General features: G+C 67.1%; 52 protein-coding genes and 1 tRNA gene (2 of these 53 cut by a window edge). 27 read left to right on the forward strand and 26 right to left on the reverse strand.

From position 1 onward, the window contains the following. On the reverse strand, positions 1–1,062 hold the 5' end (the start) of the coding sequence (locus LRA87_RS09945; protein ID WP_230631301.1) for a glycoside hydrolase family 95 protein. It extends 1,380 nt beyond the left edge of the window; 1,062 of the gene's 2,442 nt are visible here — the first part of the coding sequence; the start codon lies at positions 1,060–1,062; its stop codon lies beyond the left edge, outside the window. Between the two features lie 74 nt (positions 1,063–1,136). After that, a complete protein-coding gene (locus LRA87_RS09950; protein WP_230631303.1) occupies positions 1,137–2,069 on the reverse strand; it encodes an alpha/beta hydrolase family esterase in 933 nt (310 codons plus the stop codon). A 122-nt stretch (positions 2,070–2,191) separates the two neighbouring features. Here LRA87_RS09950 and LRA87_RS09955 point away from each other — a divergent pair. Next, positions 2,192–2,268, forward strand: a tRNA-Arg gene (locus LRA87_RS09955). Between the two features lie 68 nt (positions 2,269–2,336). Further along, positions 2,337–2,783 carry a hypothetical protein gene (locus LRA87_RS09960; RefSeq protein WP_230631305.1) on the forward strand — a complete coding sequence of 149 codons (447 nt, stop codon included), beginning with the start codon at positions 2,337–2,339 and terminating at the stop codon, positions 2,781–2,783. Positions 2,784–2,798: 15 nt separating this feature from the next. Here the strand turns inward: LRA87_RS09960 and LRA87_RS09965 are convergent, their stop codons facing one another. The 7 genes from LRA87_RS09965 to LRA87_RS09995 form a co-directional block, all read right to left on the reverse strand. Then, the gene (locus tag LRA87_RS09965; protein WP_230631307.1) at positions 2,799–3,083 is read right to left on the reverse strand and encodes a hypothetical protein; all 285 of its coding nucleotides are present in this window, start codon (positions 3,081–3,083) and stop codon (positions 2,799–2,801) included. 52 nt (positions 3,084–3,135) lie between these two features. After that, a complete protein-coding gene (locus LRA87_RS09970) occupies positions 3,136–3,480 on the reverse strand; it encodes a hypothetical protein (protein WP_230631308.1) in 345 nt (114 codons plus the stop codon). Between the two features lie 11 nt (positions 3,481–3,491). Further along, positions 3,492–4,820, reverse strand: coding sequence for an HlyD family type I secretion periplasmic adaptor subunit (locus LRA87_RS09975; protein WP_230631309.1), 1,329 nt, complete (start codon positions 4,818–4,820; stop codon positions 3,492–3,494). Then, positions 4,817–6,646: a type I secretion system permease/ATPase gene (locus LRA87_RS09980; protein WP_230631310.1), complete on the reverse strand. Its 1,830-nt coding sequence runs from the start codon at positions 6,644–6,646 to the stop codon at positions 4,817–4,819. The genes LRA87_RS09975 and LRA87_RS09980 overlap by 4 nt, the downstream gene beginning before the upstream one ends. 4 nt (positions 6,647–6,650) lie before the next feature. After that, the gene (locus LRA87_RS09985) at positions 6,651–8,030 is read right to left on the reverse strand and encodes a hypothetical protein (protein ID WP_230631311.1); all 1,380 of its coding nucleotides are present in this window, start codon (positions 8,028–8,030) and stop codon (positions 6,651–6,653) included. Between the two features lie 57 nt (positions 8,031–8,087). Then, entirely contained in the window at positions 8,088–8,348 is a 261-nt protein-coding gene (locus LRA87_RS09990; protein WP_230631312.1) for a hypothetical protein, read from the reverse strand. 234 nt (positions 8,349–8,582) lie between these two features. Continuing rightward, positions 8,583–9,575, reverse strand: a complete 993-nt coding sequence (locus tag LRA87_RS09995) for a helix-turn-helix domain-containing protein (protein WP_230631313.1) — start codon at positions 9,573–9,575, stop codon at positions 8,583–8,585. Between the two features lie 314 nt (positions 9,576–9,889). Here LRA87_RS09995 and LRA87_RS10000 point away from each other — a divergent pair, with 314 nt between their 5' ends. The 6 genes from LRA87_RS10000 to LRA87_RS10025 all read left to right on the forward strand — a co-directional run bounded on the left by LRA87_RS10000 (position 9,890) and on the right by LRA87_RS10025 (position 16,820). Then, positions 9,890–12,946, forward strand: coding sequence for a glycoside hydrolase family 2 protein (locus tag LRA87_RS10000; protein WP_230631314.1), 3,057 nt, complete (start codon positions 9,890–9,892; stop codon positions 12,944–12,946). Then, positions 12,943–13,752 carry a sialate O-acetylesterase gene (locus LRA87_RS10005; RefSeq protein WP_230631315.1) on the forward strand — a complete coding sequence of 270 codons (810 nt, stop codon included), beginning with the start codon at positions 12,943–12,945 and terminating at the stop codon, positions 13,750–13,752. Before LRA87_RS10000 ends, LRA87_RS10005 begins: the two co-directional genes overlap by 4 nt. Positions 13,753–13,852: 100 nt before the next feature. Continuing rightward, a complete protein-coding gene (locus LRA87_RS10010) occupies positions 13,853–14,059 on the forward strand; it encodes a hypothetical protein (RefSeq protein WP_230631316.1) in 207 nt (68 codons plus the stop codon). 140 nt (positions 14,060–14,199) lie between these two features. Then, on the forward strand, positions 14,200–14,631 hold the full coding sequence (locus tag LRA87_RS10015; protein ID WP_230631317.1) for a DUF2231 domain-containing protein: 432 nt from the start codon (positions 14,200–14,202) through the stop codon (positions 14,629–14,631). Beyond that, on the forward strand, positions 14,628–15,944 hold the full coding sequence (locus LRA87_RS10020) for a PQQ-dependent sugar dehydrogenase (RefSeq protein WP_230631318.1): 1,317 nt from the start codon (positions 14,628–14,630) through the stop codon (positions 15,942–15,944). The genes LRA87_RS10015 and LRA87_RS10020 overlap by 4 nt, the downstream gene beginning before the upstream one ends. Before the next feature lie 15 nt (positions 15,945–15,959). Next, positions 15,960–16,820 (forward strand): hypothetical protein, encoded by an 861-nt coding sequence (locus LRA87_RS10025; protein WP_230631319.1) that lies wholly within the window; start codon positions 15,960–15,962, stop codon positions 16,818–16,820. 3 nt (positions 16,821–16,823) lie between these two features. On the opposite strand, the gene LRA87_RS10030 is transcribed toward LRA87_RS10025, so the two are convergent. Further along, positions 16,824–17,087 (reverse strand): hypothetical protein, encoded by a 264-nt coding sequence (locus tag LRA87_RS10030; protein ID WP_230631320.1) that lies wholly within the window; start codon positions 17,085–17,087, stop codon positions 16,824–16,826. 126 nt (positions 17,088–17,213) lie between these two features. Here LRA87_RS10030 and LRA87_RS10035 point away from each other — a divergent pair, with 126 nt between their 5' ends. Continuing rightward, complete coding sequence (locus tag LRA87_RS10035; protein ID WP_230631321.1) at positions 17,214–18,980, forward strand: copper resistance system multicopper oxidase; 1,767 nt, start codon at positions 17,214–17,216, stop codon at positions 18,978–18,980. Next, entirely contained in the window at positions 18,977–19,957 is a 981-nt protein-coding gene (locus tag LRA87_RS10040; protein WP_230631322.1) for a copper resistance protein B, read from the forward strand. Before LRA87_RS10035 ends, LRA87_RS10040 begins: the two co-directional genes overlap by 4 nt. A gap of 19 nt (positions 19,958–19,976) precedes the next feature. Here the strand turns inward: LRA87_RS10040 and LRA87_RS10045 are convergent, their stop codons facing one another. Next, entirely contained in the window at positions 19,977–20,735 is a 759-nt protein-coding gene (locus LRA87_RS10045) for an SDR family oxidoreductase (protein WP_230631323.1), read from the reverse strand. A 147-nt stretch (positions 20,736–20,882) separates the two neighbouring features. On the opposite strand from LRA87_RS10045, the gene LRA87_RS10050 reads away from it, so the two are divergent. The 7 genes from LRA87_RS10050 to LRA87_RS10080 all read left to right on the forward strand — a co-directional run bounded on the left by LRA87_RS10050 (position 20,883) and on the right by LRA87_RS10080 (position 24,733). Then, positions 20,883–21,086, forward strand: coding sequence for a hypothetical protein (locus LRA87_RS10050; protein WP_230631324.1), 204 nt, complete (start codon positions 20,883–20,885; stop codon positions 21,084–21,086). Between the two features lie 90 nt (positions 21,087–21,176). Beyond that, positions 21,177–21,497, forward strand: a complete 321-nt coding sequence (locus LRA87_RS10055; protein WP_230631325.1) for a hypothetical protein — start codon at positions 21,177–21,179, stop codon at positions 21,495–21,497. Positions 21,498–21,533: 36 nt separating this feature from the next. Beyond that, positions 21,534–21,899 (forward strand): CsbD family protein, encoded by a 366-nt coding sequence (locus LRA87_RS10060; protein ID WP_230631326.1) that lies wholly within the window; start codon positions 21,534–21,536, stop codon positions 21,897–21,899. An 8-nt stretch (positions 21,900–21,907) separates the two neighbouring features. Further along, positions 21,908–23,428 (forward strand): helix-turn-helix transcriptional regulator, encoded by a 1,521-nt coding sequence (locus LRA87_RS10065; protein WP_230631327.1) that lies wholly within the window; start codon positions 21,908–21,910, stop codon positions 23,426–23,428. Beyond that, positions 23,425–23,631, forward strand: coding sequence for a CsbD family protein (locus LRA87_RS10070; RefSeq protein WP_230631328.1), 207 nt, complete (start codon positions 23,425–23,427; stop codon positions 23,629–23,631). The genes LRA87_RS10065 and LRA87_RS10070 overlap by 4 nt, the downstream gene beginning before the upstream one ends. 16 nt (positions 23,632–23,647) lie before the next feature. After that, the gene (locus LRA87_RS10075) at positions 23,648–24,529 is read left to right on the forward strand and encodes a hypothetical protein (protein ID WP_230631329.1); all 882 of its coding nucleotides are present in this window, start codon (positions 23,648–23,650) and stop codon (positions 24,527–24,529) included. Positions 24,530–24,592: 63 nt separating this feature from the next. After that, positions 24,593–24,733: an entericidin A/B family lipoprotein gene (locus LRA87_RS10080; RefSeq protein ID WP_230631330.1), complete on the forward strand. Its 141-nt coding sequence runs from the start codon at positions 24,593–24,595 to the stop codon at positions 24,731–24,733. Between the two features lie 70 nt (positions 24,734–24,803). On the opposite strand, the gene LRA87_RS10085 is transcribed toward LRA87_RS10080, so the two are convergent. From LRA87_RS10085 to LRA87_RS10100, 4 genes are all read right to left on the reverse strand, one after another. Continuing rightward, positions 24,804–25,517 (reverse strand): FadR/GntR family transcriptional regulator, encoded by a 714-nt coding sequence (locus LRA87_RS10085; RefSeq protein WP_230631331.1) that lies wholly within the window; start codon positions 25,515–25,517, stop codon positions 24,804–24,806. Between the two features lie 29 nt (positions 25,518–25,546). Further along, entirely contained in the window at positions 25,547–26,866 is a 1,320-nt protein-coding gene (gene pelA, locus LRA87_RS10090; RefSeq protein WP_230631332.1) for a pectate lyase, read from the reverse strand. An 18-nt stretch (positions 26,867–26,884) separates the two neighbouring features. After that, positions 26,885–29,113: a glycoside hydrolase family 88 protein gene (locus LRA87_RS10095; RefSeq protein WP_230631333.1), complete on the reverse strand. Its 2,229-nt coding sequence runs from the start codon at positions 29,111–29,113 to the stop codon at positions 26,885–26,887. Positions 29,114–29,288: 175 nt separating this feature from the next. Then, complete coding sequence (locus LRA87_RS10100; protein ID WP_230631334.1) at positions 29,289–32,099, reverse strand: TonB-dependent receptor; 2,811 nt, start codon at positions 32,097–32,099, stop codon at positions 29,289–29,291. A 267-nt stretch (positions 32,100–32,366) separates the two neighbouring features. Here LRA87_RS10100 and LRA87_RS10105 point away from each other — a divergent pair, with 267 nt between their 5' ends. The 4 genes from LRA87_RS10105 to LRA87_RS10120 all read left to right on the forward strand — a co-directional run bounded on the left by LRA87_RS10105 (position 32,367) and on the right by LRA87_RS10120 (position 38,818). Beyond that, on the forward strand, positions 32,367–34,562 hold the full coding sequence (locus LRA87_RS10105) for a hypothetical protein (RefSeq protein WP_230631335.1): 2,196 nt from the start codon (positions 32,367–32,369) through the stop codon (positions 34,560–34,562). Positions 34,563–34,572: 10 nt separating this feature from the next. Beyond that, on the forward strand, positions 34,573–35,889 hold the full coding sequence (locus tag LRA87_RS10110) for an oligogalacturonate lyase family protein (protein WP_230631336.1): 1,317 nt from the start codon (positions 34,573–34,575) through the stop codon (positions 35,887–35,889). Positions 35,890–35,984: 95 nt separating this feature from the next. After that, positions 35,985–37,544 carry a glycosyltransferase gene (locus tag LRA87_RS10115; protein WP_230631337.1) on the forward strand — a complete coding sequence of 520 codons (1,560 nt, stop codon included), beginning with the start codon at positions 35,985–35,987 and terminating at the stop codon, positions 37,542–37,544. Continuing rightward, entirely contained in the window at positions 37,541–38,818 is a 1,278-nt protein-coding gene (locus LRA87_RS10120; protein WP_230631338.1) for a glycosyltransferase, read from the forward strand. The genes LRA87_RS10115 and LRA87_RS10120 overlap by 4 nt, the downstream gene beginning before the upstream one ends. 12 nt (positions 38,819–38,830) lie before the next feature. Here LRA87_RS10120 and LRA87_RS10125 read toward each other — a convergent pair whose 3' ends face one another. Beyond that, on the reverse strand, positions 38,831–40,963 hold the full coding sequence (locus LRA87_RS10125; RefSeq protein ID WP_230631339.1) for an O-linked N-acetylglucosamine transferase, SPINDLY family protein: 2,133 nt from the start codon (positions 40,961–40,963) through the stop codon (positions 38,831–38,833). Between the two features lie 176 nt (positions 40,964–41,139). Between LRA87_RS10125 and LRA87_RS10130 the strand changes: the two genes are divergently transcribed. The 6 genes from LRA87_RS10130 (at position 41,140) to LRA87_RS10155 (ending at position 49,221) form a co-directional block, all read left to right on the forward strand. Next, positions 41,140–43,323: a penicillin acylase family protein gene (locus LRA87_RS10130; protein WP_230631340.1), complete on the forward strand. Its 2,184-nt coding sequence runs from the start codon at positions 41,140–41,142 to the stop codon at positions 43,321–43,323. A gap of 354 nt (positions 43,324–43,677) precedes the next feature. After that, on the forward strand, positions 43,678–44,157 hold the full coding sequence (locus LRA87_RS10135; RefSeq protein ID WP_230631341.1) for a DUF4142 domain-containing protein: 480 nt from the start codon (positions 43,678–43,680) through the stop codon (positions 44,155–44,157). Positions 44,158–44,361: 204 nt separating this feature from the next. Beyond that, positions 44,362–46,491 carry a TonB-dependent siderophore receptor gene (locus tag LRA87_RS10140; RefSeq protein ID WP_230631342.1) on the forward strand — a complete coding sequence of 710 codons (2,130 nt, stop codon included), beginning with the start codon at positions 44,362–44,364 and terminating at the stop codon, positions 46,489–46,491. Positions 46,492–46,501: 10 nt separating this feature from the next. Then, entirely contained in the window at positions 46,502–47,044 is a 543-nt protein-coding gene (locus LRA87_RS10145) for a hypothetical protein (protein ID WP_230631343.1), read from the forward strand. Further along, positions 47,041–48,528, forward strand: coding sequence for a PepSY-associated TM helix domain-containing protein (locus tag LRA87_RS10150; protein ID WP_230631344.1), 1,488 nt, complete (start codon positions 47,041–47,043; stop codon positions 48,526–48,528). Before LRA87_RS10145 ends, LRA87_RS10150 begins: the two co-directional genes overlap by 4 nt. A 189-nt stretch (positions 48,529–48,717) precedes the next feature. Next, positions 48,718–49,221 (forward strand): MucR family transcriptional regulator, encoded by a 504-nt coding sequence (locus LRA87_RS10155; RefSeq protein ID WP_230631345.1) that lies wholly within the window; start codon positions 48,718–48,720, stop codon positions 49,219–49,221. Between the two features lie 108 nt (positions 49,222–49,329). Here the strand turns inward: LRA87_RS10155 and LRA87_RS10160 are convergent, their stop codons facing one another. The 10 genes from LRA87_RS10160 to LRA87_RS10205 all read right to left on the reverse strand — a co-directional run. Further along, the gene (locus tag LRA87_RS10160; protein WP_230631346.1) at positions 49,330–50,235 is read right to left on the reverse strand and encodes a flagellar motor protein MotB; all 906 of its coding nucleotides are present in this window, start codon (positions 50,233–50,235) and stop codon (positions 49,330–49,332) included. Position 50,236: 1 nt separating this feature from the next. Further along, positions 50,237–51,100, reverse strand: coding sequence for a flagellar motor stator protein MotA (motA, locus tag LRA87_RS10165; protein WP_230631347.1), 864 nt, complete (start codon positions 51,098–51,100; stop codon positions 50,237–50,239). 203 nt (positions 51,101–51,303) lie between these two features. Continuing rightward, on the reverse strand, positions 51,304–52,206 hold the full coding sequence (gene flgL, locus LRA87_RS10170) for a flagellar hook-associated protein FlgL (protein WP_230631348.1): 903 nt from the start codon (positions 52,204–52,206) through the stop codon (positions 51,304–51,306). Positions 52,207–52,213: 7 nt separating this feature from the next. After that, a complete protein-coding gene (flgK, locus tag LRA87_RS10175) occupies positions 52,214–53,557 on the reverse strand; it encodes a flagellar hook-associated protein FlgK (RefSeq protein WP_230631349.1) in 1,344 nt (447 codons plus the stop codon). Beyond that, entirely contained in the window at positions 53,554–53,874 is a 321-nt protein-coding gene (locus LRA87_RS10180) for a rod-binding protein (RefSeq protein ID WP_443024866.1), read from the reverse strand. Before LRA87_RS10180 ends, flgK begins: the two co-directional genes overlap by 4 nt. Next, a complete protein-coding gene (locus tag LRA87_RS10185; RefSeq protein ID WP_230631350.1) occupies positions 53,871–54,968 on the reverse strand; it encodes a flagellar basal body P-ring protein FlgI in 1,098 nt (365 codons plus the stop codon). The genes LRA87_RS10180 and LRA87_RS10185 overlap by 4 nt, the downstream gene beginning before the upstream one ends. A gap of 36 nt (positions 54,969–55,004) precedes the next feature. After that, positions 55,005–55,742 (reverse strand): flagellar basal body L-ring protein FlgH, encoded by a 738-nt coding sequence (locus LRA87_RS10190; RefSeq protein ID WP_230631351.1) that lies wholly within the window; start codon positions 55,740–55,742, stop codon positions 55,005–55,007. Further along, positions 55,742–56,530, reverse strand: a complete 789-nt coding sequence (flgG, locus tag LRA87_RS10195) for a flagellar basal-body rod protein FlgG (RefSeq protein ID WP_163957882.1) — start codon at positions 56,528–56,530, stop codon at positions 55,742–55,744. The genes LRA87_RS10190 and flgG overlap by 1 nt, the downstream gene beginning before the upstream one ends. A gap of 12 nt (positions 56,531–56,542) precedes the next feature. Then, positions 56,543–57,295 carry a flagellar basal-body rod protein FlgF gene (gene flgF, locus LRA87_RS10200; RefSeq protein ID WP_230631352.1) on the reverse strand — a complete coding sequence of 251 codons (753 nt, stop codon included), beginning with the start codon at positions 57,293–57,295 and terminating at the stop codon, positions 56,543–56,545. 25 nt (positions 57,296–57,320) lie between these two features. Further along, on the reverse strand, positions 57,321–57,671 hold the 3' end of the coding sequence (locus LRA87_RS10205; RefSeq protein ID WP_230631353.1) for a flagellar hook protein FlgE. Its footprint extends 933 nt past the window's final position; 351 of the gene's 1,284 nt are visible here — the last part of the coding sequence; its start codon lies beyond the right edge, outside the window; its stop codon occupies positions 57,321–57,323.

The raw sequence follows: 57,671 nt of genomic DNA on the forward strand, positions 1-57,671 counted from the left end.
CCCAAGATCGAGCGAGACGCGGCGGAACAGCGCGCGATGCGCCGCCACCGCCTCGCGCGCGATCCGCGCATGGCCGTGCGCCGTCGCGCGATCGATCTGTCCGCGGGTGATCGCCGCCGGATCGCCGCCGACGTCGTCGAACCGTCGGTAGCTGGTCGCCATCGCGATCAGCACGACCAGCTCGCGCGCGCCGCGCACCGCCAGCGTATCGCCGTTGCGCGTCAGCGTTCCGCCGGTCGGGATCGCCCGCACGCGCGCATCGAACGTCAGCGCACCGGCGACGCCGTTCGCCATGTCGTTGCGTCCTGCCAGCACCATCTCCGCGTCGCGTCCCGGTTCGATCCGGCCCTGCTTCAGCGGCGTCGTGAACGACAGGTCGACGTCGATGCCGGCGGGCGCATCGGCGGTCAGGCGGATGGCGATCACCTGATCGACCGGAGAAGCGATCACCTCGCGCCGGTACGTGACGCCGCCGGCGGACCAGCGCGTGGTCGCGGTCGCCGTGTCGAGGTCGAGTTCGCGCCGATAGCCGGCGACCGGTGCGGGTGCATCGGCGGGGGTGACGATGCTGGTCAGCCCGCGCGACGCCGGCGTCGGCGGGGGCGTTGCGGGTGCATCCGGTCTGGCGATCACCAGCGTGCCGATCGTGCCATAGGGCATCTGCCGCACCGGCCGCGCCATCACCTTGTCGCCGATCAGCGCCTGCGCATCGGCGTGGCGGCCGGCGAAGATCAGCGCGCGCACCGTCGGCAGCGCGGCGAGGGCATCGGGGCTGGCGGGATCGTAGGGGCCGCCAGCCCACATCGTATCCTCGTTCAGCTGGATGTATTCGCGATCCGTCCCGCCATGCACCATCGCGCCGATCCGCCCGTTGCCGACCGGCAGCGCCTCGACCCAGCTCGCGGCAGGCTGTGCATACCAGAGCATCGTCGTATCCGGTGACGCGACCGACGGGGTTCGCCCGGCCCCTGCCGCAGCGGCGGCCGGGACGGCCAGATTGGCGCCGGCGGCAAGCAACGCCACGGCATCACGCCGGTTGATCGGGCCCATATGATCGGACATGCCATCTCTCCTGCTTTTGATTGCAGTATGATAGCGGTATCATTGTGTGACAAGCGAGGAATGACGCGATCGGATTATCCTGCCGCCTTTCGGTCGGCGCGGACGTGGCGCGAGAGCAGATTCCACAGCGCATCGTTGTCGACGACCCAGGCGTGACCGCCACCGACGGTGATACGGGCAACGACTTCCGTCCCGCTGCGGCAATTCCCGTAGCGCTCCTCGTAGACCGTCGGCGATATCCGCCGCGTGACCGGCGCGGCGGTGCATCCGTTGATCTGCGCCCAGCGCTGTTCGGCCGCGTGCATGGTGTAACGCCAGTAGCCGGCGCCGCCGCCGGCGATCGGATTGGTGGTATCCTTGTCGCCGGCAAAGGCGATCACGGACACCGGCGTCCGCGGGCGGCAGGATTGCGGATCGGGCCGGTCGGGATCGGCAGGCAGCGGATTGCCCGCGCGCAGTCCCACGACCGGGGCGATCGCCGCGAACCGCTCCGGCGCGACGCAGCCCAGCCACGAGGTCATCCGTCCGCCGCCGGACAGGCCGGTGACGTAGACCCGCTGCGGATCGGCGCATCCCTCTGCGACGAGCCGGTCGACCAGCGCCGTCAGATAGGCGACGTCGTCGCGCGCGCCAGGGCCGGGAATCGTGCCCTCGACGGTGGGGACACCCGGAATGTTCCAGACGAAGCCGGTCCTCACCGGGATACCGCCATCGGGATAGGCGATGAGGAAGCCGTTCGTGTCGGCGGTGTCCGCAAGCCGCGAATCGCGGAGCATCTGCGCACCGGTCGCGGTACTGCCGTGCAGCAGGATCACCAGCGGCAGCGGCCCGCCGGTCCAGCCGGCCGGCACGTGCAGCGCGGCGGGCTTGCCGCCATCCGGTGCGACGCTGCCGGCACCGGCCCGCAACGGGCAGCGCGCCTCCGCCGCCGCGGTCCCGCTTCCCCAGAGCGCGCCGACGACGAGGATGCACAGGACGACGAGGGACGACAGCAGGGACCGGATCATGATCCGATCGTGCGATCATGCTCCATCACCGTCAACCTTCCCGTCCGTCGACAATTATCCACAACCTTTCGCGACGAACGCTTGCCCCGGCGCGCGCTTCGCTCTAGGCGCGCTCTTCCCAAGCGCCCGTAGCTCAGCTGGATAGAGCATCAGACTACGAATCTGAGGGTCGGACGTTCGAATCGTTCCGGGCGCACCACATACCGAACCATGTGCCGCATCGCGCCCCTTGCGCGATCGCATCGCCGTGATCGCACGAGGTGGACGTTGGTAGACAAAAGCTGGGGAACCGGATCCACCGGGTTCCGGATCAGGACGAACGACACGGCGGCGGAGCGTGCGACCCAGCGCGCACAGGCGCGCGATGCGCGCGCGCAGGATCGCGCCGCCGCCATCACCCGACGACTGGAGGCGCGTGCGACGGACCGCGACGCGGAGGCGCAGGCGCGGGAGCGGGCGCGCGAGGAACGGCGCGCGGCCGAGATGCCAGCGGCCAGCGGCGATCCCCATGCCGCCGCCGCCCAGCGGCGGCGCGGGTCGGGCCGCAAGGACGTGGTGCGGGAACAGCGCGATACCCGCGGCTATGCGACGGTGGTGGACGTCGCCCGCATACGCGAACTGGCGAAGCGCGGCGCGTCGACCGCCGGGCTTGCCGGTGCCTTCGGCATCAGCATCGCGGAGGTCGAGGCCGCGCTCGCCGACGCGGACGACTGAACGGCGGGTCCCGCGCTACATCGCCATATCGTCGCCGAATTGCGCTTCGTTGAGCCCGGGCGTCGGTTCGCCGATGAAGACCGGCATGGCCGCATCCGGCATGCCGAGTTCGTCACTACCCTCGCCACCGGCGACACGGGCCGCCGGATCGAACGACGCCGTGTCGAAGCCGGCGGGTTCGCCGTCGATTCCCGATCCGTCGCCGTCGGTCTGCGGTGCCTGATCCAGCGAGGATACGGGCACGATCTCGTTCGCCGATTCCGCACCGCCCCCGAACATATCAGTCAACAGGCCTGCCATGATCATTCTCCCTCATTGATGGACGTGGATGTCGCGCACCGGACCGGTCGGGTCATCCGTCCGCGGTGAATTCCTGGGTGATGGTGCCGACGAGGTTCGCGGTGGCCTCCAGATCGACGCTGAGCGTCACGTCGTCGGTGCGCGACCAGGTCGTCTCCGACCCGTCCAGACCGTAATAGGTGCCGCCCATCTCGCTGTGCAGCGTGATCGTCGGATCGACGTCCAGCGTCAGGCCGCCATCGACGCTGCCGCTCTGGCTGTCGGCGCTCTGGTCGGTGCCGCCCGCGCCCTGATCCGCATCCTGATTGTGCGCCTGATCCTGCGCCAGGGTGCCCAGCGTACCGTCCGACGCCTGCGCCTCGTCCGAATCGAATATGCGGGTGAGAAAACCTGCCATGTCTCGTCTCCTTATTCCTCGCGGAAGCTGCGGCTCATCGCGTCGGTGAACGGCGCGAAGAGGTAGTCGAACAGCGTCCGCTCTTTTGTCTTGATGTTGATCGTCGCCGGGATGCCGGGTTGCAGCGTCAGCCCTTCGCGACGCGCCGCCTGTGGATCGTCGAGCACGATCTGCGCCTTGTAGAAGGCGGTGCCGTTCTGCTCGATACGCGCCGGCGACAGGGTGACGACGCGTCCCTTGAACGCGGTCTGGCCATGCGGGTTGACACTGGAGAAGCGGATCGTCGCTTCCTGTCCCAGCCGCACGTCGTCGATGTCCTGCGGCTTGACCCGCGCCTCGACGATCAGCGCGCGGCCGGTGGGTACGATCTCCATGATCGTCCGGCCGCTGCCCATCACCATGCCCGGCCCCATCGGCACGACGCCGGAGACACGACCGGCGGCGGGCGCGCGGACCATGTCCTGATCGGCGAGATATTTCGACACGTCGAGCTGCGACCCGACCTGCACCAGCTGCTGCTGGACCTGGTTGAGCTGGCTGACGGTGTCCAGCGTCTGCGTGTCGCGCAGCCGCTGTCGCGCGATCTCCGCCTGACGCACCGCGGCCATGCCGGTGCCGACCTCCGCCTCCAGCTGCGCCCGGTTGCGTTCGAGCGAACGGATCGTCGTCAGCCGCGCGAAACCGCGCTTGTAGAGCATCTGGTAGTCGGCGAGTTCGTCGTTGATCAGCGCCAGCTGCCGCCGCGCCGCGTCCTGCTTGACGCGCGAGGCGGACAGGTCCTGCTCGCTGCTGCCGCGGTCCGCCTGCTGCACCGAGCGATGCCGGGCGAAGATCATGCGTTGCGATGCCATCGCCGCTGCGACCTCGGGCTCGCCGGCGCGGCGGGTCAGGTCGGCGGGGAACACCAGTGCGGCCTTGCCGTCGCGCTCGGCGATCAGCCGCGCCTCGAGTGCCTGCAGCCCGTCGCGCTGCGCCTGCGCCTGCCGCAGCTGCGCGCCGGAGCGCACGCCGTTCAGGCGCACCAGCGGCTGGCCCGCACGCACCGCCTGCCCTTCGCGGACCAGCACCTGCGTGACGATGCCCGGCGCGGCGGGCTGGATCGCGATCTGGTCGCCGCTGACGGTGACCTCGCCCGATGCTATCGCCGCGCCCGAGATCGGCGCGAGCAGCGCGAAGGCCGCGATCAGCGCGATGAACAGGCCGAGCGCGATGAGCCCCGCGCGGATCGTGCCGCCGGCATGGTCGAGCGGGCGGATGTCGAGCTGGCGCATCCGGCGGGCCACCAGCCGGCGCGGCAACGGGGCACCGGCGCCGCCGGCCGCGAGGAAGTCCAGCTTCATACCGCCTCCACCGGTTCGCGGGCGATCGATCGCACCATCTCGGTCCTGACCTTGCGGAACACCCTGGCGCGCGGGCCGTCGAGTTGCAGGCCGCCCTTGTTGAGCACCAGCACGCGATCGACGTGCGCGATCGGGTTGAGGCGATGCGCGATCAGCACGATCGTCGACCCCTCGCCGCGCAGGGTCGCGAGGGCTGCGGCCAGCGCCTCCTCGCCATCGGTGTCGAGGTGGGCGTTGGGTTCGTCGAGCACCAGCAGCCGCGGCGATCCGAACATCGCCCGGGCAAGGCCGATGCGCTGACGCTGGCCGCCGGAGAGACCTGCGCCGCCTTCGTCCAGCTGCGTCTCGTAGCCGTCGGGCAGCGCCATGATCATGTCATGGACGTTGGCGCGCGTCGCGGCGGTGATGACCTCTTCATCGCTCGCCTTGGTGAAGCGCGCGATATTCTCGCGGATCGTGCCGGGGAACAGCCCGACCGTCTGCGGCAGGTAGCCGACGTAGCGGGAGAGGTATTCCGGGGTCCAGTTGCGCCCCTCGATCCCGCCGATCGTGACCTTGCCGCTGTTGGGGCTGGTGATCGCGACCAGCATCCGGGCAAGGCAGCTCTTGCCGGCGCCACTGGGCCCGACGACGCCCACCACCTCGCCCGCCCCGATCGTCAGGCTGATGCTGCGCAACGCGGGCTGGCGTGCGCCGGGCGGGATATAGCTCGCATTGTCGACGACGATGTCGACGTCGCGGTCGGGCAGGTCGATGCGACCCGGCGGCGGCGGCGCCTGCAACAGCGACGTCTGCACCCGCCGGCCGGCGGATATCGCCTGACCGATCGATCGCCATCCGGTCACCGCGATCTCCAGCGGCGCGAGCGCGCGGCCAAGCAGCACATTGGCGGCGAAGATGCTGGCCGGCAGCATCCGGCCCTCGACCACCAGCCAGCCGCCGATGCCGATCATCGCGCTCTGCATGACCAGCCGGACGAACTTGAACAGCGACGACATGCCGGCGCCGCGATCGCTGCCCTCCGCCTGCCGCCGCATCATCGTCTCTCGATCGATATGCCAGTGCACCGACAGCGCGTCTTCCATCCCCATCGCCCGCACCGGTCCCGCGAACCGCGCCACCGCATCGGTAAAGCGATAGCTGCGCGTCGCCGCGGCCTGCGCCAGTTCCGATCCTTCACGCGTCACCCGATTGTTGACGATGGCGAGGGTCAGCAGCAGCAGCGCACCGCCGGTGGCGACCCCGCCGAGGATCGGGCTGATCAGGAACAGGACGATCAGGAACAGCGGCATCCACGGCACGTCGAAGAAGAATTGTGCGCCCGGACCGGCCAGCGCGCTGCGAAACTGGTCGAGGTCGCGCAGCATCTGCGCATTGCGCGACACGGCGCCGTTGCGCGGGGCGAGCTGGACGATCGCCTGGAACACGCGATGCGCCAGAATACGGTCGAGCCGCGCCGCCGCACGGATCAGGATGCGCGCGCGAATGGCGTCGCAGAATCCCATCGTGGCGAGCGCGATCAGCAATCCGATGCTGAGCGACACCAACGTCGGGATGCTGCCGCTGGGGATCACCCGGTTGTAGACTTCGGTCAGGTAGATCGGCGAGGCGAGGAACAGCAGGTTGACCGCACCGCTGAATCCGGCGGCGGTCCAGATCAGCCGCTTGCACTGGCGCAGCGCGGAGGCGAATTCATCACCCGAATCCAGTTCGCTGGCGCGGACCGCGCTGTCGAGCGCGATCACCTGCGCACTGGCGAGCGCAGCCTGATCCTGCGCGTCGCGCAGCTCGTTCGAATTCAGATCGGCAGACGTGGTCGCGGTCATGCGTCTATCCCAATCCTCCCAGAGGGCCGTGGTGCAGGTCGAGCAGATCGGCCGCATGCCCCGCGGCATCGTCACCGCCGAGCAGCGCGCCATCCTCCGCGGTATCGGACGCGAGCGCGTCGACGATCGAACCGACCGCACCGACGGTGGCGGCCGGTGCATCGACATGGCCGAGATCGAACGTGTCCGCGGCCTGGACCATCCCCACCAATGTCTGGATGCCCCCCGCGGGATCGCTGCCGGTGAACAGGTCGGTGACGGTCGGCGCGGGTGCAGCAGGCCCAGCCACGGGAGCAGCATCGGTTGCCGCACCGATCGTCATGTCCACGGCGGTGGCTGCGATATCGCCGACCACCCCCGTCGCGGCGACGGCAGTCGTCGCAACGGTGTCGGTGACCGGAGCAGCCACCTGTGCGGTTTCCGTCGCCAGCGTATCGACCAGATCGGCCGCCGCCGCGACGACCGGGGGCACTGCTCCGGTCACGGTTTCCACCGCCTGCGCGCCTGTCGTCGCGACATCCGCTATGGGGTCGGTCGCCAGCGCGGTCACCGGCTGAACGATATCGGTGACGATGGGGGCCACCACAGGGGAGACGATATCGGACACGACCGGAATGTCGGCGACCGCCGCGTCGGCCGCGCCGACGACCTGCGTGACGACATCCTGCACCGCCGTCGTCCGATCGGCCGTGGCGGTCAGCGCGTCGGCAGCGACATTGCCGACGGCGACCACGGCATCGGTCGCAAGGTCGCCGACATCGTCCGTTGCGGCGTCTATCGTGGCCGCCGCCGCATCGACGGCAGGTGCAACCACCGCGTCGATGCTGCCGATCGTCGCACCGGCGATGGTCCCGACCGTATCCAGCAACGGCGCGGATATTGACGACCCTACGCCGCCGGCGGACAGGTCGGCGACGACGGAAGGCGGCGAGACGCCGTCGATCGGCATGACGGACGCCGGTGTATCGCCGGTCGCGGGCGGCAAGGCATCGTCCGACAGGATCGTCGGCGGTGTGAAAACGGATGACGAGCCGATCGCCGCGGGCAGCGGCAATGGTTCGGGTGCGGACGCGGGCTCACCCTGGGCGGTCGCAGCCTGAAGAATAAGAGGAACGGCAGGCGGGGCCTGCGAGATATCGCCAGCGACCGGCTCGACCGGTGCCGCGGCAGCGGGAGCGTCGCCGGCGGGCGCAACACGATCAGGCGCCGGGCCACCAGCGCTTGCGGTCGTCGCCGCCTCGTCGATCGGGTCGACGTCGGCAGGTCGCTGGCCGGCCCTGCCGATATTCACGTTCAGAGCCGGTTGTCCGCCGAACAGGCTGAAGTCGGTGATCGACCCGCCCAGATTGCGATTGCCCGGTTGGAACAGGGGAGGCGTCAGCATAGGCCGCTCACGACAACAGGAGGGCCGCGACGCGACCCTCCCTTGCCGTCCAGTCGATTACGACGTCGATTCGTCGTTCGAGTTGAAGGTGTCGCTGACCGACGACAGCAACCCGTCCGTGCTCGTGTCGAGACCGAAGCTGTTGTCGCTCTGCTGGGCCGAGATGTTGCCATCCTCGTCCTGATCATAGCTCGACTGCGACGAATCGGCATCGAGTCCCAACGTGCTGTTGATGTCCAGAACGTTGTCGAGGCTGTTGGATTCGGTGCTGCTGCTGTCGCTGTTGTCGCTACCGAAGATGTTCGAAAGACCGGGCATTTCTACCTCCTAAGTCATTGATCGATTTACATTCACGATCCTCGTGGGTCGCATGGTTAAAACCTTCGGAGAACAATTCCCGTTCCGGCCGACGCCGGCTGCATACGCACCGGCAACTGCGCTGCGGCAGTGATGACGACGACGTAACGAGGCAGGACCAAGCTGCCCTTCGTCCGGGTCGAGCGATGCTGGCGACGATGATCGCGGCATCACGGTTCGACACGATCAGGCACGTCAATGCGTCGGTGGGGCACCCTTATCGACGAAATCGGCGTCGTTTTTCCAGTTTGGGTTTTCCCGGTCGGGGCTTTCCCGGTCGGGAACGTGCCGCCGGGCGCTCGTGACGCGATAGGCGCTCGGATCGATGCCGTAATTCGCGCGAAACATGCGCGAGAAATGGCTGCGGCTGCGGAACCCCATCGCCGCCGCAACGGCTTTCACCGGTGCCTCGGTCGAGCGGAGCATGATCGACGCCTGTTCCAGCCGAACCCGCTGGATATATTCCATCGGGCTGGTGTGCGCGAAGCGTGCGAGTTGCCGGATGAACGTCGACCGGCTCATCCCCGCCGCCCGGGCCAGCGTGTCGGTCGTGTGCGCCTGCCCCGGATCGACATGGAGCAGGCGGAGTGCGCGCTCCAGCGAGGGACTGCGCGCCGGCTGATCCGCCGCCGGCGCCGGATCGTCGCCCGACGAGGTTTTCAGCGCCTGCACGATGCACGCGCCGACCAGCGACAGCGCCAGCGCAGGTGCTCCCGCATCGGTGCAGTCGAACTGCTGGTGCAGCAGCGCGAACAGGCGGGCGCCATCCTCGTCAGCGGTCAGCGATACCCGCTGCGCGCCGGACAACCATTGCGCGCGGGTGCCATCGATCTTCACCATGGCCACACGCAACGTGCACCGCGCCCCGCGCGTGGCATCGGACACGAGCCAGCTGCCCCGCTTCACCAGATGGTCGCGGCAGTCGAGCGCCCGTCCCTTCGCCCGGGTCGATGCCGATATGACGATCCGTTCGCGTGCCGGGATCATCGCCATCTCGCCGGCGCGAAAGACCTGCCGCTCGCCGCCGCGATCGAGATACATCGTCCCGTCGATCACCAGCAGGGCAGCCACGCTGTCGGGCAGCAGGGCGGACACCCGCACGTCCGCCGCCACGTCGCAGACCGTCAGTGCCAGCGATGCGGCATCCAGGGTGTTCAGCACCGTCTTGAACAGCGATGGAGCACCCATGCCTGCCGATGCCATCCTCTTGCGCCTGTGCGCCCCGATCGCCCCCCTGCCGGCGACGATGGACGCGTGTTCGATGGACGATGTTGTGCAGGACCTTGAAAAGGTTCGCCTTTAACTCGGTCAAGGTCTGGTGAATCGCTTCTTAACTACATTTAGTTACGCGATATCCGCCGGCCGATCCTGCTATGGCGTCCTGGTAATCCGGGCCATTCGCTGTCGGTCGGGGTACGCGGACTGGCCCTATTGCGCGGACTGGCATACGGTATCGCATGTCCGCAGGACCGAACCCACGACATCGACATCGGGAATTTGTGATGCGCGTTCACGCCCTTACGACCGCAGCGGCGATCGCCATCGCGGCGCCCGCCGCGCCCGCCGCGGCGCACGATGCATCGTCGGTGGTCGCCTCGCCGCGCCGCACGTTCAACCTCAATCCCGCATGGCGGACGATCGTCGGCGACGTGCGCGGCGCCGAGCGGCCGGACTTCGACGATCGCGGGTGGCAGACCGTCACCCTGCCCAACGCCTTCAACGAGAAGGAGGCGTTCGCGCGCGATATCAAGGACCTGTCGACCGGCATCATCTGGTATCGCAAGACGATCACGCTGCCGAAGGATGCAGGCACGGCCAAGGCGTTCCTCGAGTTCGAGGGCGTGCGGCAGGCGGCCGAAGTGTGGGTCAACGGCCAGTCGGTGGTGCTGTCGGAACGCGGCGCGATGGCGTTCGGTGCGGACATCACGGCGGCGCTGAAGCCCGGCGGCAACGTGATCGCGGTGCGCGTCGACAACGACTGGGGCTACAAGGAGCGCGCGACCGGCAGCACCTTTCAGTGGAACGACCGCAACTTCAACGTCAATTACGGCGGCATCACCAGGAACGTCCGGCTGCACCTGACCGCGCCTACCTATCAGACGCTACCTCTGGTCTCCGATCTCGGCACCACGGGTCCGTACGTCTGGGCGGATGCGTTCGATCACGTCGGGAACGCCGCGACGATCCATGCCGAAACGCAGGTCCGCAACGAGGATGCGCGGGCGAAGACGGTGGCGTACCGTGCCGAAATCCGCGATCGCGACGGCCGCGTCGTCGGGCGGCTGGACGGCGGCAGCGCAACGCTGGCGCCGGGCGAGACGCGCACGCTGACCGCGCAGGGCCGGCTGTCGGGCCTGCATTTCTGGAGCTGGGGCTATGGCTATCTCTATCGGGTGACGACCAGCCTGATCGCCGACGGCCGACCGATCGACGCGGTCGATACGCTGACCGGATTCCGCTCGACGCGCTTCGCCGACGGCATGATCCGGCTGAACGGCCGCGTGATGCAGGTGCACGGCTATGCCCAGCGCACGTCGAACGAATGGCCCGCGGTCGGCGTGTCGATCCCGCCGTGGATCAGCGACTTCTCCAACGCGCTGATGGTCGGGAGCGGCGGCAACATGGTGCGCTGGATGCACATCACGCCGTCGAAGCAGGACGTGGAATCCGCCGATCGCGTCGGCTTGCCGCAGGCGATGCCGGCGGGCGATGCCGAACGCGACGTCGAGGGTCGCCGCTGGGACCAGCGCAAGGAGCAGATGCGCGACGCGATCGTCTACAACCGGAACAACCCCTCGATCCTGTTCTACGAAAGCGGGAACGAGAGCATCAGCGAAGCGCATATGGCCGAGATGAAGGCGATCCGCGATCGCTACGATCCGCACGGCGGGCGGGCGATCGGATCGCGCGAGATGCTCGACAGCAAGGTCGCGGAATATGGCGGCGAGATGCTGTATATCAACAAGAGCGCGCACATCCCGATGTGGGCGATGGAATACAGCCGCGACGAGGGCGCCCGGCTGTATCAGGACGAACAGACGCCGCCGTTCCACAAGGATGCACCGGACTATAACCGCAACCAGGACAGCCACGGAATCGAGGACGTGCGGCGCTGGTACGATTATTACCGCATCCGGCCCGGCACCGGGCGGCGCGTCAGTTCGGGCGGCGTCAACATCATCTGGTCGGACAGCAACACGCATTATCGCGGCGACAACAACTATCGCCGGTCGGGCGAGGTCGACGCGGTGCGGCTGCCCAAGGAAGGCTTTTACGCGCATCGGGTGATGTGGAACGGCTGGGTCGATCCGGAGACGCCGGCGACGCACATCATCGGCCACTGGACCTACCCGCCCGGCACCGCGAAGCCCGTCAGCGTCGTATCGAACGGCGACGCGGTCGAACTGTTCCTCAACGGCCGGTCGCTGGGTCGCGGGCAGCGATCGAGCGGCTTCCTGTTCACCTGGCCGGACGTGTCATGGCAGGCAGGCACGTTGCGCGCGGTCGCGACGCATGCGGACGGGCGCACGTCGGCGGACAGCGTCGAGACGACCGGCGCGCCGGTGGCGCTGCGGCTGGTGCCGCACGTCTCGCCGCGCGGCTTCGTGATGGACGGCGCCGATATCGCGCTGGTCGACGTCGAGGTGGTCGATGCCCGCGGCCGACGGGTGCCGACCGCGAACGACCGGATCGCCTTCACGCTCGACGGACCCGCCGAATGGCGCGGCGGCATCGCGCAAGGCGACAGCAGCGGCACGCCGCGCAGCGCCGTCGCGGTTCAGGCGGAAGCGGTGCCCGGCACCACGCCGACCGCGGGTACGGCGCGGACCGAGGACAATTACATCCTGTCGCGCACGCTGCCGGTCGAGGCGGGAATCAACCGCGTCCTGCTACGCGCGGGGATGACGCGCGGCACAGTGCGGGTGACCGCGACGGCGCAGGGCCTGAAGCCGGCGACGCTGACGATCCCCACCGTCGCCGCCGGGCCGACATCGGGCGGTCTGTCGCGCGACTTCGCGGAGGCGGCGCAGCCGGGCCTGCTCACCCGCGGTCCGACGCCGCCCGGCCCATCCTATCGCGTCACGCGCAGCACCCTGCGGCCGACCCGGATCGTCGCCGGATCGGCGCAGGCCGATGCCGACAGGACGGTCGACGACAACGAGCTGTCGCGCTGGGCGAGCGACGGCAAGCCGGACACCGCATGGATCGAATATCGGTTCGACACGCCGGTGACGCTGAACGCGATCGAGCTGAAGCTGGTCGGCTGGCGTCAGCGTGGCTATCCGCTGCGAATCACGCTGGATGGCCGCCCGGTATGGCAGGGGACGACGGAGCGGCAGCTGGGCTACGCTGCGATCGATTTCGCCGCTGCCACCGGCCGCGTGCTGCGGATCACCCAGACCGCGCCGACACAGGACCGCGACGCCTTCGGCAAGATCGTCGAGGTGAGCAATGCGCGACAGGCCGGCGACACCGGCGCCGATGCGGTCGCCGCGGGGTGGCGGCTGGGCATCGTCGAAGCGGATTTCCACGGCCCCGTCGAGACGACGAGGCCGTGATCGTCCGCCACATCGTGATCGCCGGCTTCGTCGCCATCGGGGTTCCCGCCACGGGTCCGGCAGCGTCGCCGGTCGAGGCGGAGGTCTATATCCTCGCCGGCCAGTCCAATATGTCGGGACGCGGCGCGCTGTCCGAGCTGTCGACCACGGATCGCGTCGCCGACGAGCGGATCACGGTATACGGCAACGACGGCATGCTGCGTGTCGCGCTCGATCCGCTCGACGACGCCTCGGGTCAGGTCGACGCGGTATCGGCGGACCGGCAGGCTGCGGTCGGCCCCGGCCTACCTTTCGCCCGCGCCATGCTGCGACGCCATGGTCGGGCCATCCTGCTGGTGCCCTGCGCGAAGGGAGGCTCGTCGATGGCGCAATGGGCGCCGGGCGGCGATCGGTCGACGCTGTACGGATCGTGCATCGCGCGGGCGCGCGAGGCCGGAGGCCGCATCGCCGGCATGCTCTGGTATCAGGGAGAATCCGATGCGCGCGACGTGGCGACGGCGGCACGCTGGAGCGCCGCCTTCGCCGATCTGGTGACGGCATTCCGACGCGATCTGCGAATGCCGCAGCTGGCCGTATCCGCCGTCAGCCTGTCCGACCGCCCGGTACGCGACGCAGACCGCTATCCCGGCTGGACCGACATCCAGCGCCAGCAAACGCACCTGAAAATTGCCTGCACCGACGGCGTCTCTGCCGCCGGCCTGCCGCACAATGCCGACGACCTGCACCTCGCCACCCGCGCACAACAGCGGCTGGGCACGATGCTGGCAGGGTCGATGACACGGCTGCGACGCGAGGGATGCCGCTGACCTCGCCCCCGTCATCGACCAGTCGCGGCAAATGCCGGACGAACGTGCGGCACCGGTCGACCGCACGGGCGTTGAAGGACCATAACGAGGAGACAGACGCATGGCCGACGACCAGAACGAACAGCCCGTCCTTTACATGCCCGATACGCCCAACGTCGGCGCAGCCGATCCCGACGGGAATCCCGACGATCCGAAGCGCGCCGCGAAGGATCAGGCGCGCGCCGACGATCTCGCGGCGAAGGTCGCGGTCGGCGATGAGCTGTCCGGCTACGAAACCGTCGCAGGCCGGGGCATCGCACGCGACTGAGGCCGACCGGATCGCGCGCGTCGGGCCGTCGTCGGACGGCACCGGCGCGTAGCCTTCGATCGGGTCGTTGAAACCATAAGGGTCGTTCGGGACTTACGCTTTCGCATTCCGGCCGACGATGGGCGCGGATGGAGAAGCCGATGCCCCCTAGTCCGACGTCCCGAACCCTGTTGCATCCACTGCACGCCCTGTTGCTGGCGTTTCCGATCGCCCTGTTCAGCACGGCGGTGGCGACCGACATCACCTATCTCAACAGCGCCGAGATGCAGTGGTCGAACTTTTCGGCGTGGGCGATCACCGGCGCGCTGATCATGGGAGCGCCGGTGGTGCTGTGGGCGATCATGATCGCGGCACTGCGGTTCCGTTCGGCATCGCGACCGGCGCTGACCTATCTCGCGCTGGTCGCGGCGATGTGGCTGATCGGGCTGGTCAACGCCTTCCAGCATAGCCGCGACGCGTGGAGCTCGGTCGGCGCCTTCGGACTGATCCTGTCGATCATGTCGGCGCTCTGCGCGCTGGCGGCCGGCTGGATCGGCTTTTCGTCACGCGACATCGGGAGGGCGACACGATGACGCGCCGGTTCAAAACGATCGCGCTCGCTGCGGCGACGGCCACGCTTGCGCTTTCCGCCTGCGGCAGCAAGCCCGCCGATCTGGATCAGACCGGCGCCTCCCCGACGCTGCCGGCGCAGAACGAGACGCTGGTGCCGCCGATGAAGATCGCCCGACCGGCCGGATGGGACGGCGCGTTGCCGACGGTGCCGGCGGGATACCGCATCACCGCGCTGGCGACGGACCTGAAGATTCCGCGGCAAATGCTGGTCCTGCCCAACGGCGATATTCTGGTGGCCGAGGGCAAGGGCGGACATGCCCCCAAGCTGCGGCCAAAAGACGTCATCGCCGGCTATATCAAGGGGTTGGGCAACACCGGCGTGAAGGGCGGCGACCGCATCACGCTGTTGCGCGACGCGGACGGCGATGGTCGCGCAGAGGTGCGGACGGTGCTGATCGACGGGCTGGATGCACCCTACGGTCTCGCGCTGGTCGGCAGCGACCTGTACGTCGCGAATCAGGGCGCGCTGTTGCGTTTCCCGTATCGCGACGGCGTCACCGGGATCGCGACGCCGGGACAGGAGGTCACCAGGCTTCCCTCGCGCATCAATCATCACTGGACCAAATCGCTGGCGGCCAGCGCGGACGGCAGCAAATTGTACGTCGGCATCGGTTCGAACAGCAACGTCGGCGAACGCGGCATGGAGGTCGAGGAAGACCGCGCCGTGATCTGGGAAATCGACCGGATCAGCGGCGCACATCGCGTGCTTGCCTCCGGCATCCGCAATCCGACCGCGCTGGCGATCGAACCGCGTACCAATGCGCTCTGGAGCGTCGTCAACGAACGCGACGAACTGGGACCGCGCCTCGTCCCCGATTACCTGACGTCGGTACGGCCGGGCGGCTTCTATGGCTGGCCGTACAGCTATTGGGGCCGCAACGCCGATCCGCGTGTCCATCCGCAGCGGCCGGACATGATCGCGAAGGCGATGGTGCCCGATTACGGTCTGGGATCGCACGTGGCGGCCCTGGGCCTCAGTTTCACCACCGGTGCCGGCATGGGCGGTGCGTTTACCGAAGGTGCCTTCATCGGCGAACACGGCAGCTGGAACCGGCAGGATCTGGCGGGTTACAAAGTCGTCTGGGTGCCCTTTTCGGCCGGTCGTCCCAACGGCAAGCCGCGCGACTTCGTGACCGGATTCATCGGTCCGGACGGGCATGCCCGCGGCCGCCCGGTCGGCGTCGCCTTCGATGCCCGGACGGGGACATTGCTGATCGCCGACGACCTGTCCAACACGGTTTGGCGGGTCGCGCCCGCGGCCGCGACGCGCTAATCCATGCCAAGGGCCATGCGTTGGCTGCCGTTGTTGCTGGCGACGCCGGTGGGTGGCGTCGCCGCGCAAACGATACCGACGATCGATACGGAGGATGCCGGACTGGGAACCCTCGACGCAGGAGGCGGGCGCCTGCATCCGACGTTCGGTATCGATCTGCGCAACGGCGATTTTGCCCGCGGCGGGTATGACGACGATGCCGCCGATCTCGATCGGCTGCCAGTGCACGTCCAGCTGGGCTTCGCATTCGACCTGCACCGCAGTGCGGGCGGCGATGCCGATCTATGGCTGGTCGGCACCTCCTCCAACGGGGTCCATGCGCCCGTTGCCGGCGAACGGCGCTCGCCCCGCGCTTGGTACGAAAGCAACAACCTGATCGGCATCGTCGCAAGCCCCATGGCGGGGCTGACCGTCGGCACCGCCTATACGATCAAGACCAGTCCGAACGGCATTTCGGGCACGACGCACGAGGCCAGTCTTACCGCCGCGATCGACGGGTCGTCCGGCTGGAAGGCGTTACACCCCGGTGCCGCCGCGACGATCCGGCCGAAAGGCGGTGGCGGCGTCTACACGCAGATTGGCATCGCGCCGGAGCTACCGCTGGGCACCGGCGACGACGGCCCGACGCTCGCCGTTCCGGTCGTGCTGGGCGCAGGCTGGGGCGGGTTCTACGAGGCGGGGTCCGGGACCGGGGGCTTCGGCAGCATCGGGCTGGCCTATAGCCATCCTTTCACAGTCGGCGCGATGCGGTGGCGGTTGCGCGCCGATGCCGTGGGCATCGTCCGCGACGATACGCTGCGCCGGATCGGCGGCGACGATGCGGAGAGTGCGACGCTGGTGCCGCTTGTCACACTGGCGCTGACGACGACGTTCTGACCGTCAGTCTTCCGGCGTCATCCGCTCGGACAGGTCCATCAGATTTCGCGCCGCGTCCCGATCGGCGGCATCCTCGAACGCCACGTCCAGCGCCGGGGCGGCATCGAGCATGTACAGGAGGGTCCACAACGCGAAACGCCGCGACCGGTCGCGTTCGAGGCCGAGATCGACCCGCATATGCTCGATACCGGCGGCCAGCGCCTCCGCGGGAACGGCGGACATATCGGTGGTGCCGAAATAGCGGCGCATCTGGTCGTCGAGGTTCATCGGGCGTCTGTATCCGATCGATACCGCACCACAAGCCGACCGGCGCAGGCGAAGCGCACTCTTCGGCCCTATATTGCCGACGACGCACGAACGCCCTAACGCCGCCACCGTCGCCCAAGGACCTGCATGACCCGCTTCACCCGCCGCCGCTTCCTGCGCAACGCCACGCTCGGCGGTGGCGCGCTGGCGATTCCATGGCTCCCGGCCTGGGCGCAGCCGGTGTCGACCGGACTGCCTAGGGCATCGTCGACGCTGTCCGGTACCGACATCGCGTTGACGGTCGCGCATCAGATGATGACGATCGATGGGCGGCAATCTCATGCGATCGGCATCAACGGCACCGTCCCCGCCCCGCTGATCCGGTTGCGGCAGGGTACGAACGTGCGCCTCGCCGTCACCAACACGCTGGACGAGGACACGTCGATCCACTGGCATGGCCTGCTGGTGCCGTTCCAGATGGATGGCGTGCCCGGCATCAGCTTTCCCGGCATTCCCGCCCGCACCACCTTCACCTATGAATTTCCGGTGATCCAGTCGGGCACCTACTGGTATCACAGCCATTCGGGGTTGCAGGAACAGATGGGGCATTACGGCCCGATCGTGATCGATCCCGAAGGCGCCGATCCGGTTGCGTCGGACCGCGAACACGTCATCGTCCTGTCCGACCACAGCCCGCTGCATCCGCATGCGATCTTTCGCCGGCTGAAGCTGCAGGGCGGGTATTTCAACTACCAGAAGCAGACGCTCGCCGGTCTGATCGCAGGGCGGGATCAGTCCGCGGGCGAACGGCGCATGTGGGGCGGGATGCGAATGGATCCCACCGACGTGTCGGACGTCACCGGCGCGACCTACACCTATCTGGTCAACGGACACGGCCCGGCGGACAACTGGACCGGGCTGTTCGCTCCCGGCGAACGCGTCCGGCTGCGCATCATCAACGCCTCGGCCATGACGATCTTCAATATCCGCATACCGGGATTGCGGCTGACCGTGGTTCAGGCCGATGGGCAGAACGTCCGGCCCGTACCGGTCGACGAGTTCCAGATCGCCGTCGCCGAAACCTATGACGTCATCGTCGAACCGGTCGATCGTCGCGCCTATACCCTGGTCGCCGAAGCGTGGGACCGTTCGGGCATGGCCCGCGCGACGCTGGCCCCGGCGGTCGGCATGACCGCCCCGGTCCCCGCCCTGCGCCCGCGTCCGCTGGCGACGATGAAGGATATGGGGATGGGCGGCATGGCCGGCATGCACCACGATGCCGCGGCGGCCTGCCCGCCGGACCATGCGGCGATGGGGCATTGCAAGCCCGGCGCCACGCCGGCGATGCGCCACGGCATGCGCGATTTCGCCAACGCGCCCCAACTTCCGCGAACCCCGGTGGTGCAGACCGTCGCGCCGATGCCGGTGGACCGCACCGGCGAACCGCCGCAGGGGCTTGCCGACGTCGGCCACACGGTACTGGTCTATCGCGACCTGATCGCGCTCGATCGCAATCCGGACGTTCGTGCGCCGTCGCGGCAATTGCGCATCCACCTCACCGGCAACATGGAACGCTATATGTGGGCGTTCGACGGGGTGAAGCTGAACGCCGTTACCGCACCGATCCCGTTCCGCCGGAACGAGCGTGTGCGCGTGACGCTGGTCAACGACACGATGATGGCGCACCCCATCCACCTGCACGGGCATTTCTTCGAATTGGTGACGGGGCATGGCGATCACGCGCCGCGCAAGCACACCATCAACGTCGCTCCGGGCGGCACCGCCACCTTCGACGTGACGACCGATGCGGTCGGCGACTGGGCATTCCACTGCCACCTGCTCTACCACATGCATGCGGGCATGATGCAGGTCGTCACCGTCCGGCCGGATGACGACGCCGGGAGCCCGGGATGAAGCTGCTCGTCCCGACACTGGCGCCGGGCCTGTTGCTGGCGCTGTCCTGTCCGGCCGTCGCGCAGACGCACGACATGGGCGGCATGACGATGCCCGCACCGCAGCGTCCTGCGCCTGCGACCGCGGCGCCCGCCGATCCCTGTCCGCCAGACCATGCGGCGATGGGCCATTGCACGCCAACCTTGCCACCGGCCGCGCAGCCCTCACCGGGCGACGGACCGGTCGGCACCGATCGGCCTGCGGGCGACGCCGCCCCCCCTGCCCCGCCGACGACGCTCGCCGCGAGCCGCTACTACGATCCCGACGCGATGCAGCGGGCGGACCGGATGATGCGCGACGAACACGGCGGCATGCGGTTCGGCCAGATCGTCCTCAACCTCGCCGAGGCGCAGATGCGCAGCGGGCGCGACGGCTATCGCTGGGACGGCGAGGGCTGGTTCGGTGGCGACATTCACCGGCTCGTCGTCAAGAGCGAGGGCGAGGCGACGTTCGGCGATCGGATCGACGAGGCGGACGTGCAGGTCCTGTATGCCAAGGCGATCGACCCGTACTGGAACCTGCAAGCCGGTCTGCGGCAGGATCTGGGCCGCGGCACGCGAACGTACGCCACGGTCGGGATCGAAGGCCTGGCGCCCTATTGGTTCGATGTCGAGGGCGCGGTGTTCCTGTCGGACAAGGGCGATATCCTCGCGCGGGCGGAGGCGTGGTACGACCAGCGGATCACCCAGCGCCTCGTCCTCCAGCCGCGCGTCGAGGTGAATCTCGCCGCGCAGGACGTGCCTGCCAGCCGGATCGGTGCCGGCCTGTCGACGGCCGAGGCCGGCGCACGGCTGCGCTACGAGGTCACGCGCGAATTCGCACCCTATGTCGGGCTATCGTGGGAACGCCGCTACGGAGCGACCGTGCGCTATGCGCGTGCCGATGGCGACGGCACCGGTGGCGTCTCACTCGCGCTGGGTATCCGCGCCTGGTTCTGACCGGGCGCGGGGTCAGGGTTCACTCCTGATCCTGCATCCGGGGCGCGATCGTCAGTTGCTGGACCACGGCGCGGCGCGGCTGGGTCAGCAGATAGTGCACGCCCACCGCTATATCCTCGGCCCGCAGCATCGTCTCTTCCGCGATCATCGCCCGCTGTTTGTCCGCGGGGATATCGGGATATTGGAAGTCGGCACCGGTTTTGCCCGGTTCGACCAGCGCGACCTTGATACCCTTGGGTCCGAGTTCCTTGCGCAGCGCTTCGGCAAAGCCGGCGATGCCGGCCTTCATCCCGGCGTAAACGGTCGATCCGGGCCCGAGCACATGCGCGCTCATCGAGCCGATCAGCACGATGTCGCCACCCTCTCCCAATGCGTCCGACGCGGCCTTCGCACTGAGCACGTACGCGGTGAAATCCGTTGCGATGGCATAGCGGATCGCGTCCGCGTCCATGTCGGTCAGGCCCTGCGCCGGTACGGCAGCGTTGATGACGACGACGTCGATCCCGCCCAGCGACCGGGTGGCTGCCGCGAAGACCCTGTCGACGCCATCCGGTTCGGCGAGGTCGATCGCCAGCCCGTCGCCTTCACCGACGTCACGGATGCGACGGAGCGCATCGTCGAGGTGTTCGGGCGTCCGGCCGCACACGAAGACCTTCGCACCCGACGCCGCGAGCAGCACCGCCGTCGCCCGACCGATCCCGGTCGTGCCGCCGGTGACGAGAACCCGGCGCTCGGCCAGCGAGGGATGGGCGGTATGGGCATCGCGGTCGTCGGTCATCGCAAACTCTCCAGTGGCTGCGGCCATGACGCGCGTACCGACAAGCGGGTTCCCGACCGGTCATGCCATTGCGAAGGGGCAATTTGTACCAGCTGACGGGTAGTTCGGGAGGATATGTCCCGACCGATACCGGCGTTACGACGAGGTATGAACGATGATAGCGATTCCTCGCCAAGTCCTGCCGACCGCTCCGGCCCGTCGGAACGAACCTATTGGTCGATGCGCGCCGATGTTCATCGGCAACGTGCTGAAGACGCACAGGAAAAAGACACGCGGTCGATCCACCTCAAGCTTGCCGAACTCTACGACGAACATGCGGCAACGGTCGGTATAGTGCATCCGGATCAGTAGGATACGCAAAGATACCAGGAACGGGCCGCCGCACGGACGGTTGATGCGCTGAACCGATCGCCTGCCGCGATCGGGCGATGGGGCGGTTCCATGAAAGTCTTTCTGGCCACGATGCTTGGTGCGGCGACACTTGCCGGTTGTGCGGCACCTGCGACCCGGGTGTCGACGGGACTGCAGCGCTATGGGCTGGACGCCGGTCGCGCCGATTGTGTCGGCACACGATTGCAGGGCGATCTTTCGATCGGTCAGCTTCAGCAGCTGGGCCGCGCCGCAGCGGCCTATCGATCGGGCGACACCACCCCCGGCACGCTGACCGCGTCCGACCTGCTGCGGGTGGCCGGCGAGTTGAAGGACCCGGCCATTCCCGTCGCCGTCGGCAAGGCCGCTGCGGGTTGCGGCGTCCTTTTCTAGGATCGCCGCGTATCTCATTTCGCCAAAGGAACGATCATGAACGAAGACGAATTCAAGGGCGGCGCCCGCTACATCGGCGGCAAGGTCGAAAAGGCTGTCGGCGATGCAGTCGAAAGCCGGTCGTGGCAGGTCGACGGCGTGGTGGATCAGGTCGCGGGCGGCATCCAGCACGGTTATGGTCGCGCTCGATCGATCCTCGACGATGCCATCGAGAGCGCGCCCGAACTGGCGGAGGAAGCCCGCGATCGGCTGAAGGTCGCCGGCGAGCGCGCGGCGGATACGGCACAGAAGAGCGGCAGGATCGCGGCCGAGACGGTTCGCGACACGCCCGTGCTGTGGGCGGTCGCCGCCGCCATGGGCGCCTATGCATTGGCGTGGTTCGTCCACGGCCGTCGCGCCTGAGGCCGACGGTGACGACGGCATCGTTCAAGTCGCTGCGCGAAACCGCGGATCTGCGCCACTTGCGCCAGATCATCGTCGGCCTCGACGAAGGCGTGATCCTGATCGATCCCGACCAGAGCCTGCTCTGGGCGAACGATGCCGCATTGGCCATGCACGGCGTCGACAGCCTCGCCGCGCTGGGCACCGACGTCGACGAATATCGCGCCCGCTTCCAGTTGCGCTACCGCAACAATCACCGGGTCGAGGCGGACGATTACCCGATCGAGCGCGTCGTCGCGGGCGATTCATTTTCCGAAGTGGTGGTCGAGGTCACGGTGGCGGGTGAGGATGAGCCGCGCTGGGTGCATCAGGTGCGCAGTCTGGTGCTGAACGACGCCGACGATGCCGAACCTGCCTGTCTGGTTCTGATCATTCAGGACGTATCCGCGCGCTATCAGGCGGAGGACCGGTTCGAACAGTCGTTCAACGCCAATCCTGCCCCTGCGGTGATCTGTCGCCTGAACGACCTGCGCTTCGTCAAGGTCAACCAAGGGTTCCTCGACATGACCGGCCACCAGCGCGATCAGGTTTTGTGTCGGACGGTCTACGACATCGACGTGCTGCGCGCGGCCGACCGCCGCGATCTCGCCAAGGAACGGCTCGCAGAGGGGCGGACCATCCCGCAGATGGAGGCGGAGCTGGAACTGCCCGACGGCGGCACCAAGCTCGTCATCGTCGCGGGCCAGCCGATCGACATCGGCGACCAGCCCTGCATGCTGTTCACGTTCGCGGATCTGGAACCACGGCGTAAAGCCGAGGGCGCCTTGAGGCATAGCGAGGAGCGCTTCACGCGCACGTTCCAGATGGCGCCCGTACCGATGGCGATCGGCGCGCGTGACGGGCATTTGCTGTGCGAGGTGAACGCCAGTTTCACGCAGATGACCGGGTATGACGGGATCGAGATCATTGGCCGGCCGCTCGGCGATGTGCAATTGTGGGACAGCGACGGTGCACGCCGCGAGATCGAGGCATCGATCGACGGCGGCCGCGACCTGCGTGGGCACGAGGCACGGATCCACGCGAAGGATGGCGCGACGATCGACTGCCTAGTCTCGACCGAGGCGATCCGGCTGGGCGACGACGCCTGCGTCCTCTGGGCGTTCCAGGACATCACCCAGCGCAAGGCCACCGAGATCGAGCTGGTCGAGGCGATCGAGGCGGTGATGAAGGATACCAGCTGGTTCAGCCGGTCGATCATGGACAAGCTGGCGCGGTTGCGCGCGCCGCAGGCCGATATCGACGGGCCGGGCCTCGACGATCTGACCGCGCGCGAACGCGACGTGCTGGCGCTGATCTGCCGCGGGTATGACGACAAGACGATCGCACGGACGCTGGACGTCGCTGGCAACACCGTCCGCAATCACGTCGCACGCATCTATGCGAAGATCGGCGTCAATCGCCGCATCGCCGCAGTGGCGTGGGCCCGCGCCCGCGGATTCGACGGCGAGGGCGTACGGATCGAGAAGCTGGATCAGGAGACCATGGCATGACCGTCCGGCCTGGCGACGGCGATCCGGCCCCCGATGACCACGAACCCGAAACGGCGGCGACACGCGAGGCCCGGGGTTCGGTGCACGAGGCGATCGGCAAGCTGATCGGCGACGATACCGCGCGCGAACACGGGACCGCCGAACGGCGCGCCGGCGCGGCCCAATCCACGGCGGCGCGCAAGCCGCCGCGATCACGACCCTAATCCAACAGGAGTAAACATGGCTACCAATGTGACCAACGGCGCTTTGCCGATCGATGACGTGCGTCCGGGCAAGAGCGCGACCCGCCTGTCATGGGGCGCCGTCTTCGCCGGCGTCGTGCTCGCCATCGCGGTGCAGCTGGTGCTCGGCATCCTCGGTGCCGGCATCGGGCTGACGCTGGTCGATCCCGTCGAAGGCACGACGCCGGGCGCATCCGGCTTCGGCATCGGCGCGGGCATCTACTGGCTGATCACCACCGTCGTCGCGCTTGGTGCCGGCGGCTATGCCGCCGCGCGCGTCGCCGGCGTGCACGAGCGGTTCGATGCGCTCGTCCACGGCCTCGTCGTATGGGGCGTGACCCTGATCCTGACGCTCTATCTGCTGACGTCGGCGGTCGGCGGCATCATCGGTGGCGCGTTCCGGACCGTCGGCACCGTTGCCGGTGCGGCCGGTTCAAGCGTCGGCGCTGCCGCACCCAAGGTAGCATCGATCGCGGGCATCGACGAGAACGACGTACGGGCCGAAGCGGCGGAATATCTGTCCGACGCCCCCGCCGATCCGGCGCAGATGACGCCGGAACAGGCGCAGAAGGCGATCGCCGGCGAACTGCCCGCACTCGCCCGAGGCGGCGTCGACGGTCGTGAGGCCGAAACGCGCATCGTCGATATCGTCGCTGCGCAGCGCAAGATCAGCCGTCCCGAGGCGCAGGCTCAGGTGACGCGCGCCAAGCGCCAGTTCGTGCGGACCAAGAACGAGACGATCGCGACCGCCAAGTCGGCGACCGACACGGCCGCGGGGGCCGCCGCCGGCACCTCGTTCGTGCTCGTCCTCGCACTGCTGGTCGGCGCACTCGCTTCCGGTTTCGGCGCAACCGCGGCCACCCGCCGCCGGCTGCGCTGAGTGTATGCGGCGGACCGGCGTATCGGGTCCGCCGCACCCGTTTCATCGAAGAAGGACGACGTCATGAACAAGACCATCGGTTTCGCCGTCGTATTGACCGGCATGATCTCGCTGACCGCGTGCCATACGGTGAATGGCGCCGGCAAGGACCTGAAGTCGGCCGGCTCAGCCGTGTCGGACGCATCGGGCGAGACCAAGAAGTAAGCATCGCGAAGGGCGCTGGCGGCGGTTCCGCCGGCGCCTCTTCAGCAAAGGCCAGGCGACGGAAACCGCGTCAGCCGGCGGCCTCGCGCTTCAGCGCGCTGTAGCGTTCGTAGCTCTTCTGCATGTGACGGCGGGCCGCGAGGCTGGCCTTGGTCATGTTCTGCGCTGCGATGGCGTCGTAGATCGCCTTGTGATCCTTGTTGATCGTCCGCGCATAAGCGGCATGCGAGCGCGGACTGTCGCTGCGCAGGTACAGCCGCCGCGACGGCACCAGCCGGATGCCGAGGAAATCGGTGAAGCGCAGGAAATACGGATTGCCGGTCGCCCGCGCGATCGCGGCATGGAAGGCACTGTCGGCCTCTACCGAGGCGTCCATATCGGTGCTGCGCGCCATGCGCTCCATACACGCCTTCATCGTATCGAGATCGTCCTGCGTCCGCCGTTGCGCGGCGATCGAGGCCATCTCCGCCTCGAACCCCGTCCGCATCTCGAGCAGGCGGAGCACGTCGTCGATCTCGCCCAGTTCGGCCGCGGTCACCTGGAACGCCTGATAGCGTGCGCCCTCAGCGACATAGGCACCCGAACCCCGCCGCGATTCCAGCAGTCCGCGCGCGGCCAGTCGTGCGAACGCCTCTCGCACCACCGTCCGGCTGACCCCGAAATCGGTCGTGATCGTCATTTCGGTAGGAAAGCGCTCGCCGGGCTTCAGCATGCCGGACAGTATCTTCTCCTCGAACCGGAGCACCAGATCGTCGGCGAGGGATGCGGCCTTGGTGATCTTCATCGTCCGCTCACATCCCTCTTGCACGACGCTCAAGTGTCGGCCGTGCGCGCCACGCCGTTCCTGCTCGCCCATGCACCATAAGCATCGATCGCGCGCTGGGGAACGGTGACCCACCAATTATACCCGTTGCGGCGGCCGACCGAAATGAAGTTGACGTCGTCGTGGATCGACTTGTCCTTGTCGCCGAAGATCGGTCGCTGCGTCGCGACGTCGTAATTGCGCGACCACAATGCGCCGCCGCCCTTGCGGGGGAAGAACTTGCGGCCTTCATCGCCGACCTTTTCCCAGGCGTGATCGTAGACCGCCCGCGCCTTCAGCCAGGCGATGCCACTGCTCACCGCGGTCTTGATCGCGGGGCCGGGGTTTGGCTGTTGCATCAGGAACATCAGCACGTCGGTCGTTTCGCCGCTGGCGATCGAGCGCGGTTCGTAGTTGCGCGCCGATATCGGGGCGAGCGTCAGCGGATCGACCTGCTGCGACCAGCCGGTCGGCGTGCCGTTCACCCGCACCTGCGCACGCAGGATCAGGTCGACGCCGCGCTTCACCGCCGCCGCGGACTTGCTGCGCAGATCCGCAGGCACGAAGCGGTAGCGTGGTTCGGTGGCGACCGCCTGCAACAGCATCGCCGCTTCGGCCATCGCATTGTCGTTGAAGGTGATCCCGTCGTGGAAGCCGCCCTCCAGCGGATAGATCTGCGGCCAGCCGCCATTGGGGTATTGCGCGGCGAGCAGATAGCGGACGCCCTTCACGAAGCTGGCGCGATAGCGGTCGCCCCCGCGGCCCGGAAGCGTCGCGGCGACCTTCTCGAGAAAGCGCATCTCCATCCACGTCGCATCATTGTCGAGCGTGCCGACGAAGGTCCAGTAGCGGTCCTCCGGCGCGTCGAAGTTCGAGCGGTCCGGGTCCATCGTCTCGGCGTCGTTGGCGTAGCGTTGCCCGGGCAGACGCGGCGGGCCGGCGCGGTTCTGGTTCTTGCTCCAGCCGCCCGCCGGAGTCTGATAGCTGACGATCGTGTCGGCGACGCTGCGGGCCGCGGGGGTGGCATACCAGGCGGCATCGCGGTCGAGCGGCATGTTGTACTGGCCACCGCCGACCGCCTTCGGTGGCGGCGGCGGGGTCTGGCCCGGCTTCAGTTCCGCAGGCAGGCTGGCGCGATCGGCGGCACGCTGGCGTTGCGAGCGGGCGAGATAGTCCGCCCACGCCGCGCGCTGCGCCTTGGGCAGCGCGGCAATGCGATCCGCGGTCAGCGATTGTGCGGGATAGTTCTGGCCGATCACGCGGGCGGGCGCCGGCGCGGCGAGCAGCACGACGGGGGCTGCGGCCAGCGCGAGCCACGACAGACGGGACATCTTCTCTCCTGTTCTTCTCTAGCGTTTGGCGTCGAAGTCGAATTGCGTCTTCGCGACCAGCGCATCCCAGTCGGCGGCGCTGCGGACGTCGAGGCCGCGATCCCAGCCGTAACCGGTATAATAGGCGAAGGGCGTGCCGGGCTGGACCCGCACCAGCATCAGGTAATTGTCGGCATCCTGCGCAAAGCCGACGACCATCGCGGGATCGGCGGCGACGGTGATCGACACCGCGCCATGACCGGGGTCGGACGGTTCGTGGAAGGTCAGTCGACCGTTCGCCTGGTCGCGGACGATGCGGCCGGTGCCGGCCCCGTTCTTGCGCTTGCCGATACCGATGCCGACGATCAGCGGGTCCCTGGTATCGGACTGGAGCGTCGAGACCATGCGCGTGAAGTGCGATCCCATCGGCAAGGCGAAGCTGCGCGTTTCCCAGACTCGGCGGACGACGTCGACTGGCCAGGGTTTGTACGTCACCTCGAACCGGGCGACCTGACCGCCGGTGTCGAGCACGCGATGGGTGGCCCAGTTGCGCGAATTCCACAGCTTGTTGCCCTGCCAGATGCCGAGCGCCCCTGCCCCGCGGCCGCCACCGACGTCGTAGAAGTCGAGGCCCTCGCCGCGATCGACGTGGTAATTGGGGAACTTCAGCTGGCGCTGCATGAACGGCCAGCGGACGCGCTTGCCCCAGACGTCGATGCCGGAGCCCGACGGTGGCTCCTTCGCCTCGAGCGCGGGGCCATAGATGCGCAACGCGACCTTGTCGTTTTCCCAAAGGATGTCGTCGAGCCGTTCGGGCGCATAGTGCACGATCGCGCGCGGACGCGTGTCGTCACCGGTGGGCGGCGTCAGCGGTTCGATCGTCGCCGGGCGCTTCAGCACGGCGGGGTCGTAGGTCAGAGCCGCCGTAGCCCGCATCTCTTCCGCGCGGCGCGTGCGTTCCGCATCGCCGACGACGGTGAGCGGCGCCGGCGGTTGCGGCGTGGTGGTGACGATGGCCCGTTCGCCGTCACGCTGCGGCTGCGGCACGGGCAATGCCGTCGCAGGGCGGGCGAGATCGGCGACTTCGAGCGCGGTCAGCAGATAGGCGCCGGTCCCGTACAGACCGACGTCGTTCGCCGCCGTCGTGACCGGCTGGTCTCCGGTCTTTTGTACCGCACCCAGCAGCCCCGACGGCAGTACATGCCGGTTGAGTGCCGCCCAGCCGCGCGTCACCACCGGCACGTAGCGGTCCCGCGGCAACACCCCGTGGTTGACGCCCCAGGCGAGGCCGTACAGCAGCAGGCCCGATCCGGACGTCTCGGCTTCCGGAAATGCGGCGCGGTCGAGCAGGCTGGCGCTCCACAGGCCATCCTTGCCCTGCAATTCGGCGGCACGGCCAGCGAGCTGGCGGAACAGGTCGAGGTAGAAGTCGCGGCCGGCGAAATCGACCGGCATCGTCTCGATCGTCCGGGCGAGGCCGGCGAGCACCCAGCCGTTGCCGCGCGACCAGAATATCGGCGCGCCGTTCGCCGACTTGCGGTCGAGGAAGCGCGCGTCGCGGTAGAACAGCCGCTGCTGCGGATCCCACAACAGCTTGGCCGTGCGGCGCCATTCCTTGTCCATCGCGACGAGATATTTGGGGTCGCCGGTGATCGCCGACATGCGCGCCAGCACCGGCGGTGCCATGAACAGCGCATCGCACCACCACCAGACCAGCGACGGCGTCTCCTCCGCGCGGTTGAGATGCGGGATCATATAATCGAGCCGCTGCTGGAGCGGCATCAGCACGCCCTCCTGCCGCCGCCGGGCGTAAAGTTCCTGGTACAGGTCGCCGATCGCGACATCGTCCGCGTTGAGCATCGTCTTGCCGGACCGCGCACCGCGCATCGCGTAATTATAATGTTCGGCGACGGCCGTAAGAAAGCGCAGCGTCTCTGGCCGGGGCGAGACGCGGGCGAGGCGCGCGGCCCCGATATAGAAGGTCGCGGCAACCCAGTTGGACGCCGCCGCATCGGTGGCACCGCCGGTCGACAGCGGCAGCGGGTGGCGCGCCATGTCGGCGATCTGCGCCGCCGCGACATAGTCCGCCGCGCGCAGCACCGCGGCCGCATCGGGAACGCGATCGGCAGCGAACGCGAGGTTGGGGCGGACGGGCAGGACCTGCCATTCCGGCTGCATGCCGAACGACTGCGTGCCTTGCGCCAGCGCAGCGGACGGTAGCGTCAATGCCAAGGCCGCCGTCATCGTCAGCCGCGTGATCGATCGCATGGATTCCCCCTCCTCATCCCTGGTATCCGCGGCATCGTTTCTAGGCCGCGTGGTGAAGTTGTGCAACAACTCGGGTGGCGCACGAACGGCGGTCCACTGGTGTCACGAATGTGCGACAAAAGGGGTGCGGAGCGCACGGTACGCTCCGCACCAGAACGGCGCCGACCGGGGGAGGTCAGTAGCGCCAACGCAGACCGAACAGGATCTCGCGGCCGAAGTGACGGTAGTTGGACACACGGTCCGTCACGTCGGCGTACCTGTCGGAATAGGTATCGGTCAGGTTCACGCCCTCCAGCGTCAGGCTGAACTTGGGCGTCAGATCGTAGCGGATCGCCGCGTCGATGTTGGTCGCGCCCTTCACCCCTTCCTCGGTGTTGCCGTTGCCGCCGGGGAACGCCACCAGATAGGCGTCGCGATAGGCGGCGGACACGCGGGCGCTGAATCCCTTCACCTCGTAATAGAGTGTGGCGTTGAACAGGTTCTTCGACTGGCCGGTCAGGCGGTTCAGCAGCGGGTTCGCCGCGGTCCGGTAATTCACCTCGCTGTCGACGTAGGTGTAGTTGCCGATGAAGCCGAGATTGTCGAACGGCGCCGGCAGGAACTTGAACGGCTGCTGATACTGGAACTCGACGCCTTTCAGGGTCCCGCCCGTTCCGTTGATATTGCGCGTCACCTGGAACAGCTGGTCGGGGGACGAGGGCGTGCCGACGAGCAGCGAGTCCGGAAGGCCCAGCTCGCGATATGGCAGGAACGAGATGTCGCTGGCGATGAAGGAGTCGATCTTCTTGTAGAACACCGCGACGGCCAGCAGCGATTCCGGCGCGAAATACCATTCCGCCGCCAGATCGACGTTCTTGGCGCGGAACGGCGCGAGCAACGGGTTGCCGTACGAGATCGTCTGGCCGGAGGTGTTGAGCGATCCACCCGGCGTCAGGCTGTTCAACGTCGGCCGCGACATCACCTTGGCGACGCCGAGGCGGAAGACGAGCCTGTCGGTCGCATCCAGCGCGAGATTGGCGGACGGCAGCCAATCCTCGTACTTGTTGGCGACCGTGACATAGGTCGTGTTGAGGAAGCCCGACGACGCCGTCTCGGTCCGCGCGTAGCGCAAGCCGATGTTGCCGCGCAGCGTCGTGTTACCGTACGGCTGCGCGAAATCGAGCTGCGCATAGGCGCCGGTGTCCGTCTCCGACACCTCCCGGAAGCCGTTGTAGGTCGGGACCAGCGGGAAATTCTGGTAAAGGCCGATCGCCTCGGTCGTCTTCCAGATGTCGGGCGTGATGTAGCTGAGATCGGCACCGTTGGGGATCGCGAGCTTGCCGTCGAGGCTGGCGAGCTTGCCGATATTGCCGACACCGACGATCTGTTCGGCTGCGGTCAGAACGCGATTGCGCTGGCGCCCGAAGCTGTTGAAGCCATAGCCGCGCCGCTCGCCGCCCAGCTTCAGTTCGAACACCTCGTCGAACTTGTACGCGACCGCCGCCGATGCAGATGCGAGATCGTAGACCGCACCGCCTTCGCTCGCGCGCACCTCGGTCAGCGTGAACTTCGACGGATCGGTGACGTCGAAGCCGTAGCGGATCAGCGGCAGGCGATCGTTCTGGCGGAAATCGTAGGTGTATCCGTTCACGTTGTTGACATCGAACTGATACGAGATCGACGTCGGCGTCAGCGCCTTCGCCTTCGACTTGCCGATCTTGAGCTGTCCGCGAAACTTGTCGCTGAACTGGTGACGCGCATTGAGCGAGACCTGCGTGAAACGGCTTTCGTTGCGATCGAAGCCGTTTTCCGACCGCACGTCGACGCGGTCGAACACGCCGTAGGAGATGACGTTCTTGTCGGGATCGATCGCGTAATCGCGCACGATCGTCTCACGCACGCCGGTCGCGGTCGATCGGCTGAACGAGATCGCCTCGATATTCGGACTCTCGAATTCCTGGTTGAAGCGCGAATGCAGTGCGTCGACCGAGACTTCGGTGCGGTCGCTCGGCTTCCATTGCAGCGATGCGGTGATGCCGAGCCGGTCTTCGGAGAACTGGCCGAACGTGTAGCGCGGGATGCGCGGGTAATAGGCGTTCAGCACCTCGGCGCGCTGCGCGGGGGTGGCGCAGACCGTGCAGCCCGCGAAATTCTGGTTGGTGCCGTACGCCTGCGCGGCGTTGCCGGCCTGCCAGCGCGTGGTGTTGAAGCTTTCCGAGGTGGGTTTACGCTCGGAATAGGCGAGTGAGACGAGCCCGCCCCACGTCTGGTCGTCGTTGGTCCAGCTGACCAGCCCGGCGATGCGGGGCAGCACCTTCTTCGACAGATCGTTGTACGACCCTTGCGTCGACAGCGCGGCATCGAAGCCCGCCTTGAAATCGAGCGGGCGTCCGGTCTGCAGGTCGACCGTCGCGCCGAGCGACCCTTCCTCGATCTCCGCCGACTGCGTCTTGCGGACGGTGACGCTGTTGAACAGCTCGGAGGCGAAGATCGAGAAGTCGAAGCCGCGGCTGCGATTGCCGCCCGCCGCCGCCTGCGCCTCGAGCCCGTTGATGCGGACGCGGGTGAAATCGGCGCTGAGGCCGCGAACGCTGATCGTGCGCCCCTGTCCGGCATCACGCTCGATCGTCACGCCCGGCAGACGCTGGATAGATTCCGCGAGGTTGAGATCGGGGAAATCGGCCATGTCCTCGGCGAGGATCGCATCGACCGCGCCGGCCTCGGTCTTCTTGACGTTCAGCGCCTTTTGCAGGCTCGACCGGAAGCCGGTGACGACGATGTCCTGCCCGGTCTCGCCATCGGTCGCATCGCCGGTTTCGGAGGTCGCGTCGGCGGGTGCCGGCTGCTCCTGCGACGGCGAGGTCGAGGGCGGCGCAATCTGCGACGTCGGCGGCGATACGGCCTCCGGCGGCGTGGTCGTCTGGGCCGCCGTGGCGGTCGCGATCACGAGCGTCGAGGCCGAAACCGTGGCGCGAAGCGATGCGCGCACTCCGTCTCGAATCGTCATAATGCCCTCTCCAAACGTGATTTTGATACCGGTGTCAGAGCGGCCCCTGCCCCAAGATCATATTGAGTTGCAATACAATTTCGACCAACCGAGGAATTTTCAGGTAGCTGTCGTTGACCGGAGTTGCCTGACAAGTTACCCGCCTCTTCATCCAGCCGGGAGGGGCGTGCCGTGCCGATCGATCAGACCCGACCTGCAAGGGACCGTGGCCGGAAACGCGATGCCTGGAATCGCAGGTGCCGTGCCGCGCTGGTACCGCTCGCCGCCTTGCTGGTCGCCGCGGCGCCGCCGATCGATCGGGAAGCGCTGGTGCGGCGGCACGCGGTGACTTTTACGAAGGCCGATCCCCATGCACCGATCATGCTTGGCAACGGCGATCTGGGTTTCACCGCCGACATCACCGGGTTGCAGACGTTTCCCCGTTTGTATTCCGAACTGACGCCGTTGCTGACGATCGCACAATGGGGATGGCACAGCTTTCCCAATCCAGCAGGCTATACCGAGCGCGACGGACTGACGATGGTCCCGGTGCCGGGGCGTGGGGACCAGCCCTATCCGTGGATGCGGGCATGGAGCGACGCGGACAAGAACCCGGCATTCACCTGGCTGCGCGCCAACCCGCATCGCATCTCGCTGGGCCGGATCGCGCTGACGATCGGCGGCAGGCCCGCTGATTTCGCTCGCGTGTCCGACACGCGGCAGGTGCTGGACATGTGGACGGGAACGCTGACCAGCCGCTTCCGCTACGATGGCCAGCCGGTCGAGGTGCGGACGCGGGTGTTGCCCGGCGTGGATGCCGTCGCCGTGGAGGTGACGTCGCCGCTGGTGGCGCGCGGATCGCTGGGCGTGTCCGTGGCGTGGCCCGGCGTCGCGCCGGCGATCAATCCCGATCCGTCAGGCTGGACGCCGCGCGCGGGCGAGACGACGCGGGTGCTGACGCAAGGGCAACGCGAATGGCGCGTCGAGCGGCAGCTGGATGCAACCCGATACTGGTCCACGGTGCGATCGGACGGCACGATCGCACGGGATGGCGACGCCCGGTTGAGCGTGCGCGGTCGCACACCGACGCTGCGCATCGCCGTCGCCTTTCATCGGAAGGCTGAGGCTCCCCGCCTGCCGACGTTCGCGACGATGCCCGAAACCGTAGCGGCACATTGGCGACGGTTCTGGACCGGCGGCGCGGCGGTCGATTTCACCGGCAGCAGCGATCCCCGTGCACCCGAACTGGAACGCCGCGTGGTGCTGTCGCAATATCTCTCCGCGATCAACGGCGCGGGCACGCTGCCGCCGCAGGAGGAAGGGCTGTTCTCGAACAGCTGGTTCGGCAAGTTCCACCTCGAGATGCACCCGTGGCACAGCGCGTGGCAGGCGACATGGGGCCATGCCGACATGCTCGAACGCAGCATGGGCTGGTATCTCGGCAACCTGCCATCGGCGCGGGCGGAAGCGGCGCGGCATCGGGTGAAGGGCGCGTGGTGGCCCAAGATGGTCGGGCCGGAGGGGCGCAACAGTCCCAGCCTGATCTCGCCGTTCATCATGTGGCAGCAGCCGCATCCGATCCTGCTGTCCGAACTGATCCGGCGCGCCGGCAACGGCAAGGCGGTGCTCGATCGGTACGCGCCGCTGGTCGAGGCGACGGCGGAGGTGCTGGCAAGCTGGCCGACCTGTGACGCGAGCGCCTGCCATCTCGGCCCGCCGCTGATCCCGGCGCAGGAGAATTACGACCCGCTGACCACGCGCGATCCGGCGTTCGAGCTGGAGTATTTTCACTGGGCGCTGGGCGTCGCGCAAGACTGGCGGACACGGCGCGGGCTTGGCCGGCGTGCCGACTGGGACAGCGTGATCGCGAAGCTCGCAGCCCCGCCGGAACGGGACGGACTGTACCTGCCGGTCGCCTCCTTCCCCGATTTCTGGCGCGTCGCCGCGTCGGACCGCTGCCGTGGCCGGGCCGAGGCGGAGGGGTGCCGGAACAAGGATCACCCGTCGTTCCTGATGGCCTATGGCTTCGTCCCCGGTGCGCGGATCGATCGTGCGACGATGACGCGCACGTTGCGGGCGGTCGAGGCGAACTGGGACATGCGCCAGACCTGGGGCTGGGACTATCCGATGATCGCGATGACCGCGGCGCGGCTGGGCCAGCCGGAAAAGGCGGTCGACTGGCTGTTCGCCACCGGCAAGAACAATCAATGGGGTGCAACCGGCATGACCCCGCGCGTCCATCTGGATGCGCATGCCGAGGGGCTGGTGCCCCAGTCGGGCGGTGCCGGCGGTGTCGCGATGGCGGTCAATCCGGACGGGCCGGGCTACAAGCGTGCGGCGGAAACCTATTTTCCCTCGAACGGCGCGCTGCTGATGGCGGTGGGCCTGATGGCGGGCGGCTGGGACGGTGCGGACCGCCCTGCCCCCGGTTTCCCGCGGCGCGGCTGGCGGGTGCGGGCGGAGGGCTTCACGCCCCTTCCCTGACAATGGAGCGATGATGAGCGGATCGACACGACGCGAGTTTCTGGGTGCGGCAGCGGCGGTCGGCGGCACGGCGGCGATCGGGCAGGTGCCGGCAGGCGCACCGCCCCGCGAATGGACCGATGCGAAGACCGGCCATCGTGTCGTCCGCCTGTCCGGCGATGAGGGCGGCAACAAGCTCTACTTCTATCGCAACAGCTTTACGCCACAGGGCGACCTGATGGTGATGTCGAGCCCGCGCGGGATCGTGCTGGTCGATCTGAAGACGCATGCGCGGCGCGTCTTGGTGGCGGACCCGCGCGCCGACCTGATGTTCACTGCGCGGACGTCGCGCACGGTGTTCTACAGCGTGTCCGACCCCGGCGACGGGCAACCGACCGACCGGCCGCGCACCTTTTTCGCGGTCGATGTCGACAGCGGACGCAGCCGGCGGATTGCGCGGATCGCGGCCGGGCAGGTCGGATCGGTCAACGCCGACGACACCTTGTTCGTCGGCACCGTCGCCCATGGCGATGCACCGTTGCAGCCCGACGTACCGGACCCGCGTCACCGCCGCTTCGGTCAGGCGGAATATGCCGCGGTCGGACCGGATGGTCGCCCGCTCAACTTCGCCAAGGCGAAGGGCGTGCGGATGCTGCAACGCTGGGCGGCGCGGGTGCCGATGGAATTGTTCGTCATCGACCTGAAGACCGGGCAGCGCCGCGTTATCCACACGGCGATCGACTGGCTCAACCACCCGCAATTCTCGCCCACCGATCCCGGCCAGATCATCTTCTCGCACGAAGGGCCATGGCATCGCGTGACCCGCATGTGGCGCATCCGCATCGATGGCAGCGGACTGGCGGCGACGCACATGCGGACGATGAACATGGAAATCTGGGGGCATGAATTCTTCAGCCCAGACGGCAAGTGGCTGTGGTACGATCTCCAGACGCCGCGCGGGCAGGTATTCTGGGTCGCGGGGCTGGAACTCGCGACCGGACGGCGGCTGTGGCGGCGGGTGGACCGGAACGACTGGTCGGTCCATTTCAACATCTCGCCCGACCAGCGGCTGTTCGCCGGTGATGGCGGCGACGCCGACATGGTCGCGCATGCGAAGGACGGCAAATGGATCGTCCTGCTGACGCCCGAAACGATCGTCGATGGCGAAACCCAGGCGTACGACCCCGGGCTGGTGACGCCCGAATACATGCGATCGACGCGGCTGGTCGACATGAGCGCCCACGATTACCGGCTGGAACCCAATCTGACCTTCACTCCGGACAGCCGCAGCATCGTCTTCGGTTCGAACATGCACGGCGCCAATCACGTTTACAGGGTCATGCTCTGACGCCTCTACGCGTTGTTAACCACTGTCGTTCATAAGCCGTTGTCATCCGCGCGGCGGCCCGTCGCCACGCGCCACGCAACGCAGGGCTTCAGCGCATGAGCACGACCTTTCATCGCATCTGGTTCGGCGACGCCGCGATCCCCGACCAGTATGAGCGATACTGGCAGGCGTGGCAGCGCCAGTTTCCGGAGTGCAGCTTCGTCACCTGGACCGATGCCGACATCGATCGCCTGACCCTGAGCGCCGCACGCTTGCGCACCTTCACCCGTCACGTCTCGCGCGCCGACCTCGCCCGCTACGAGATCCTGTATACCGAGGGCGGCGTCTATCTCGATTGCGACATCATGCCGTACCAGCATTTCGACGTCGCTGCGCTGACCAGCCAGCTGACCGTCTGCAATGAAACGGCATCGACCGATTATTGTTCGAACAGCTTCATCGCGGCACCGCCCGGACATCCACTGTTCGCCGAACTGATCGACCATATCCTGCATGAGCCGATCGACGAGACGCGGCCCAACGTCTCGACCGGTCCGTGGCTGCTCGGCGCGTTCCTGAAGCGGCACACCTATGCCCGCCTGCCGACCGCCGCCTTCTACCCCTATCTGTACGACGAGCCGCTGTCGGTGGTGCGCACCCGCAACCTGGAAACGACGTTCGGCATCCATGTGTGGGGCGGATCGTGGCTCGCCCCCGACCTGAAGCAGAGCAAGGCGATGCAGCTGCTCGGCTGCGGCGACCTGATCGAACCCGCGGCGATGCTTGCAGGCGCCGAAGATCAATGGTCGCAGGACGTCGGCCTGATGATCGACACGATCCGCGACATCCGTGAAAAGAGCATCCAGATCGCGCCGGTGCTCACCCCTGCGATGGGGATCGCGCCGCACGACCGCATCGCGTTCGAATTCGGCAAGGTGCTCGACTGGCTGCTGGCGCGCGACACGGATCGCATGGTGTGGCAGATCGGCGCGGCCGACGGCACGCTGGTCGATCCGCTGCGTCCGGCGATGATCAACTACGATCCGCCGGCGATGCTGATGGAACCCAATCCGCACCTGTTCACGATGCTGGAGCGTGCCTATGCCGGCAATCGCAACGCCCGGCTGCTGCCGCTCGCCTATGGCACCACCGCCGGCGAGCTGGTGTTGAACGCGATCGATCCGGCGCGCGCGACGGCGCTCGCACTGCCGCGCTGGGTGCACGGCATTTCGTCCATGTACATGGATCGCAACCCGCTGGGCGGCATGTCGATCGATCCCCACACGACCGAATTGATCCATCGCTGCATCGACCGGATCACGGTGCCCGTCATCGACCATACGATGCTGCTGGCCATGGCGGACGGCCGCGGGCCGGACGTGCTGGTCGTCGATGCGGAAGGCATGGACAAGGAGATCATCGAGGACATCCTGGCGCACGGCCACCGGCCGGCGATCATCCATTTCGAGATCCAGTGGCTGGAACGCGCCGAACAACAGGCGCTGCTCGCCGCAATGGGCGACGATTATGCGGTGCTGCAATTCGGCAACGACATGACCGCCTATCGTCAGGACGTGGTGATGGACTATGCCCGCTCGCTCTACGTCGACTACGGCATTCCGACGATCTTCGCGGCAGGTCTCGGCTCGCTCAATGGCCTTGCGCTGGCAGCATGATCCCGAAGATCCTCCATCTCATCTGGGTCGGCGACGATAGCAAACGCCCGGACAATTGCATCCAGACGTGGCGCGACCATCATCCCGACTGGAACGTCCGGCTGTGGGGAAATACGGAGCTGGACGGGATCGACTGGATCAACCGGCGGCATATGGACGCGATGCGCACGCGCGAATGGAACGGCGTCGCCGATCTGATGCGGTGGGAGATCCTGCTGACGCACGGCGGCATCGTGGTGGATGCCGACAGCGTCTGCGTCCGCCGGCTCGACGATGCCATGCTCGATTGCCCCGCCTTCGCCTGCTGGGAGAACGAGATCGTCCGCCCCGGGCTGATCGCCGCGGGCTATTTCGGCGCGGAACCCGCCAATCCGCTGGTGGCGCGGATCGTCGCCGATATCGCTGGCGAAGACAGCGTCGTTCACGAGCTGGCGTGGCAGACCGTCGGCCCGCAGCGCCTGACCGATACCTATCGCGCCGCCCGCTATTCACCGCTGCGGATCTTGCCCAGCCACTATTTCATTCCGCAGCATTTCACCGGCGTCACCTACGAAGGCAAGGATCCGGTCTATGCCTATCAGCTGTGGGGCTCGACGCGTGGGGCGTACGACCAACTGCACCGGCAGACGTTCGTATTGGGTACGCCCGCCGCTCCGGCTCCGGCTCCTGCGCCAGCGCCAGCGCCAGCGCGGCTGGACGGCCCGAACGTTCAGCATGTTGCGGTGGACGACGATCTCGTCGGGATCGCGCCGCTGGACGTCTTTCGCCAGCTGTGCGCCGGCAAGCGCGTGCTGCATGTCGGCTGCGCGTCGGACACCGGACGCAAGCTTCACCTGGAGCTGGAATCCATCTGCGCCCGGCTCGACGGGCTGGACACGAATGCCGATGCGCTGGAACGCCTGACGCCGCTGACCCGCAGTCGCCTGTTCACCGATTTCGCGCAGGTCACCGACGCCTACGATATCGTGCTGGTGCCCGATATGCTGGAGCGGGTCACCGATGCCGCCGCGTTCCTGACCCGGATCGAGGGCGTGCACGCGTCATGCTGGTTCGTGGCCGTTCGCGATGCATGCCGCGCCCGCAGCGAATATCATGCCGAAAGCGGGACCTTCGCCGAAGCGGTGCATGCCGACAGCCACGTACGCTACACGCCCTATACTCTTGGGCGCACCCTCGGGACGCATAGCGGGTTCGCGGTCGAGAAGATGTGGTTCTTCGACGACGATGCCCTGCTGACATTGCTGTCGAAGCCGGCGGTAGCCCTCGCCGCCTGACCGGCGAAGGGCTTATCCGATCGTGATCGGCGCCGGCGGGAGTCCGTCGATCGCGCGGCGATGTACCGCCTCGAAGGCCGCCTCCAGATGCCGCGTATAGCCGGCGCTGTCGAACAGCGGCCGGGTGAGGCGGTTGGCGGCCAGCCGCGCGCGCACCGCGCCGATCGCCGTGGGCGAGCTGGCGAGCGATACGGCGAGCGCTTCATATTCCGCTTCGGTCGTGGTGACGAGATCGGGCAGGCCGACCGCGGTCAGCACGCTGGCGGCGACCCGCGCGGCGAATTGCCGGCCGGCGAGCGTCACCACCGGCAACCCGGCCCACAGGGCGTCGCTGGCGGTCGTGTGCGCGTTGACGGCGAAGGTGTCGAGGAAAAGGTCGGCATGCACCTGCCGTGCGAGATGTTCGGCATGCGGGCGGTTCGCCGCGAACACCAGTCGCGCCGGATCGACGCCGCGCGCGGTCGCATGCGCGCGCAGGTTCGCACTCGCCTCCACCCCGCAGTCGAGCAGCCACAGCACACTGCCGGGAACGGCGGCGAGCAACCGCATCCAGACGTCGAATTCCCGCGGCCCGATCTTGTAGGCGTGGTTGAAAGAACAGAAGACGAAGCCGTCGTCCGGCAAGCCATGATCGCGGCGTGTATCCGCGACAGACGCGATCGCGCGGCGATCGTCGTTCGGCTGATAGCTGTGTGGCAGGCGGATCAGCGTCTCGTCGTAGAACGGCTCGTTGCCGACCGGAACGACGACGGGATCGGCGACCAGATAGTCGATGAACGCCGCGCCCATCGAACCGGGATAGCCGAGGTAGGCGATCTGCACCGGTGCCATCCGCGCCGCGAACAGCCCGGCACGATAGCCTCTGGTATACCCCTTCAGATCCACCGCGATGTCGAGCGCGTCGCCGCGCGCCATATCGATCACGTCGGCGTCGGTCATGCCGCGCAGGTCGATCAGCGCGTCGACGTGGTCGGCGACCAGCGCACGCTGTGCGGGATCGCGAGGCGGGCTGAAATCATAGGCGCGAATCTCGAACCGGGTGCGATCGTGTTCGCGCAACAACCCCGCTATCAGCAGCAAGGTCGCGTGATTGTAGAAGTCGGCGGAGAAATAGCCGATGCGGATGCGCCCGTCGGCAGCGCGCGGACGCGGTGCGAACGGCGCGTGCGTCGATCGCATGGTGCTGGCGGCAAACACGCGCGACCGCTGCAACTGGCGTTCCGGATCATCCTCGAACGCGAGCGCGGTAAACGGGCCGATCGCGTGTCCGCCGACGTTCACGACGATCGGCAGCCCAGCGAAATCATCGCGACGACGCCAGTCGGCGAGGCGCGCCTCCAGATACAGGCGCTGCGCCTCGATCCCGTAATTGCCGGGTTGCAGCGCCACGGTGCGGGCGAACGCGTCGATGGCCTCGCTCACCCGGCCGCATCCCGCCAGCAGATTGCCCATCTGGCAATGCGCGTCGGCGTTGGCGGGATCCACACGCGCCGCGAGCCGATAGCTGTCGATCGCCGGATCGACATGCCCTGCCGCCGCGAGCGCGCTGCCGAGATGGTATAGCGCCATCGGATGTTCGGGGGCGAGATCGAGCACGATCGTCAGCTGTTCGATCGCACGCTGCGGACGACAGGCCTCGACATGGAGCTTGCCCAGTTCGACGTGCGCATCGACGTAGCCCGGATCGATCCGCACCGCCTGTTCGAAGGCAGCCTGTGCGGCGTCGTGCCTGCCCTGCCCGGACAATGCGAGACCCAGATTGTAGCGGTGATCGGCGGTATCGGGATCGAGCCGGATCGCGGTGCGGAACGCCGCCTCCGCGCCGGCGGGATCGCCCAGCGCCAGATGCGCCGCGCCCAGCAGCATCGGCACCGCACGCATCGACGGATGCTGCACCGCCAGCGCGTGCGCCAGCCGGATCGTCTCGCGATGGTCGCCGCGCTGATGCGATGCGGCGAGCGCATCCAGCGTCGGCGGCGTGCCGTCGGCGTCGAACGTCGCCAGCCGGGCGATCCCGGTGCGGGCCGCGACGTTGTCGGGGTAGCTGTCCAGCACCCCCTGTAACAGTCGACGTGCGGCCTCCGCATCGCCCTTCTTCTCGGCACTGCGTGCCTTGCGAAAGATCTGGTCCAGTCCGGCAGCCATCGATAATCCCGCGCACGCCGATCGTGCATGCGGGCGACAGTGCCGCCAATATGGATAATGCCGGGTTAACGCCCGCTGCCGGGCAAAACGAACGATGACGGTGCGGTGGTTCCGTCGCCCGTCACGGTCGCCCGCCATGCATGGCGTTTCGCCGGCCGCCGCCCTACGCTGCGCACATGACGACGATCGTTCGACGCCTGCGCCACCCGATGATCCTGCTGGCATTGCTCGGCACCGCGCCCAGCACCCCGCGCAGCGAGACGACGCGATGGCAGGCGCACGTTGCGCGGGTCACGATCTCACGCGACGATCACGGCATTCCGCATATCCACGGCCGATCGGATGCCGATGCGGTGTTCGGGTTGATCTACGCACAGGCCGAGGACGACTTCCCGCGGATCGAGGCCAATTACCTGACCGCGCTCGGCCGCACCGCCGAGGCGGACGGGGAGGATGCGATGTGGGCCGACCTGCGCCAGCGGCTGTTCGTCGATCCGGAGACGCTGAAGGCGGATTATGCGGCCAGCCCCGGATGGCTGCGCACCCTGATGCAGGCATGGGCAGACGGGCTGAATTTCTACCTGGCGACGCATCCGCAGGTTCGTCCCAGGGTGCTGACCCGGTTCGAGCCATGGATGGCGCTGAGCTTTACCGAGGGCAGCATCGGCGGCGACGTGGAACGCATTTCGCTGAGCGAGCTCAAGACCTTCTACGGCCAGCCAACGCCGCCGACACCGGAAGAGCTGGGCATGGTGCCGCGCGAACCGTCGGGATCGAACGGCATCGCCATCGCCCCGAGGCTGACCGCAAACGGACATGCGCTGCTGCTGATCAATCCGCATACCAGCTTCTATTTCCGGTCGGAGGCGCAGATGACCAGCGACGAGGGGCTGGATGCGTATGGCGCGAGCACCTGGGGCCAGTTCTTCATCTATCAGGGCTTCAACGCCAAGGCGGGCTGGATGCACACCAGCGCAACCGTCGACAACGTCGATGCCTTTGCCGAGCGGATCGTGCGGCGGGGCGCAGCCTATGCCTATCGTTACGGCAAGCAGCTGAGGCCGGTGACGACGCGCACGGTGTCGTTGCGCTATCGCCGGACCGACGGTTCGATGGCGGAGCGGCGTTTCACCACCTATCGCACGCATCACGGTCCGATCGTCGCGTCGAGCGCCGGCCGGTGGATCGCGACGGCGCTGATGTGGAAGCCGGTGCCGGCGCTGGAGCAAAGCTATCTGCGCACCAAGGCGACCGATCTCGCCAGCTACATGAGGGTCGCCGGGCGCAAGGCCAATTCCTCGAACGACACGCTGTTCGCCGACAACAAGGGTGCGATCGCGTTCCTGATGCCGCAGTTCATGCCGATCCGCAGCGACCGGTTCGATTACACCCGTCCGGTGGACGGCAGCGATCCCGCGACCGACTGGCAGGGGCTGCACACGTTGTCCAGCCTGCCCAGCGTCGCCAGCCCGCGCGTCGGCTGGCTCCATAATACCAACGACTGGCCGTGGAGCGCGGCGGGACCCGACAGCCGGAAAGCGGCGGACTATCCCCGCTACATGGATCAGGTCGGCGGTAATGCGCGCGGCGTGCATGCCGACCTGTTGCTGACCGGCAAGCGTGGCTGGACGCCGGACGCACTGCGCGCCGCGGCGTTCGATCCCTACCTTCCCGCTTTCGCGCAATCTTTGCCCGGGCTGGTCGCGGCGTGGGATGCGCTGCCCGCCGCCGATCCGCAGCGGCGCACGCTCGCCGCGCCGATCGCGATGCTGAAGGCGTGGGATCATCGCTGGGGCGCCGATTCGGTCGCGACCAGCCTTGCGGTGTTCTGGGGCGATCACCTGTGGCGCGACGTCGGCGGCGTCGCACAGGCGGAACGTATCAACGTCCCCGACTATATCGCCACCCGCGTATCGCCGCAGGCGAAGCTCGCCGCGCTGGCGGCGGCGGTGACCCGGCTGACCGGGGATTTCGGGAGCTGGCGGACACCGTGGGGCAAGATCAACCGGTTTCAGCGGCTGGACGGCGCCATTACCCCGCATTTCGACGACGCAGTGGCGTCGTTCCCCGTACCCTTCACGTCGGCGCAATGGGGCAGCCTCGCATCGTTCGGCGCAAAACGCTGGCCTGGCACGAAGCGCTATTACGGCACCAGCGGCAACAGCTTCGTCGCGGTGGTGGAGTTTGGCCCGCGGGTAAAGGCGATGGCGGTCATGGCGGGCGGGCAGAGCGGCGACCCGGCATCGCGCCATTTCGCCGACCAGATCGCGGATTACGCGCGAGGCCGCCTGCGTCCGGTCTACTTCTACCCCGACGAACTGCAGGGCCATGTCGAACGCCGCTATCGCCCGGGCGGGTGATCGCACCGATCACTGCGTCCAGCGCCACTGCTAGCCGCGACGCATACAGCCGGTGATATGACAGTTCGTACATGCTTGTGGCAGTGTCGCCGCCAATATTCTGCAGATGTGGCGATTCCCGTACTTGATAAATCTGGATCAATGACTTCGATCACAGTTGCGAGGGGCCATCGAAATTATCGCCTCGTAACTGGTAGAGCACGAAACATCTTACATTCTCAGGGCTTTAACATGAACCTTAACAAGGGGAGTGTTTGGCGCCCCAATTCGGCCGCGTAACGACGGCCTTTGCCACGTCATCGAGGTACCGGCCGGCAGATGCGCGCTGCGGTGCCTTTTTCAGGAGTAGAGATCGTGAAGACAGTCTTGTTCGCCGTTCCCGCACTGATGATCGCCGTTCCGACCGCGGCGCAAGTGATGGCGCCCACCGAATATGTCGCCGCCGCCGGCGCCAGCGACATGTACGAAATCACGTCGAGTCAGGTCGTGCTGGAAAGCACCGCCGATCCCAAAATCCGCCGGTTCGCGCAGATGATGATCACGCATCACACCAAGAGCACGGCGGACGTGAAGGCCGCCGCGGCCAAGGACCGCGTCACCGCCCCACCACCAGCGCTCAACCCGCTCCAGACCCAACTCGTCACGGAACTACGCGCCCAGCAGGGTCCGGCCCGCGATGCGGCCTATGTCACGCAGCAGAAGACCGCGCATGATCAGGCACTCAGCTTGCACAAGGCCTATGCGATGCAGGGTAGTGCCCGGGCGCTGAAGTCCGCTGCCGGCAAGATCGTACCGGTCGTGCAGAGCCATATTACGATGCTGAACAAGATGTGAGAATGCGCGGCGTGCTCGTGCTCGAGCGCGAGCACGCCGCCGGCCGCGGAACATTGGGCAGCATAGGGGCGGCGGTTCTCTACGCGTATCCCGCTGGGATCGAAGGCATTCCATCGCGATGACGCGTCGATACGCTAACGAGAATGACTTGCATTAGACGAAGTGATTGGTAAAGGCGCGTCAGCTTAAGGAGTTGACCCGACCATGACCGCCCTCTTCGCGCTGCTGGCCGCCACCACGGCTGCCCCCATGGCAGCGATCCCGGTATCCGATCCCGTCGTGGAGCCGCAGCGCTCCGACGAGATCGTCGTCACCGGTCAACGGACCGAGGGGAGCGACGATTACGGCGTGCGGACGCAGCGGACCGCGACCCGCCTGCCGCTGAGCCAGCGCGAGACACCCCAGTCGGTCAGCGTCGTCACCCGCGCGCAGATCGATGATTTTCAGCTCAACGACGTCAACGCGCTGCTGGCGACCGTGCCCGGGGTCAACGTGCTCGCGGGCGAGACCGATCGCTTTTACTATTCCGCGCGCGGATTCGATATCCAGACGTTCCAGATCGACGGCGTCGGCCTGCCCTTCTCGTTCGGCATCCAAACCGGGTCGATCGACACCGCGATGTACGATCGGATCGAGGTGGTGCGCGGTGCCCCCGGCCTGCTGTCGCCGACCGGCAATCCGTCGGCGGTCATCAACTTCATCCGCAAGCGCCCGTATCGCGAGCTCCGCACGTCGGCGAGCGCGCAATACGGATCGTTCGACAATCTGCGCCTCGACGCCGACGTCAGCGTACCGCTGACCGCGGACGGCAGCGTCCGGGCGCGGGCGGTGGGTGCGTATCTCGACACCGACAGCCATCTCGATCGCTACGGCCTGCGTCGCTGGACCGGCTATGGCATCGTCGAGGCGGATCTGGGTGCTAACACCGTGATCAGCGCGGGCTACGGTCATCAGGATCACAAAAGCCGTGGCGCGATGTGGGGCGCCAATCCGCTTTATTATACCGACGGGACGCGGATCGACCTCGACCGTTCCGCCAATTACGCGCCCGACTGGTCGAGCTGGGGTATCGTCGACCGGCAGATCTTCGGCGACGTGACGCACGATCTCGGGAACGGCTGGACCGCGAAGTTCACTGCATTGCGCAAGGCGACGGACGAGGACGACCGGCTGTTCTACGTCACCGGCAATCCCGATCGTACGACGGGACTGGGCATCGGCAGCTATCCTGGCGCGTTCAAGGGAGAGACCCGCAACCTGACGCTCGATGGCTATGTCGGCGGCCCGGTGTCCGTCGGCGGCCGCGCGCACGACGTCATGTTCGGCGTGACCCGCGGTGCCGAGAAGTATCTGCAATATTCCAGCTACGACAATGCCGCGATCGGCGTGTCGCTGCCGCTCGGCAGCTTCTTTCAGGGCAATTTTCCGGAGCCGACCTTCCCGACGCCTTATACCCTCAGCCTCGACACGCACACGCGACGCGAGACGGTTTACGGCCTCGTCCGCCTGAACCTCGCCGATCCGTTCAAGCTGATGCTGGGCGGCAACGCGACGCGGGCGCAGAGCGAGGGCGCATCCTACGGCACGCCGACCGATTACAACCGTTCCAAATTCCTGCCTTTCGTCGGCGCGACCTACGACCTGACGGCGAACGTCAGCGCCTATGCGAGCTTCACGACGATCTTCAATCCGCAGAGCCAGTTCGACGTGAACAACCAGCTGCTCGATCCGATCGAGGGCGACAATCTGGAAGCCGGGCTGAAGGGCGAATGGTTCGGCGGGCGTTTCAACGCCAGCGCCGCGGTGTTCCAGGCACGGCAGAAGAACACCGCCGAGGCCGCGGGCTTCGACACGGCGCTGGGCCGCACCCTCTATCGCGGGGTCGACGCCAAGTCGCAGGGGATCGAGGTGGAGATCGCCGGGCAGCCGGCGACCGGCATGCAGGTCACCGGCGGTTTCACCGTGATGCGCGTGCGCGGCGAGAACGACCAGCCGGTCCGCACCTTCGTACCGCGCAACACCGGCCGCCTCAACGTCACCTATTCGCCGCCTGCCCTGCCGGCGGTGAAGGTCGGTACGTCGATCCAGTATCAGGGCAGCTTCTACCTCGAACCCGGCACGGTGTCGTCCACCACCGGTCAGGCCGTCCGCCTGACGCAGGGCGACGTCGCGGTGGTCGACCTGCTCGCCCGCTACGAACTGACCGATCATGTCGCGCTCAGCGCCAACCTTCGGAACGTCACCAATGCCAAGTACCTGACCGCGTTGACGTTCGATCAGGGCCAATATGCCGCGCCGCGGACGATCCTCGGCACCATCAGCGTGCGGTATTGAGGGCCTTGCGGTGATTGCGGCAGCGCTGATCGCGATCGCGGTAGCCATCGGGCTTGTCCGGATCGGCTGGAACGGCCGGCGGCCCTTGGCGATCGCGGGCTGGACGCTCGCGACGACGGCGCTGCTCGGACTGGCGTGGCGCGAGGGGGCCTGGGGTATCGCCGTCGGCACGGTGGCGGGGATCGCCACGGCACTCACGCTGGTACTGCATGCCGGCTGGATGTCGCCCGCGAGGGTCACGCGGCCCGCACGCGAGGCGCCCGCGATCACGCTACCGCGACGCTGGAGCGATCTGGGCCGGCGCTGCGCGGTGTTCGTGCTGGTCGTGCCCGTCGCCTTCGCCGCGACGCAATGGCTGGCCTATGGCGCGCAGGCGATCGCGCGCCGTTCGGGAGCGGGGGACGCCGATGCGATCGTCCTGACGTTGTTCCTGCAACCGATATTATGGGGTATCGTCATGTCCTGGCAGATGACGCGGTCTGGCCTTGCGCAGATGGTCGTGCCGCCGGCGGGCGCCGCATTGATCGGCACCGTGTTGTGGTCCGCGTCGTGAGCCGGGCCACCATGCCCGAGGCGACGCTCGTCCGGCGCGCGCTCGGCGGCCATGCCGCGATCGGCCTGCTCGTCTCCGCCCTGCTGTACGTCATCGCGTTGACCGGATCGATCATCGTCGTCCACGATCGCTGGCAGCGCTGGGAACAGCCGGACATCGCGGAGACCGCGATCCTGTCGCCGCAGGCAGCACAGACGGCGATGCTGTCGGGACTGGCGCAGGATCGCGGCAAGCCGCGCACGACGCACCTGTATATCCGCATGCCGACGGGCGACCTGCCCCGCGCCGTCGTCACCACGGATCACAGCGCATGGTATGTCGACGGCGAGGGCCGCGTCGTCGGGAAGGAAGCGCATGCCTGGACCGAATTCGTCATCGGGCTGCACGAATATCTGCACCTGCCCGCGACCTGGGGGCTGATCCTCGTCGGCGGCCTCGGTGTCGCGCTCGCCGCACTGGCCGTCACCGGCGTGCTGGCGCATCCCCGCATCGTCCGCGATGCGTTCCGGCTGCGCACCCGCCACGATGGCCAGATCGCGCATGCCGACTGGCACAACCGGCTGGGCGTCTGGACGCTGCCGTTCGTGCTGGCGGTCACGATGACCGGCGCGTTTATCGGCCTCGGCAGCGTCGGCATCAGCGTCCTCGCACGCGGCTACACCGGCGGCGCGCTCGAAAAGGTCTATGCACCGGTCTTCGGCAACGAACCCGCGCCCGATGCCGCCGCCGCGCCGCTGCCGGATATCGCGACCGCCCTTGCGACGCTGCGCGCGCGCGTACCCGACGCGATCCCGACCTATGTCATCGTTCACGACCCCGGCACGCGCGGCCAGCATGTGCAGGTCATCGCCGAACACCCCCGCCGCCTGATCTACGGCGAAACCTATGCGTTCGATTCCCGTGGCGGGTGGCGCGGCCCCGTCGGCCTCGCCGATGGCGCGATCGGACAACAGGCTGCCGCGTCCGCCTATAACCTCCACTTCGGCAATTACGGCGGGCTGCCGGTCGAGCTCGCCTATATCGGACTCGGGCTCGCACTGTGCGTCGTCACCGCCACCGGCACGTCGCTGTGGTTGCAGAAACGCCGTCGTCGCGGACACGGCGGACACCGCCTGACGGCATGCTGGAACGCGGTCATCTGGGGTACGCCGGCCACGATCGTCGCCATGCTCTGGCTACGTGCGCTGGCCGGCCCGGAGGCACCGCTCGCCGGCGGCTTCTGGGCATTGCTGGCGGCGGGGATCGCACTTGCCGCCGTGTGGCCGCACCGGGCGACGGGTATCCGCCTTCGCACCCTGTTGGCGATCATGCTGGGCGTCACCGGCCTGCTTCATGTGATCGTCCTGCGTCCTGCATCCCCCGATGTGTTGGCGATCGATGTCGTGATTGCCGGCATCGCGGCGCTGCTCCTGATCCTCGATCACCGACCTGTTCGCGGCATTACCCCGATGGCAAACGGAAGGATCACACCCGAAGTCATCTGAAATCTGCATTCGCGCCGATCAATACAGATCGCAACGCACACAAACACTTCGGAGCGGAGAAAAGGGCCGGTTCAAGGCACATTTCCCAAAAACGACGTCATCATCGCCTGAATTCATTGCTTCCACCCGTCGCAGGGTTGACGCGATGGATCGCGGGCGTACGGCTGTCATCGGTCAAAGGAGCAAACGATGACTGATGAAACGTCCGATCTGAATGCTGTCGAACTAGCAACCGAATTGACGATTGCTTGGCTCGGCAACCCGAATACCCGTACGTCCGCCGATGAGGTTCCGGCCTTTCTCGGCAAGATGCACGACACGGTGTCCGCACTGCTTGGCGCGACCGGTACGATTACCGAAGCCCAGCCGGCCACCGAGTATACGCCTGCGGTGTCGGCGCGTAAGTCGCTGGCTTCGAAGGATCACATCATCTCGATGATCGACGGCAAGCCATACAAGACCTTGCGCCGCCATCTGGCGACTCATGGCATGACGCCTGCGGAGTATCGCGAACGTTATGGCCTGAAGCCGGATTACCCGATGGTCGCCGAAAACTATTCGGAAAGCCGTCGTGCGATGGCCAAGAAGATCGGTCTGGGTCGCAAGCCCGGCGCACGCAAGGGTGATGGCGGCGGCGCTGCCGCGGCTCAGGCCCGTCGCGGCCGCAAGCCGGCGGACACCGCCGAGGATTGATGCCGGACGCATGACGGTCCACCGCCCCCACGGGTGACCGGTACGGTAACGAAAAACGCGCGGTCGAGCCTGTCTCGATCGCGCGTTTTCGTGACCGTCACGTGGGCATCACTCCCCGAACGTGCCCTTGCGATACAGTAGCGTGATCGCGACCCGCCGGTTGCGCGGGTCGCCCGGCGCATCGGTGATGATCGGTTCGCGGTCCGCCACGCCCTCGATCCGTTCGTATCGCGTTTCGGGGACTCCGCCCAGCGCCAGCCGCCGGCGTGTCGCCTCGGCCCGCCCGGACGACAGCATCCAGTTGTTCATCGCGCGCGGATCGCCATAGGGAACGCTGTCGGTATGGCCGCGGATCATGATCGTGTTCGGCGTGCCGGTGATGGTGCTCGCGATCATGCCGATCAGCTCGGATGCCTTGGGATCGAGCGCGGTCGTCCCGAGCCCGAACATCGAATAATCGGCGGAATCGACCAGATCGATGCGCAGGCCGTCCTCGGTGGGTACGAAGCGGATGTGGCTGGCGAGCTTGGCCAGCCGCGACGACCCCTTGATCTTCTTTTCCAGTTCGTCCTTGATCGCCTGGAACGCCTGCCGGTCCAGTTGCACCGCGACCGGATTGCGCAGCGACCCCTTGTCGCCCGTGCCGCTTTTCTGCCCACCCGACTGGTTCATCGGAATACCGATCGAGGCGATTGGCGCGGACGCCGCTTTCGGACCGAGCTTGTTGTTGCTGAGGATCGATTCACCGCCCAGCACGCCGTTGCCACCCAGACCGGTGACCTTCTTGTCGAGCAAGGTCGGCGCGAAATAGTCGGCGATGCCCTTGCGCTGTTTCTCGGTGGTCGCACCCAGCAGCCACAGCAGCAGGAAGAACGCCATCATCGCGGTCACGAAATCGGCATAGGCGACCTTCCACGCGCCGCCGTGATGGCCGCCGTGGCCGCCATCGATGATCTTCTTGACGATGACGATCTTGGGCGGCTGGTTGTTGCCGTGGGGAGCGGCTCTGGCCACGTTACTTGCCCCTCAGCCCGTCGAACACCTCGGCGAAGCCGGGCTGGTTCTTGTGCGCGATGCCGGACCGCGCCGCCTCGATCACCAGCGGCTGCGGATGGCCGTGCAGCGAGGCGATGATGATCTGCTTGACGACATCGTAGATCGCGCCGTCGGCATCGATCACCTGCTTCAGGCGGCCGGCGAGCGGCGAGACGACGCCATAGGCCAGCAGCACGCCCATGAACGTGCCGACCAGGGCCGACCCGATCATGCCGCCCAGCACCGACGGTGGTTTGTCGATCGAGCCCATCGTCTTCACGATGCCGAGCACCGCGGCGACGATGCCAAGTGCAGGGAGCGAATCGGCCAGGCTGGTGAGCGTGGTGTGCGGCCCCTCGACCTCGTGATGATGCGTCTTGATCGAATGATCCATCACTTCCTCGACCGCGTGCACGTCGAGCGTGCCGGACGAGACGACGACGAGCCGCAGCGTATCGGCGATCAGATTGACGAGCGTATGATCGGCCAGCAGGCGGGGATATTCGGCGAAGACGGCGGAGGACTTGGGGTCCTCGACATGCGGCTCCAGCGCGATCGGGCCATCCATGCGCAGCATCTTCATCAGCTTGCTGACGAGGAAGATGACATCGAGATAGTCCTGCTTCTTGTACTTCGGTCCCTTGAACACCTTGGCGAGGCCGCCGCCCATCGCCTTCAGCTCGGTGGCCGAATTGCCGATGATCAGCGCACCGGCAGCCGCGCCGCCGATGATCAGCATCTCGTGCGGGATGGCGTGCATCACCGGGCCGAGCGCGCCGCCGGTGATGGCGAAACCGCCGAACACCATGGCGATCAGGACGACGATACCGATTGCAGGAAACACTGTGGGATACCCCCGTTTGCGCCGGCCACCCCGGCCATTCGATCACACCGGATTAACCGGATTTCCTAGACAAGTGGTTACCAAGCGCGCGGGTTTGTCGAAGTTGTCGCATCGATACGTCGCGCTCACGGACGCGGCGATGCGATCCGGGGCGCCGCGTGGCACTCCGGATCGCTGCAGTGCGCCGACGACGATGACGAATGTTATTTGAGGTAGTCGAACAGCGACAGGCTCGACAGCTTGCTGAAGCTCGCTTGCGAGGCCGACAGCGCGGTCATCATCTGCTGCAGCTGCACCACCGCCTCGGTGATATCGACCTGCTCCAGCTTGCCGCGCAGTTCGGCGCGGTCGGTGTTCGCCGTGGTCAGCAATTGCTGTTGCAGATCCACCCGCGCGCCGCGCGCACCGACCGATGCCTGCACGTCGGAGACCTTGTCGGTCGCCTTGCCGAGCGCGTCGAGCGAGCTGGCCGTGACGGCGGATACGTCGCCGCCCGTGGTCAGCGCCTCGGCGAGCCGGCTCAGCATCGCCAGCGTGTTGTCGTTGCCGCCGATGTCGAAGATGCGCCCGGCGTTTTCGGTCGCCTGGACCGACTGGCCTTCCGAGATCGGGACTTCGGATACGGCCGGCGTCGCGGCTGCGAAGGTGAAGGTGCCGTTGCCGTTGTCGGTGACGGCCTTGCCGCCGCTCGCCGTGCCGAACAGCGGCTGACCGCGCACGTTCTTGGTGTTGGCGAGGCTGACCAGAGATTCGACGATCGACTTCAGTTCGGTGCCGATGGCCTTGCGTGACGTATCGGTCTGCGTCCCGGTCGCGGCCTGCGTCGCCAGCTCGGTCGCGCGGGTCAATTGCGTGCCGATCTGCTTCAGGACGCTACTGGCCTGATCGAGCAGCGATCCGGCGAGCGTCATGTTGGCGCCGTAGACCACTGCATCCGAATCGCGACGGTCGAGCTCGGCGATCTGTTGCGACGCGGCAGGATCGTCGGATGGCTTCAGGATCTTCTTGCCGGTCGAGATCTGCGTCATCAGTTCGGACGCGCGGTCGTTCATCTTCGACATGCGCGATGACGCGTTGCTGTAGAACAGGCTGGTGGAGATCTGCATGACGCGCCTACCGAATGTCGAGGATGGTCTGCATGGTCTCGCGCGCGATCTGGATCACGCGGCTGGACGCTGCATAGGCCTGTTGAAAGCGGATCAGATCCACCGCTTCGGAATCGAGATTGACGCCCGTCGCGGCGGACAAGGCGGTCGCCGCCCCGTCGCGGATCGCGGTCTGGGCGTCGGCAATCGTGTTCTTCTGCTTGTACGCCGTGGCATTGCCGATCAGCAGCGTGGTCAGCGACGTTTCATAGCCCTTGCTAGTACGTATCGTTTCCAGCGCACCGAGGTTGGACGCATCCCGCACGCCGCCGCCACGGCCCGCGGCGATCTGGCTTCCGGCGGTGAACAGCGATGACACGGAAATATCGGTGGGGGAGTCGCCGACCGAGAACATAGCGATACCGGTCGCTCCGGTCTGGTCCTTGCCCGCCGTCTGATTGCCGTTGATCCCCGCGACGAATTCGCCGGCGATCGCATTCAATTCCTGGCGGATCGCATCGACGCGCTCGGCCCCGTCCATGATGCCGGCCAGCGTCCCGCCGTTCGGCGTGATCTGCGTGGTGGTGTTGCGCAGGGTGACGGAAAAGGCGACCTTACCGTTGTCATCGCGGGCATAGGACACGGTCCCGGTCATCGCACCCGCGACGAAGGCCGGACCCGACGATCCACCGATGCTGACGCTTGCGCGACCGATCGAATCCATCTTGGTATCGATGTCGACGAGTTCGCTCATCTGCGACAGGATCGTATCGCGCTGGTCCATCAGCTGCGCCGCGGCGGTGCTGCCCGGTTGCGAGCGGCTGATCCCCTCGTTGATCTTGGTCAGCGAACCGGCGAGCGAGGTCAGGCTCTGCGCCGCCTGATTGCCCGCGGTATCGAGATCGGCATCGACCTGATCGAACGCCTGTCCGGTCGCCTTGAAGGCGATCGCCGCCGAAGATGCGGCGCTGAACATACCGGTGCGCAAGGCCGTCGAATCGGGTTCGGCCGCCAGTGCCTGTGCGGAACCGAAGAACGACGTCACACGCGTGGTGAGCTGGTTGCCGGTAAGCGCGCCCTGAATGCGGTCGAGCCATTCCGCGCCCTTGGTGGTGCGGGTCAGATCGCTGGTCGTCGCGCGCAATGCGGTCGCGGAATAGGCATCGGTCGAGCGGTTGACGCCCGACAGGTACACGCCGTTGCCGGCGCCGTAGCCGTTGATCGATCCGCTGCCACCGGCGACCTCGTTCAGCGTCACAGCACGGCGCGCGTAGCCGACCGTGCTCACGTTGGCGATGTTCTCGCCCACGGTCGCTAGCGCGGTCTGGTACGCGCGGACGCCTGACGCGCCGATCGACAGCATGTCGCTCATTTGGGCGGGTCTGCCGTAGAGTCGTTAAGATCGGATTGCGACTTGGCCAGAAAGTCGGTCATCGCCTTGCCGATGCCGAGCGGCATCGTCTCCGACATCGCCTGCGCGACGCGGGCATCCTGCATTTCGGTGAAGGTATCGAGCGCCTTCGAATCGAAAAGGGGGTCGGCGAGCTTCGCCTGCCGCATGCTCTTCAGCATCATGCCGGTGAACACCGCCTCGAATTGCTGGCCGGCTTTTTTAAGGTTGTCGGCGCTCTTGAGGCGCGACGTATCGGTCGAGATGCCACCGACGTTCGAGACCGGCGCGATACTCACAGCACGATCAGTTCTGCACGGAGCGCACCAGCTTCCTTAAGCGCCTCGAGGATCGCGACGAGGTCGGCGGGAGATGCACCGATGGCGTTCACGGCCTTCACCACATCCGCCAGCTTGGGGCCGGGATTGAGCAGGAACATCGGTTTCTTCTCCTCTTCGACCGACACGTTGGACTTGTTCTCCAACGCGGTCTGGCCCTGGCTGAACGGTGCCGGCTGGCTGATCCGCTGGTTCTCGTCGATGCGCACGGTCAGCTTGCCGTGCGTCACCGCGGCAGGACCCACCCTGACCGCAGAGTTGATAACGACCGTTCCGGTGCGCGCATTTACAATTACTTTTGCCGACGGCTCGGCAGAGGTGACTTCGAGGTTCTCGATCGTCGACATCAGCGTCGCGCGAACGTCGGCGCCCTGCGGCGCGCGCACCGCGACGGACACACCGTCGACCGCCTGCGCGGTGCCGAAGCCGAGCTTGGCATTGATCGCCTGCGCGACGCTTTGCGCGGTGGTGAAATCGGAGCGGGCGAGGTTGAAGGTCAGCATCGGCGCCGAATCGAACCCGGTGGCGACGGCGCGTTCGACGGTGGCGCCTTCGGGAATGCGACCGGTGGAGGGGACGTTGACGACGATCTTCGACCCGTCCGCGCCCTCCGCACCCAGCCCGCCGACGGCGAGGTTGCCCTGCGCCATCGCGTAGATCTGGTTATCCGCGCCGAGCAGCGGGGTGAGGACGAGGCTGCCGCCGCGGAGCGACTTGGCCTTGCCCATCGAGGCGACGGTGATGTCGAGGCGCTGGCCGGGCTTGGCGAAGGGCGGCAGCTCGGCGGTGATCAGCACCACTGCGGCGTTCTTCATGCCGGGGTTTGCGCCGGGCGGCAGTTGCAAGCCGAAACGCGAGGCGACGGCTTTCAGCGACTGCACGGTATATTCGAGGTTGTCGTCGCCGGTGCCGGGCAGACCGACCACGACGCCATAGCCGGTGAGCTGGTTCGAGCGGATGCCCTGGAAACCGCCGAGGTCCTTGATGCGGTCCGCCGACGCGGGCGCGGCGAGGCACAGGGTCGCGATCAGCGAAGCGAGGAGACAGCGGAACATGACGGACAGCCTGCGCATCAGATGGTTAACGAAGCGTCAAAACGGCGAGATGACGGAGAAGAAGCGGCTGAGCCAGCCCTGCCGCCCGGCGCGGGCGACGTCGCCCTTGCCGGTGTAGGCGATCTGCGCATCGGCGACGCGGGTCGACAGCACGCGGTTGTCGGCGCTGACGTCGGCGGTGCGGACGATGCCCTTGATCCGGACGAATTCATCGCCGCGGTTGAGCGTGACGCGCTTCTGGCCCTGCACCAGCATCGTGCCGTTGGGATAGACCTCGGCGACGGTGACCGAGACTTCGCCCGACAGCGAGTTGGCCTGATCCGCCTGCCCCTGCCCGTTGAAGCCCCGGCCGCCGCTGAGCGTCGCATCGGTGGTGTTGAACAGGTTGAGCGGACCGGTGGTCGGCAGCGTGATGCTGCCCTGCCCCTTCGAATCGAGCTTGGAGCTCGACGATTTGGAGGCGGCGGTGCGCTCGACCAGCACGATCGTCAGCGGATCGCCGACGCGGCGGGCGCGCCAGCCTTCGTACAAAGGCGCATAGCCGTCGCTCGCCTGAAAGATCGAGCCGTTGGCGGGGGCCGGCGCGGGCGCGACCGGCGCACGGACGACGGTGAAGTCCTCCGCCGGCTTCTTCTTGCCGAAGATGCTGGCGTCGGCCTGACCGGGCACGAGCGCGGCGAGGACCAGCAGGCCGGATGCCGCGGCGAGCGCGATCTCTGCCCAGTGGCCGGCGACAAACGCGCCGGGGCGGAAAGGATTCGGTGCGGAGGCCATCAGAGGTTCTGGTTCACGTATTTGAGCATTTCGTCGGAGGACGAGATCATCTTGGAATTGACCTCATAGGCGCGCTGCGTCTCGATCATGTCGACGAGTTCCTCGACGACGTTGACGTTGGAGGCTTCGAGATTGCCCTGCCGCACGCGGCCACGGCCGTCCTCGCCCGCGATGCCGAGATTGGCGGCGCCCGAGGAGGCGGTTTCCTTCAGGTAATTGTCGCCGGTCGACTGCAATCCGGTGGGATTGGCGAAGCTGGCGACCTGAATCTGGCCGATGTTGGTGCCTTCGGTCTGGCCGGGCACCTGCGCGGTGACGGTGCCGTCGGTGCCGATCGTCACCTGCGTCGCATTGGTCGGCACGGTGATGCCGGGCATCACCTGATAGCCTTCCGACGTGACCAGCAGGCCTTCGGGCGAGCGGTTGAAGTTGCCGGCGCGGGTGTAGCCGAGCTCGCCGCCGGGCAGCTGCACCTGGAAATAGCCGTCCCCGTCGAGCGCGAGATCGAAGCTGTTGCCGGTCTGCGTCAGCGAGCCCTGCGTGTCGATGCGGGCGGTGCCCTGCACCTTCACGCCGGTGCCGAGGTTGAGGCCGGTGGCGTATTTGGTTTCCGCGGTCGACTGCGCGCCGGGCGCGGTGATCGTCTGGTAGGCCAGGGTCTCGAACGCGGCGCGATCGCGCTTGAACCCCGTCGTGTTGACGTTCGCGAGGTTGTTCGAGATGACCCGCATGCGCGTATCCTGGGCGTCGAGCCCGGTTCGCGCGATGTGCATGGCGGAGGAGGACATCGTGTCTGTTCCTTAGCTCGGGAGACGCATCACGGAGGTGCTGCTCTCGTCCATATCCTTGGCCGACTTCATCAGATTGGCCTGAACTTCGTAGCTGCGCTGGTTCTCGATCATGTCGACCAGAGCCTGCGTCATGTTGACGTTGGAGCCTTCGAGCGCGGCGCTCTGCACCTTGGCGTCCATGTTGGCGGGCAGCGTGCCGCCGCCCTTGACGCGCAGCAGATTGTCCATGCCCTTCAGCGTCACCGAACCCTTGGTATCGACCAGCTTGAGCCGGTCGAGCACCTGCGGGTTGCGGACGTCGCCGCCCTGCGGCACGATAGTGATCGTGCCATCGGCCGCGATCGACAGGCTGTCGTGCGGCGGGATCGTGATCGGGCCGCTCTGGCCCTGCACGATGAAGCCGTCGCCGGTCTGGAGCACGCCCGAGGGCGCGATCTCGAGGTCGCCGCGGCGGGTATAGGCTTCGCTGCCGTCACCCGCCTGCACCGCCAGCCAGTCGGTGTTGCCGGTGATCGCGACGTCGAGCGCGCGCCCGGTCGACTGGATCGCGCCGGGGGCACGATCGGCGTCGGTCACCTCTTCGCTGGTCGGCGCGCGCGCTTCGAGTTGCGCGCCGCCGCCCTTCAGCTCGATCCGGTCGAAGACGACGCGGTCGGCGCGGAAGCCCGTGGTGGACACGTTCGCCATGTTGTTGGCGATCGCCGCCTGCGCCTGCATGTGCGCACGCAGGCCCGTCGCCGCCGTGTAGACCAACTTGTCCATTTACGCGCCTCCGCTCCGCTGTCGCTTAGTTGCGGATCTGGATGATGGTCTGCGAGACCTGGTTCGCGGTATCGAGCGCCTTCGAGTTCGCCTGGAAGTTGCGCTGTGCCGCGATCAGGTTGACCAGTTCCTCGGTGATGTCGACGTTCGATCCCTCGATCTGGCCCGACATCAACGAACCGAAGCCGTCCGCGCTCGCCGACCCCATCGACGCCGAACCCGACAGACCGGTTGCCGACCAATAGCTGTTACCGATCTGGCGCAGGCCGGTGGGCGTCGAGAACTTCGCCAATGCGACCTTACCGAGCGGCACGATGTCGCCGTTCGAGAAGCTGGCCGAGATCAGACCTTCGGAGTTGACCGTCACGCCGGACAG

It is taken from the genome of Sphingomonas sp. Leaf37 (assembly GCF_920939475.1).
GTDB lineage: Bacteria > Pseudomonadota > Alphaproteobacteria > Sphingomonadales > Sphingomonadaceae > Sphingomonas.

Excerpts from the sequence above, each read along its gene's own strand:
- LRA87_RS09985 (WP_230631311.1), bottom strand. The coding sequence starts at position 8,030 with ATGCTGACGCCTCCCCTGTTCCAACCGGGCAATCGCAATCTGGGCGGG.
- LRA87_RS10120 (WP_230631338.1), top strand. The coding sequence starts at position 37,541 with ATGATCCCGAAGATCCTCCATCTCATCTGGGTCGGCGACGATAGCAAA.
- LRA87_RS10100 (WP_230631334.1), bottom strand. The coding sequence starts at position 32,099 with ATGACGATTCGAGACGGAGTGCGCGCATCGCTTCGCGCCACGGTTTCG.
- LRA87_RS10010 (WP_230631316.1), top strand. The coding sequence starts at position 13,853 with ATGGCCGACGACCAGAACGAACAGCCCGTCCTTTACATGCCCGATACG.
- LRA87_RS09975 (WP_230631309.1), bottom strand. The coding sequence starts at position 4,820 with ATGAAGCTGGACTTCCTCGCGGCCGGCGGCGCCGGTGCCCCGTTGCCG.
- LRA87_RS10185 (WP_230631350.1), bottom strand. The coding sequence starts at position 54,968 with ATGTTCCGCTGTCTCCTCGCTTCGCTGATCGCGACCCTGTGCCTCGCC.
- LRA87_RS10035 (WP_230631321.1), top strand. The coding sequence starts at position 17,214 with ATGACCCGCTTCACCCGCCGCCGCTTCCTGCGCAACGCCACGCTCGGC.
- LRA87_RS09970 (WP_230631308.1), bottom strand. The coding sequence starts at position 3,480 with ATGGCAGGTTTTCTCACCCGCATATTCGATTCGGACGAGGCGCAGGCG.
- LRA87_RS10190 (WP_230631351.1), bottom strand. The coding sequence starts at position 55,742 with ATGGCCTCCGCACCGAATCCTTTCCGCCCCGGCGCGTTTGTCGCCGGC.
- LRA87_RS10055 (WP_230631325.1), top strand. The coding sequence starts at position 21,177 with ATGAAAGTCTTTCTGGCCACGATGCTTGGTGCGGCGACACTTGCCGGT.
- LRA87_RS10095 (WP_230631333.1), bottom strand. The coding sequence starts at position 29,113 with ATGCGATCGATCACGCGGCTGACGATGACGGCGGCCTTGGCATTGACG.
- LRA87_RS10060 (WP_230631326.1), top strand. The coding sequence starts at position 21,534 with ATGAACGAAGACGAATTCAAGGGCGGCGCCCGCTACATCGGCGGCAAG.
- LRA87_RS10050 (WP_230631324.1), top strand. The coding sequence starts at position 20,883 with ATGAACGATGATAGCGATTCCTCGCCAAGTCCTGCCGACCGCTCCGGC.
- LRA87_RS10080 (WP_230631330.1), top strand. The coding sequence starts at position 24,593 with ATGAACAAGACCATCGGTTTCGCCGTCGTATTGACCGGCATGATCTCG.
- LRA87_RS09990 (WP_230631312.1), bottom strand. The coding sequence starts at position 8,348 with ATGCCCGGTCTTTCGAACATCTTCGGTAGCGACAACAGCGACAGCAGC.
- LRA87_RS10070 (WP_230631328.1), top strand. The coding sequence starts at position 23,425 with ATGACCGTCCGGCCTGGCGACGGCGATCCGGCCCCCGATGACCACGAA.
- LRA87_RS09950 (WP_230631303.1), bottom strand. The coding sequence starts at position 2,069 with ATGATCCGGTCCCTGCTGTCGTCCCTCGTCGTCCTGTGCATCCTCGTC.
- flgG (WP_163957882.1), bottom strand. The coding sequence starts at position 56,530 with ATGTCCTCCTCCGCCATGCACATCGCGCGAACCGGGCTCGACGCCCAG.
- LRA87_RS10025 (WP_230631319.1), top strand. The coding sequence starts at position 15,960 with ATGCGTTGGCTGCCGTTGTTGCTGGCGACGCCGGTGGGTGGCGTCGCC.
- LRA87_RS10030 (WP_230631320.1), bottom strand. The coding sequence starts at position 17,087 with ATGAACCTCGACGACCAGATGCGCCGCTATTTCGGCACCACCGATATG.
- LRA87_RS10040 (WP_230631322.1), top strand. The coding sequence starts at position 18,977 with ATGAAGCTGCTCGTCCCGACACTGGCGCCGGGCCTGTTGCTGGCGCTG.
- LRA87_RS10075 (WP_230631329.1), top strand. The coding sequence starts at position 23,648 with ATGGCTACCAATGTGACCAACGGCGCTTTGCCGATCGATGACGTGCGT.
- LRA87_RS10155 (WP_230631345.1), top strand. The coding sequence starts at position 48,718 with ATGACTGATGAAACGTCCGATCTGAATGCTGTCGAACTAGCAACCGAA.
- LRA87_RS10000 (WP_230631314.1), top strand. The coding sequence starts at position 9,890 with ATGCGCGTTCACGCCCTTACGACCGCAGCGGCGATCGCCATCGCGGCG.
- LRA87_RS10130 (WP_230631340.1), top strand. The coding sequence starts at position 41,140 with ATGACGACGATCGTTCGACGCCTGCGCCACCCGATGATCCTGCTGGCA.
- LRA87_RS10085 (WP_230631331.1), bottom strand. The coding sequence starts at position 25,517 with ATGAAGATCACCAAGGCCGCATCCCTCGCCGACGATCTGGTGCTCCGG.
- LRA87_RS09980 (WP_230631310.1), bottom strand. The coding sequence starts at position 6,646 with ATGACCGCGACCACGTCTGCCGATCTGAATTCGAACGAGCTGCGCGAC.
- LRA87_RS10015 (WP_230631317.1), top strand. The coding sequence starts at position 14,200 with ATGCCCCCTAGTCCGACGTCCCGAACCCTGTTGCATCCACTGCACGCC.
- LRA87_RS10020 (WP_230631318.1), top strand. The coding sequence starts at position 14,628 with ATGACGCGCCGGTTCAAAACGATCGCGCTCGCTGCGGCGACGGCCACG.
- LRA87_RS10125 (WP_230631339.1), bottom strand. The coding sequence starts at position 40,963 with ATGGCTGCCGGACTGGACCAGATCTTTCGCAAGGCACGCAGTGCCGAG.
- LRA87_RS10045 (WP_230631323.1), bottom strand. The coding sequence starts at position 20,735 with ATGACCGACGACCGCGATGCCCATACCGCCCATCCCTCGCTGGCCGAG.
- pelA (WP_230631332.1), bottom strand. The coding sequence starts at position 26,866 with ATGTCCCGTCTGTCGTGGCTCGCGCTGGCCGCAGCCCCCGTCGTGCTG.
- flgF (WP_230631352.1), bottom strand. The coding sequence starts at position 57,295 with ATGGACAAGTTGGTCTACACGGCGGCGACGGGCCTGCGTGCGCACATG.
- LRA87_RS10110 (WP_230631336.1), top strand. The coding sequence starts at position 34,573 with ATGATGAGCGGATCGACACGACGCGAGTTTCTGGGTGCGGCAGCGGCG.
- LRA87_RS10140 (WP_230631342.1), top strand. The coding sequence starts at position 44,362 with ATGACCGCCCTCTTCGCGCTGCTGGCCGCCACCACGGCTGCCCCCATG.
- LRA87_RS10115 (WP_230631337.1), top strand. The coding sequence starts at position 35,985 with ATGAGCACGACCTTTCATCGCATCTGGTTCGGCGACGCCGCGATCCCC.
- flgK (WP_230631349.1), bottom strand. The coding sequence starts at position 53,557 with ATGAGCGACATGCTGTCGATCGGCGCGTCAGGCGTCCGCGCGTACCAG.
- LRA87_RS09965 (WP_230631307.1), bottom strand. The coding sequence starts at position 3,083 with ATGGCAGGCCTGTTGACTGATATGTTCGGGGGCGGTGCGGAATCGGCG.
- flgL (WP_230631348.1), bottom strand. The coding sequence starts at position 52,206 with ATGCAGATCTCCACCAGCCTGTTCTACAGCAACGCGTCATCGCGCATG.
- LRA87_RS09995 (WP_230631313.1), bottom strand. The coding sequence starts at position 9,575 with ATGGGTGCTCCATCGCTGTTCAAGACGGTGCTGAACACCCTGGATGCC.